Consider the following 43693-nt stretch of genomic DNA (forward strand, 5'->3'; position numbering starts at 1 on the left):
AATTGCCAAGTGAAAACATAGGAAAAACCAGTAGTTATCTACTGGTTTTTTTGTTCTTTTAATTGAAAATGAGTTAGTAATTTATTACTGGCTCTTTTTTTGAGGTATATTTTAATTATAAAGAAATGAGGGCGATTTTAATTAAAATTAAATTATTTTTATTATGAGTGAAAAAAAGATTTGAGTTCAGGTTATTTGTTAAAAAATGGTTGTGTTGCTTTGGATGTGTGATATGCTTTTTATGGGAGGATGATTTATGAGATATTTATGGGGAATTATTGGTGCTTTATCAGTAGGATATTTTGGGTTAGCAAACTTTCTAGGAGGACGTATTTATTTTAGTGAAATATTTTTGATAGGGGGAATTATTTGTTTATTTATATTTTTAAAATATAAATGGATAATGAGTTTAGGATTGATTAAGAAAAATTTAGGAGTAATAAAAGTAATATTATTGTTTATAGTTGGTTCTTTTATCTTATTAGAAGGAGCTATTATAATGTTTCCTAAGAAGAGTTTGGAAAAAGCAGATTTAGTAATAGTTTTAGGTGCAGGACTTCGAGGTACTACACCAAGTTTAACATTGAAACATAGACTAGATACTACTATAAAATATATTGAAAATACTAATTATGCCGGTAAAATTATAGTTAGTGGAGGACAGGGACCAGGAGAAGATATTACTGAAGCTGAGGCTATGAAAGCATATTTGATGAATGAGGGAATTGATGAAAGTAGGATTATTAAAGAAGATAAATCAACTAGTACATCAGAAAATTTAATATATTCGGAAGAAGTTATCAGAAATAAGTTAAATCATGAAGTTAGTAATGAGCTGAATGTAACAATAATAACTACAGATTTTCATGCTATGAGAAGTAATATGTTAGCAAAGAGAAATGGATATAGTAATATTGAGCTATATACTAGTAATACAGAATGGTATTTGATTCCTAATATGTATGTTAGAGAATTTTTTGCATTTGCGAAATCATTTGTTTTTGATTAATAGAATAGTATTGATTAGTCTGTATTGAATATAAAATTATCCAAGAGAGAGTGAAAAAGTTCAGCAGCATTTTGGAGACTAAAAGAGATTTGATTTTTGTTGAAATAATAAAGATTAATTAGTTGAATTAGTGAAAAAATTATTGCTATAAGAAATAATAGAAATAATTAGTATTTTGTTTATTGAATAAGCTATTAGTTTTGGGATGTTGAATAGATATAGAGTAATTAATATAAAATAGCATTAAGTTTAAAGTTTGGAGAGAGTAAAGGGGCGATCTTTTATTATTAAAAGAAAGATAGTTTTTTATTAAGGATAAAAAAATCGGTTGTTTTGGGTTGATAGAAAATAATTTGCTTGCTATTTAAGTAAATTATTTTTAAAATTGTTAGTAGTAATAAATAGTATCTTTAAATATGAGAATACTATTTATTTTAGATATTTAATGAGGAAAGGATAAAGAATATGGAAAGAAATTTTGAAGAACTAAAAGGAAAAGTAGTTAAACATTTTAAAGGAAAGTTATATTTAGTTATTGATATAGCGTATCATAGTGAAACACAGGAAGAGATGGTTCTATATAAAGCGTTATATGGAGAGTTTGGAATATTTGTTAGACCTAAAGAAATGTTTTTAAGTGAAGTAGATAGAGGAAAATATCCTGATTGTGGACAGAAATATAGATTCCAATTAATTAATGAAAAGGATATGGAAGGTATCAGAAAAGCTATAGTTGAATAGTTTATAAACTGAATTTGAGGTTAAAGCTAGACGAATTATATTAGTAGATGTCTTTTATTTATATGAGATAAACGAGTCTATGTAAAAATAATTTATAAAAAATAGGAGATGTTTGTTTGAGGAAAAGAAGAACTTTTTGATTTTACTATAAAAGAAGAGTTCTTCTTTTTTTATATAGTAAATTATAAATGTTTTTTATTTTGAAAGAGAAATGATACTATTATTTGTAGTTTTTTTGATAGGTGGGTTACTATGGGATATATATAGTTAGAAGAAAGGATAAATTTATTTTATTTAATAAATTTACCATTTCTATATTATAGAAATGAAGGAAAGCTTTATTTAGAGAAGTTGATCAGTTAGAAAATGATTGATGAAAGTAATTGAGAGGCTGGAGTTTGGTCGATGGGTAGAGAGGAAGTAATAGATTAAAGGGAAATTCGTGGGTAGAGGAGAGCAAAATTAATAGATAGAGAAAAGTAGAAAGAAAGATAGATGGATAGAAAGAAGTAGAAAGAAAAATAGATGGATAGAAAGAAATAGATGGATAGAAAGAAATAGAGAGATAGATGGATATAGCTAAGCAGAGAGAATAGACAGATAGAAAGAAGTAGGATAGATTATAGGAAAGTGATAGAGTATAGGAAAACTGATAAGGGATAGGGTGGTTGATATATTATAGGGAATTTTAAAAGTAGAATTTAGAATAGGATTAAGAAAGATGGTTCAGAAAAATTTTAGACAAAGAAGTTGTAAAAGTTAATGAATGAGAGATAGATTTTAATTTTAAAATTTATTTATATAATTTTATACTTTTTTTATAATTAGATTATTTGAATTTTATAGATACTTACTATAATTAACTCATAGAAACAAAACGAATTAAATTCTTAGGAGGAATTAGAAATGAATAAATTAGAAGTATTATATAGAATGTCAAAAACAATGAAGGGAAAAAATAATATAAAAGGAAATGTTTCATTTGTAGGAAAGTCAAAGGATGTTGAATTTGCTAATGTAACTAATAACTTTGAAAAAGATGTAGAAAATAAAACTATGAAAATTGATGCTAATATTGTAGTAAACACTGAAGATGTACAAGTTACTAAGTCAGTTAAAAAAGATTTAGATTTTAATAAGATGCATGAACATCATCATGGTCATCACGGACATCATGGAAAATGTAAGAAAAATAAATTTGCTAAATTAGAGATGTTATTTAAGACATTAAATGATATGGAACTTATTGAAAATGGAGACGAAAAAGTTATTCAATTAGATATCAAAGAAATGTTAGATAAAAAAGTTGAAAAGATGAAAGCAATGCATGAAGCTATGGGTGATAAAAAAGAATGTATGCATAAATGTGAATGTGAAGATTTAAAAGAGTTAATTAAAGTTAAACATGCTATATTTAAAGAAGTATGTCACGGTAACTATGATAAAGTTATGTTAAAATTAACTATAAATAAAGATTTTGAAATTCAATCTGTAAATATCAAAGCAAATGGTGAAAAAGAAGTAGAATTTAATGCTGAATTAAATTATTAATATGTAATCTAGAGAATAGATTTATTAGATTAGGCTATATCATTGATATAGCCTAATTTTATTTATATCAAAGTGAAAGGGTAACAGAAGAAGCATGAGGATGAGTTAAATTACATAAGTTGGTATTAGGCTTCTATAGAATAAGATATAGATTATATAAAGATGAGATTGAAATTATATAGAATGAATATAGATTTTATAAAGAGAGAGCCAACTATAAAGAAAGAATCAAGTATAAAGGGAGAATCAAGTATAAAGAGAGAATCAAGTATAAAAAAATCAAGTATAAAAGATAAGATTAGATTATAAAGATGAAATTGATTATATTATAAAATGTAGATTGTATATATAGGATTAAGGTTTGTATAGAAAGAAAAAGTGAGATGTTGTTATAATAGAGAGTAGAGTCTAGCAATAGAGTGAGAGGATAAATATTAAAATTTAAGGTTGATAAATTAAAAAAGGAGTAAAAGATATGCATGAGCACAGACATGATAGGCATCATATGCATAGATCTGATTATGAAAAATTACATAAAGGTTTAAAAAGGCATAAAAAGATGATGCATGAAGATAGAAAAAATTTTCATAGAAAAATGAATGAGTTATTTTTTCTTTCTAAATATATTAGGATATTTAGAAAAATTACACTTATTGTTACATTGGTTATTATATTATTTTTATTGAAAGTTATTGGATTTAAGGTGGCAACAGTAATTATTGTTTTAATTTTATTGATTAATGAGGGAACTATAATTTATATGATTTCTAGAATGGAAAAAAGATTTGTAAATCCAATGTCAAAACTACAAGGTGGAGTAAGAAAGATTGCTGAAGGAGATTATAGTGTAAGATTAGAGGCTACTGAAATCAATGAGGTAGGACTTTTAACTAATGAGTTTAATGAAATGGCAAGAAGGCTTGAGGAAGCAGAAAAGGTGAAAAAAGATTATGAGGAAAATAGAAAATCTTTAATAACTAATATATCCCATGATTTAAAAACACCTATTACTAGTATAAATGGTTATGTTGAAGGTCTTTTGGAGAAAGTTGTACCAGAAGAAAATGTTGATAATTATTTAAAGGTTATAAAGAGCAATGCAGCGTATATGAATAGGCTTATAGATGATTTATTTTTATTTTCTAAGTTAGACATGCAAAAATTAGAGTTTGTATTTAATAAAACTAATATTAAACTGTATATAGAGGATATTGTAGAAGAATTTTATTTTATTTTAGAAGAAAAGCAAATAGGATTTGAATATTCATTAGGAATAGAGGAAGAGACTTTTGTAAATATTGATGGGAAAAGGCTGTATAGAGCATTAAGAAATATAATTGATAATGCAATAAAGTATGGGCAAGGACGAGAAGATTTAAAAATAGAAATAAGTTTATATAGTAATTTAGATAATATATTTATAACTATCTCAGATAATGGATATGGAATAGAAGAAGAGAGTGTTGATAAAATTTTCAAAAGATTTTATAGAGTTGATAAAGAAAGAACAAAAGATTTTAATAGTACAGGACTTGGGTTAGCTATAACAAAGGAGATTATTGATGCACATAATGGTGAAATATATGTAAGTAGCGAAGTTAATGTTGGAACTAGCTTTACTATACAATTACCTATTTATAACGAGGGAGATGAAATTGATGGCAAGTAAAATATTGATAATAGAAGATGATTTGAATATTGCTGAGCTTGAAAAAGATTATTTAGAGATGAATGGATATGGGGTAGAGGTTATTAATGATGGAGCAGTTGGATTAAAGAAAGCTATGCTTGGAATTTATGATTTAATTGTTATAGATTTAATGTTACCTAATAAAAGTGGATTTGAAATAGTTAAAGAGATAAGAAAAAAATTTGAGGTGCCGATTATAATAGTTTCTGCAAGAACCGAAGACATAGATAAGATTAAAGGTCTTGGATATGGAGCAGATGATTATTTAACTAAGCCATTTAGTCCTAATGAGTTAGTAGCTAGAGTGAAATCACATATTTTTAGATATGAAAGATTAATGGGGAAACGAGTTAATCATGAGATTATAAGTATAAAAGGATTAGAAATTCATAGGGATTCTCATAAAGTTTATGTAGATGGAAAAGAGATTTTAATGACTACAAAGGAATATGAATTATTAGTATTTTTAGCTTCAAATCCTAATATAGTTTTTACAAAAGAGCAACTTTTAGAAAATATTTGGGATGAAAATTATTTTGGAGATACGGCTACTATTGCAGTGCATATACAAAAGCTTAGAAAGAAAATAGAGAAAGATACAACTAATCCAGAGTATATAGAAACTATATGGGGATCAGGATATAGATTTAATAGTATTTAGTAAAAATATATAATTCATTATGGGATGCTATAAAATTATTTTAATGATAATTAAAAAGTAAATATATATAAATAAAAAAACTAACAAAATAAAATTTTGTTAGTTTTTTGTATTTTTAAAGAGAATAAAAGGTAAGAAGAAATTATTTAAAATGAAAGAATTTTTCAGATAGTAAATAAAAAATAACCGGATATCTAAATAAAATGACCTTTCGAAGAAGAGTGATTTATAAAAAAACACCAAAGTTGTATAATTTAACTATAAATACTAAGGAGAATAAGATGAAAGTTGAGTTTGATATTAATCAAGTTTATGAAGAAATAGAGATAGTAATAAAGGCTCCGCTTATGAGTGAAGAGGTAAGGGATATAGCGGAGAGAATTAATAGTGGTGTAAATGAGGTTATTGGAAAAGAAGGAGGTAAAGTTTTTATAATTAAGTTAAGTGATGTAGTTAGATTTTATAGTGAAGATCAAAAGGTTAAATTCGATACATTGGATAAATCTTTAGAAATCAAGATGAAACTTTATGAGATTGAAGAAACGGTTATAGACACAGCATTTGTTAGAGTGTCTAAATTTGCTATTGTAAATGTAAAGAAGATAAAGAGTATAGAGGCAAAAAATGGAGGATTGGTAATTAACTTAATAAATGAGAAAACAGAACCCATTTCGAGGCGATATGTAAAAAAGGTAAAAGAGTTTATAGGTATGGGAGGAAGATAAGATGTTTATTAAGGAATATTTAAAGTATTTTAAAAAGGCATTACCGTTAGGGATAGTAATTGGACAGATTTTAATATTTTTTCAATTAGCTCAGAAGGGAAGCATAGGGATGGAACAATTTTTCTTGCTTGATTTTATTCCAGTAATAAGTTTAGGTTATTTATTTGGTTGTGAATATATTTATACACAGGAAGGAGGGACATTGAAGAAAAAAACTTTAGTGCAAACAATACTTTTATTACCATTATATTTTATATATTTAAAACTTGGAATTATTGAATGGCAGATTATTGTTGTAGGAAATATTATTTGGATTTTAATTGTTGTAATTAAAGAATGGATTACTGCGAAGAAAGATAAAGAAGATGCTAAAGAGTTAAATGAATTACTAAAAAAATGGACTGAAGAATAAAGAAAAGGTGGGATTAAAATGGAAAGGGAAATTAGAAAAACGGGAATTGATTTTGTAGATTTAAAAAAGGAAGCAAAGGATTTGATTACATCAGAAGGAAAGGATTCGGTAGGTATAGATAGATTTTTAATGGCATTATTGTTATGTGTTTTACCAATTGGAGTTACTCAAGGAGTTTTTAATGTCTTAACAAGGACTATGGTAGATAAGTATGAAAAGTTTTTATTACTAATAGTAATGTGTTTTGTGCAAAGTTTTTTTGCGATAGCATTTTATTTAAATATAATAAATATGATAAAGAGAGGAAAAATTAAAATAGGATTTCCATTAACATCAAAAACTTTTATAATAACTTTTGCAACACAAATTGTAGGGTATTATTTAGGAAGTTTATTATGGAAGGGTAACGTATTAAGTATTGCTATTTGTATTGGAGTATCCTTTGTTGTCATGGTAATTGGAGCAGCTATAATATATGTAATTGAAAAGAAAGAATGCGGAATTGTAGAGGGAATTATAATTAGTGTAGAATTAGTTTTTAAAAATATAGATGATATTGTAAAGATGATTATCATGTTATTACCTATAATATTATTATCAATTGTCACATTTGGAATAGTATTTATTATTGAAGTTGTATACATACAAACTGTATTCTTTTTAGTAATTGATAAATTAATGGGAAAGGAAGAGGGGTGTGTGTAAAATGAAGGCATATTTAACTGATGACAATATTAAAGATTTGAAAAATAAAGGTGTATTAGATAAAGAGATAGAACAGTTAAAGGAAACTTTAAAATGGTATTATAAAAAATATAATGGAATAAAGGTAGATATAAGTGGTGATGCTATTTTAAAGTTAAATAATATAAGTGATTTATTAAGGGGAAAAGCAGTATATGGAATAAAAGATGTTGGAGTTATTAGAGAGCTTGTTTTAAAAGAATTGGATAAAGAGAATCCTGAATATTTATATAAAGATTTATGTACAGCAACAATAAGAAATGCAGCTCCAGATTATATGGATATGGGAGGAACACAATATTATAGAATTTATTTAAAAGAAAGTGGATTAAAATTATATAAGTTAGATAACTTTTTTAGGCTAGTAGAGGTTAAGGAATATTCTATTGAAGATATAAAGAGTTGTTATTTAAAAGATTCTTTAAAGTTTGAAGGAGAAACTTTAAAAATCTATTATATGCTTATTAATGTTGTAGATGAAATAACTAATGGAAGAATATTTATTTATAGTACTAAAAAAATAAATGAATCTAGGTTGCCGGAATTATATAAATTATTGAGAGAAAAAGGTGTGAAAGAAGAAAAGATAGAGAGAAAGCAAAAGAGAGTAATCACTCAATTTGCTAAGTGGATGTACTATGGTCTCATAATAATATTTATAATAATTTTATGTATAAAATTATTATAAATAAAAAGAAGATTCTAAAGGCGTAGTGTTTTTAGAATCTTTTTATGTATATGAAATTTATTTTATTATAAAGCATCTGCAAGAGTGTAGTTTGAAAACTCTTGAAAAAATTTATCTTTTGCATCATTAATGATAAATTTTAGTTTACAGCTATTACAAAAGTAAGGACATGAATCTTTGTTTTTAAAACATTCTACAATATTCATATTATCTTCTGTAATTTTTAAAACTTCCCCAAGATTTATTTCATTAGGGGACATACCAAGTTTGATTCCACCATTTCTACCTTTTATAGAAAGAACGAAATCTGTTTTTGCTAATTTATTTATTATTTTCTTTAAATGGTGTTCAGATATATCTAAATCTTTAGCCATTTCTTCTATATTACAAAGTTTTTCTGTATTTAAAGCTAAATACATTAAAGCTCTAAAAGCATAATCACTAAATTTTGAAAGTTGCATAAACATTACCTCCTATTTAGATTATTATAAAATGAAAATAAGAAAAAATATATGGAAAAATTTAAATGTGCATTTAACTTGCACATTTAAAATGGATGTGATATATTAAATTTAAAGAATAAATATTAAAGAATAACAATTAGTCACAAGGGAGATGTTATTATGTTAGATCAAAAAACAAAAGACATAGTTAAAAGTACAGTACCAGTTTTAAAAGAACATGGAGTAGAAATAACTACTGCATTTTACAATGATATGTTTGAAAGATATCCAGAAGTTAAAGGGATGTTTAACATGGATAAACAAAAATCAGGAGCACAACCAAAAGCATTAGCTATGACAGTTTTAGCTGCAGCTCAAAATATTGATGATTTATCAGTATTAGCACCAGCAGTAGAAAAAATAGGACATGTTCATGTGAACTCAAAAGTTAAAGCAGAACATTATCCAATCGTTGGAGAATGCCTATTAAGAGCTATTAAAACAGTATTAGGTGATGCTGCAACTGATGAAGTAATTGAAGCTTGGGGAAAAGCTTATGGAGAAATTGCTCAAGTATTTATCGGAGCAGAAAATAAGATGTATGAAGCAAAATAATAACTTTAGGTAAGGTAATATTATAGATAGAAATATTTTAATGTAATAAGTAGAAAATACTATCAGCAGAAGCTGATAGTATTTTTTTGTTGAATAATAAATAGAGATTTACAAATTGTTAATATGAAATTTGAAACAAATATCTGAATATTAGTATCATTAAAAATGTAGGATGCTTTAAGGGAAGGGGAGGAAGTTTTGATTAAATTAAAAGAGGAACGGCTAAGAGAAATATATGATGAAACTTACAATGAAGCTTTAAAATATATTGTTTCGAAATGTAGAGATATGGAATATGTTCAAGATATAATTCAAAATTCGTATTTTAATTTATATAAGGCTATGGATAAGAATGAAATAAAAGACTATAGAAGATATTTATTTAAAATTATAAAGAATGAGATTTTTAAAACTTATGGGCTAATGGGAGTTTTGAAAAATAACATACCTATATTTTCATTAACTAAAGAGTTAAATATGAAGTCGGAAGAAAGTATTGATATAGAATCTAAAATTTTATGTGAAGATATTTATGATTACTTGAAAGAAAAGGATATTTTAACTTTTAAAATTTTTATGATGTATTTTAAGTTTGATATGAAGATAGTAGATATTAGTAAAAAGCTTAAGATGAGTGAATCAAATGTGAAAAATAGGTTATATAGAACTATTAAAGAATTGAAAATAGTATTTAAGGAGGAGTAATGATGGATGAGAGAAAAATTAAAGAGATTATAGATAAAGATTTATTTGATAAAGATAGAATGTTTAATAATATTAAGATGAAAATTGAAGAGGATGAATTAAAAAACAATTTAAAGATACTTTTATTGTTAATACTTAATCGTAAGGAAAGCTACGGAGTTGAGATAAGTAAGGAGTTGTTAATTTTAACTAAAGATAAATTAAAGGAAAGAGAGAGGCTTATTTATCCAATGCTTCATAGATTAGAAAATGAAGGCTTGATAAAATCTTACTGGAAATTTGAAAGAAGGTATTATTTTATAGATTTGAAGGGGAAAGCTTATTTAGAAGAAAGAAAATCAATTGTGGAAAAACTAAGAGGTGGAAAGAAGATTGCTTTAAAGGAGGAATTTTCATGGATTTAATTGATGCATATTTAAAAGATGTCTGTAGATTTGTAAGAAATAAAAAGGCTTGCTTTGAAATAGAAAAAGAATTGAGAAATCATATAGATGAGTTAGTAGAAATGTATGTAAAAAGAGGTATTCCACAAAAAGAGGCTATTGATAAAGCGTTGCAATCCGTTGGAGATAGTGAAAAATTAGGACAAGAATTAAATGAAGTCCATAAAGAAAAATTTGATTTAAAGCTTATTGGAATTATTTTATTTTTAGGGATAATAGGTTTTTGGGGGACGATTTCTTTTACTAATTTTCTTGCTAATAATGATTATAAAGGAAGTTTAAATAGATTTGCAATTAATGATTTGCTTTGGATAGGGATTGGAATGATATTCTTTTTTATAGGATATAAATTTAAAATAAAATATATAAGGAAATTATATATTTTATTTTATATTCTTGGAATTATATTGGTTTTAGGAAGTAGGAGTGTTTTAAACTTTGCACCATGGTTCTTATTAGGTGGTGTAGGAGCACCAATTTTATCTATAGCGCCGATATGTTTTTTAGTTTCGATAGTTTCAATTTATGAGAAGTTTAATATAGTTACAAAGAAACAAAAATTGATTGTATTATTTTTAGAAGTTGCCCCTCTATTTTTTATAGTTTATAAAACTAAATATGTACCATTATATCTTTGCTACAGTATTCCTTTACTTATTATTATTTATATAAATAGTGAGAATATAAAAAGTCTTACTGTACCATTTATAGTGGAGATAATATTATTTATAGAAATCGGATTTAGATATTTAACAGTTAAGAGTGTAAATTCAGGATTAGTGGAGACTATTTTAAAAACATCAAAGATAATAGGGAGAAATGTACACACTAATCCATTTATAAATTCAAATTTCCCTATAGTTTCAGCGATTGGGAGTTATGGAATCTTATTTGGTATACTTATAATAATAGGGTTATTATATTTCAGTTTTAGGATTATAAAAACAGCTGGAAGTATAAAGAATAGATATTATAAATCCTTAGCTCTTATAATTGGATCTGTAATTGTAATAGAAATTATTTTAAGTATATTAGTTAATTTAAATTTAGTGAATATGCAAATTACAACATTTTTAATTTCCTCAGGAGGGTATCCATTTATTATAATTTTGTTTTTACTTGGTGGATTTAATAATATATACAGATACAAAAATATAAGTATTATAGAGTAACTGTATATAAATTAAGAAAAGATGGTATAGTTATTAATAGTACACATTGAGGGAGGGTTAATTATGAAAGCTAATTTAAATGATGTTATAGAATGTATTGAGTTTGAAGGAGATTTACTTACTCATTATTATAATAAGAAGACAGGAATAATTATATATAAGGAAGATGAGAGCACTTCAAAGTACAAGGCTAATGATATTGAAAGAATAGCTGAACTTGAAGAGTGGGAAAGAGAGATTGTTCAGAATTTATATGATTTAGAAAAGAATGCAGAAGATTATCTAAGATTACCAACTAAAGAAGAAATAGATGAAGAAGGTATGATGATAGAATTTATAAAGGATAATGATAAAGAGTCTTTTAATGATAAATCTATTCAAGAAATAAAACGAGAATTTGATGTAAAACAATTGAGAGATAAGATAGATGGATTAGGAAAAGGTATTGAATGGTATGATTTTAGAGAGGAAAGAGAAAAATTATTAGCAGAAAAATGGTGTAAAGAAAATAATTTAGAGATTGATATATAAGAATGAGAAAAGAACTCCCTTTTGAAGGTGAGTTCTTTTCATTTGAAGATTTATATATCTTTTTTTAGTTCATAACGTCTTAGAAGAGGTATAAACATAGTTGATATTATTACTATTATAAATGTTAAAAACCATACAAAATTATAAGAATTATATTTTAATAAAGCTCCTGTAAGTGTAGGACCGACTATATAACCTAATCCAGAAATAATAGGGATTATTCCACTAAGTCTGCCTCTATGACTTTTAGGTGTACGATTTGCCATATATGTTGGTACATTTGTTGAAAGAATAATTTCTCCAAGGGTTAAGAAGTACATTGCTAAAAAGATAAAAAATAGATTTGAGAATAGCGTAAAGATTATTAATGCTAGTGCATAGAATAGTGCTCCTATAAATATATTTTTTAAGTTTTTAGTTTGACTTAATATTTTTGTTAAGAAAGGTGTAAATAAAACTACAATAATTCCATTGAAACTAGCTATAAAACCATAGTGAGCTGCTCCAAAGGAGCCGTATAGCTTTGTCATTTCTATTGGTAATAAAAATCCCCATTGATCATATCCAAAGTTTAAAAATAACATTATTAAAGAGAGAAAAATTAAGACTTTTCTTTCTAAGAGGATTTTAAAGATACTTCCTTCAGTAGCTTGCTCTAAATGTCTATCAGTATCGGTAACTTTAAGAAGAGAATTATCTTTAGTTTCTTTAATAAATAAGACTATTAAAATTATGCTTATTATAGTGGTAAATGAGTCGAATAAAAATAATAAAAAAATATGATTATTAAGTAAGAATCCACCTAAAATGGGGGCAATAGCGAACCCTAAATTCCAACCGAGATAGTTTAAAGAAGAACAACGTGTCCTGTTTTCTGGTGTTGTTAAATCATAAATCATTGCACTTAAAGCAGGACTTCCTAAGTCTGAAACAAAGCAAGCAGCTGCTAAAATAGCAGTAGTATAAATAGTCATTGGAAATATACCGCAGGAAAAAAATAAGATACAAGCAATTGATTGAGTAATAACAAATAGTTTTTTTCTACCATAAGTATCAGCGAGTTTTCCACCTATCATAGTCGCAGGTAGAGTAATAACACCAATTAAGGTAATTATAAGCCCAGCATATTCTGTAGAAAGTCCTATTTTAACAGTAAGAATAAGAGTTAATAAAGGTCCTATGAAAGCACCTAGAGCATTTATTACTCTACTAATAAAAATAATATAAATTTCTTTCGGGAGACCTTTATATTGATTTATTAGAGAAATGTTTAAATTCATATAATCACTTCCTAAATAGTTTATAAATATTATACTCTTTTAAATAGTGCATTTTAAAAGAAATAAGGTAATTAAAAGAAAGTTAAAAATGTATTTTCATATGTAACTTAAGTTACGGAGTATTAAATAAAGACAAGTTATACTAAGTACATAAGTTAAATAAAAATACAGACGAAAGTTTTAAATAAATGGAGGAATATGAAGATGGGAATGTTTTGTTTTCAATGTCAAGAAACAGCAGGTTGTACAGGGTGTACTGTAAGAGGTGTATGTGGTAAAACTGAAGATGTTGCAAAAATACAAGATTTATTAGTATTTGTAACTAAAGGATTAGCTACAGTAGCTGTAGAAGGAAGAAAAGTGGGAGTAACTAGTAAAATAGTTGATAAGTACATAACAGAAAATTTATTTATAACAATAACTAATGCAAACTTTGATTTTAAAGCTATTGAAGAAAGAGTTAAAGAAACTTTATCTTTAAGAGAAGAATTAAAAGAAGAAGTAGAAGCTAAAGGTGGAAATCCAGTTGGAGAAGACTTAAGAGGATGTGCAACATGGATTGCTGGAACTTCAGATGAGTTCTTAAAGAAAGCAGAAGAAGTTGGAGTTTTATCAACTGAAAATGAAGATATAAGAAGTTTAAGAGAACTTGTAATCTATGGATTAAAAGGTATGTCAGCATATATGAAACATGCTATGAACTTAGGATTTGATGATGATAATATTCATGCATTTATGGCAGAAGCTTTAGTTAAAACTTTAGATGATAGATTAAGTGGTGATGAGTTAACAGCATTAGCTTTAGAAGCTGGTAAATTTGGTGTTGATGGAATGGCTCTTTTAGACAAAGCTAATACAGAAAGCTATGGTCATCCAGAAATAACTACAGTTGATATCGGAGTTAGAAAAAATCCAGGAATATTAATTTCAGGACATGATTTAAAAGACTTAGAAATGTTACTTGAACAAACTCAAGGAACTGGAATAGATGTTTATACTCATGGTGAAATGCTAGCAGGACAATACTACCCAGCATTCAAAAAATATGAAAACTTTGCTGGTAACTACGGAAACGCTTGGTGGTTACAAGATAAAGAATTCACTACATTTAATGGACCAATCTTAATGACTACTAACTGTATTACACCTGTTAAAGATGCTTACAGAGACAGAATATTTACAACTGGAGCAGTTGGATATGAAGGATGTACTCATATAGAAATTAAAGAAGATGGAACTAAAGATTTCTCAGAAATCATCGAATTAGCTAAAAAATGTGAAGCTCCAACAGAAATAGAAAATGGACAAATCGTTGGTGGATTTGCGCATAATCAAGTACTTGCTTTAGCTGATAAAGTTGTAGATGCAGTTAAAACTGGAGCTATAAAAAGATTCTTTGTAATGGCTGGATGTGATGGAAGAGCTAAATCAAGAGATTACTATAAAGAATTTGCTGGACAATTACCTGAAGATACTGTTATATTAACAGCTGGATGTGCTAAATATAAATATAATAAATTAAACCTTGGAGATATCGGTGGAATTCCAAGAGTTCTAGATGCAGGTCAATGTAATGATTCTTATTCATTAGTTGTAATAGCATTAAAATTACAAGAAGTATTTGGATTAGATGACGTAAATGAATTACCAATATCATATAACATAGCTTGGTATGAACAAAAAGCTGTAATAGTATTATTATCATTATTACACTTAGGAGTTAAAAACATTCATTTAGGACCAACATTACCAGCATTCCTTTCACCAAATGTAGCTAAAGTTTTAGTTGAAAACTTTGGAATAGCAGGAATGGGAACAGTTGAAGATGATATGAAATTATTCTTATCATAATTATTAAAGCTCAATTATAAAACTTAAAATATAAAGCTCAATTATTAAAATCAAAACAATTATTTAAAATGCTTAATATGAAATTTTTCATATTAAGCATTTTTATGTTGAAATATTAAGTTAGAAGAATAATGAAAAAAGAGTAGTAGTATTATATAATAAAAGAAAAAGTATAGAGGAGTTGTTATTATGGGTTTTTTTGATAAAGTAAAAGATCTTGCAGAGGATGCAGGGAAAAATGTTGCGTCAACATCAAAGACATTAACGGCAAAAGCGGATTCAAAAATAAAAATAGCTAATTTGAAAAAAGAGATAGAAGAGGCAAGGGTAAAGATAAGAAAGGTCAATGAAAAAGTTGGAAAAGCTTTTTTAGATGAATATAAAAATCAAATTCCAATGGAAGATGGATTTGTAATTGATGCAGTAAATGAGATCAATTTAAATGAAGAAATTATAGCTAATACTAAAATAAAGATAGAAGAAGAAGAGAATGCGCTAGAAGAAAAACTTAGTGATATAGAAAGAGAAAAATATGAAGATTAACATAAAAATGGTAATAAATTATTAACTCTTTATTCATTGAAAAGAGGAGATTTTAATAATATAATAAAGACAAGTAAAACGAAACAATAGGTTATGGAGTTAACCTTTAACCGCGTAAAAGCTAATGACTCCTGTAAGTTTATTTAGGTAACAATAAATTTGCAGGGGTCATTAGTTTTTTAATGGAAAAAATTACATATGAGGTGAAATTTATGCAAAAGGTAACGTTAGTCCTTCTTGTAGGAGCAGGAGGATTTATAGGGGCAGCGCTTAGATACATAATATCTTTAAATGCCACAAAAGCATTTGGAACACATTTTCCTTATGGAACATTAATAGCAAACATATTAGGAGCTATAATAATTGGATTTGTAATGAAATTAAGTTTAGATTCAGCAATGGTGTCTCCAAACATGAGATTATTCTTAACAACAGGAATGATGGGAGGTTTAACAACATTCTCAACATTCTCATATGAAACTATTGGGCTTTTAAGCAGTGGTGAACTTGGAGTTGGAGTTGTTAACATTGGCCTAAATTTAGGTCTTAGTTTAATAGGTGTAGTTGTTGGTATGACAATTGCAAGACTATTAGTATAGAGAATATATTTAAGGAGGAATTGAAATGGAAAGTGTTAATGGTAAACTAGTAAAGATATTTATTGAAGGTAGTGACAAATTTAAACATGAGCCATTATATAAAGCAATTATTGAAAAATTAGAAGAACTAAATATTTCCGGAGCAACAGTGCTTAGAGGAATTGAAGGTTTTGGTACAAGCAAAGAATTACACTTAGATATATTTGAGGTAGCAGCTAGAAAGTTACCAATAGTTATAGAAACATTAGTATTAAGTCAAGAAAAGTTAAATGAACTTATTGAAGGAGTTTCCCCTATGATAAAAACAGGAAAAATTGCAATAACAGACAATGTAACTGTTTTATCATTTAAATAATAAAACATATATATAATTTATTTTTACACTATGAAAAGAGCTTTTATAAGAAACTAATTAGTTTTTTATAAGAGCTCTTTTTGTATAATAAAAATAAGCAGAATTTATAGTATTAGAATTTTTAAAATGAGTAAAATAAAATAGGAGGTGAAAAGTATGCAAAAAATATTATTAGTTATTATAGTAGGGTGTGGAGGCTTTATAGGAGCTTCACTTAGATACATAATTTCATTGGGAGCTACAAAGGGGTTTGGAACACAGTTTCCCTATGGAACGCTTATAGCCAATATATTAGGTGCAGTAATAATTGGGTTTGTTATGCAGTTAAGTTTAGATACTACACTTATATCACCTAATAACAGGTTATTTTTAACAACAGGAATGATGGGAGGGCTTACAACATTTTCAACATTCTCATATGAAACAATAGGACTTTTAAATGGAGGCCAAGTAGGTATAGGGATAGTTAATATTATACTTAATTTAGGATTAAGTTTAATTGGTGTGGTTGTTGGAATGGCATTAGCAAGAATTTTAGTATAGAAATATAATATAAAATTACTTTCTCCTTGATTTTAAAGAGAATTTAAAATAGAATAGACTTTGGAATAAATAGAAGATGGACAGTTCGTAAGCCTCCTGTCGTTAAAAAAAACTAAGGCATATAATTTACAATAATGAAAATTATTATGCGTAGAGTTATTAACTCTGCCTTTTTATTGATTTTTAGACCACAAAATCAATAGATAAGTTAAACTTATCTTTATTTTGGAGGCGTTAGAAAGTTCGATCTCTAATAGGGGGATTTTTTAATGGAAAATTATAATAAGTCAAGAAGGATAGTAATTTCAGCCTTAATAGCAGCTATATATGCATTGGGGACACTTGCATTAGCACCTATAAGCTATGGACCAATACAAGCTAGGATATCAGAAGTAATGGTATTATTAGCTTATTTTGATCCATTTTATATTGTAGGATTAACGGTAGGATGTTTTATTGCTAATATTTTAGGATCGTCTTTCTTAGATGCTATAATTGGATCTTTTGCAACATTAGTAAGTGTTACAATGATTTATTTCACTAGTAAGCTTAATATCCGTAGTGAGAAAATTAAGCTGTTTATAGCTTCATTATGGCCAGTTATATTTAATGGACTTATAATAGGTTGGATGTTAGTTAAGTTTGTATTACCAGCAGGAGAAGGTGGTTCAATCTTAGTTGTTGGGTCTGAAGTAGCTATTGGTGAATTTGCAGTAGTATCTATATTAGGTGTTATATTAGCCTATAAATTAAGAGACAGAATAAGAAAATTATTATAAATTTTTGCAAAAAAAAGACTGCTAACGCAGTCTTTTTTTAATTTAATTCTATATGACAATATCCATCAGGATTCTTTTTTAAATAATGTTGATTATAATCCTCGGCCTTATAATAGTTTATAAGAGGTTTTATTTCAGTAACAATAGGCTTTCTGTAAATTGCCTGTTCATTATCTTTAGTTAGCAGGATAGTGTCTATATCGGATTCTCTTGTGTAATAGATACCTGTACGGTATTGAGTTCCGATGTCGTTTCCTTGTCTGTTTTCAACAGTTGGGTTTATAATTCCCCAAAATTCAATAAGCAGTTCTCTAAGAGAAACTAAAGTCTCATCATAAGTAACCTTGCAAACTTCAACAAATCCACTACCTTCGATAGTTTCATAAGTTGGATTTTCAGTTAATCCATTTGCATAACCTACTTCAGTGGAAGTAACACCGTCTAGTCTAGACATAAATTCCTCTACTCCCCAAAAGCATCCACCAGCTAAAAATATTTCTTTCATAATTTAACTCTCCTATAAATAGATTTATATATTAGTATAAACTAATTATTATATTTATATTTATTTCATTATATTAAAATAAATAATTTACTTCAACGTTATAAATGTTATAAAACTTTTAAATTTTTCTTTTTTTAGATAAGATATTTACAAAAGATGGTCCTAATATAAGGGTATAAGTATTAATAAAAAATAAATATGGAACATAATAGAAAAATAAAATTTACATTTTCTTAACTTTATTCTTATCCCAAATGAAAAGTTGGTCAGAGTTATTTAGACAACCAAAAAGATTTTTCTTAAATCCAGGCATTTGTTTATCAAGTGTACGTATAAGTTCCTTAATATCTTGTCTATTAGTTTTCCCATCAGCAGGACAAGGATTGGTGATAACAGGATAATTATATTCACGTACGGCTCTTTTAGTCATATATTCCTCGATATAAACCATAGGACGGATTAAAGTTAAGTCATACTTATCCATATAACTTTTAGGTGAGAAACAATTGATTCTGCCTTCATAGAACATGGACATAGTAAGAGTTTCAATAGCATCATCTTTATGGTGTCCTAAAGCTACCTTATTACAATTTAACTTCTTAGCAGTATCATTTAATATTCCACGTCTTAAATTTGCACATAGAGAGCAAGGATTCTTTTCATTTCTTATGTCAAAGACAATCTTAGTAATATCAGTTTGAATTTCATGAAATTCTACATTAAGCTCCTTACAAAGAGAGTGAAGAGGTGAATTATCTACATCTCCAGGATTTAAAGTGATAGCAATAAGTTCAAACTTTTCAGGTGAGAACTTTTTATACGAATCAAGAATATGTAAAAGGGTTAAGCTATCTTTCCCACCAGAAAGACCAACAGCAATTTTATCTCCATTCTGGATTAAATCGAAATCGTTGATAGCTTGCCTAGTTTTGCTTAATAATTTTTGCATAAACATAAAAACATCTCCTTTCAAAAAAGATTATGTATATATTTTATAACAAAGATTACTAAACTAGAACTAAAAGAACTGTAAATAATTTTAAAGTAAATATGAAATAAAAAAAGAGAGAAATAGAAGATAAAAATAAAATACGAATAGTTTTTTACAATATGAAAATAAAATACATAAAAGTTAAAAAATAGAATATAAAAAATGTGATGCATTTTGTAGTTGACTTAGACTAACTTTGACCTTTGGTTTAAGAGATAAATTTAGATAAAAATAAAACACGCTGTTAAAAAACATAGTGTTTTACTTAAATTATCTTAAATTTTCTGGTAATTTAGATGTCACTATATTACGTACTGTATTATGTAGGTCAGCAATTTCTTCTTTTGAAAGAAGAGTAACATCTATTGGGTCGTGTAAATATACTTCAACGTCAGATGGAACTATTTTACCACCATTAGCATCTAAAAGTTTGTAAGAACCGTTAACAGTAACAGGTACTATTTTAACTTTTGATTTAAGGGCTAATTTAAAGCTTCCTGCCTTAAATTCTTTAACTGGACCACCTTTACTTCTAGTTCCCTCAGGGAAGATAACCATAGATTGTCCAGCTTTTAGGATTTGAATTCCTTTTACAATTGCTTCTGCTGATTTTCTCATATTAGTTCTATCCATAAAGACACAATGCATTTTTTTCATCCAAAAGCTAAGAATTGGAATATTCTCCATTTCTTTTTTGGCAATAAATCCTTTAGGGCCTTTGATAGCACTCATTAAAAGTGGAATATCAAAGTTGCTTTGGTGGTTTCCAACGTAAAGATAAGTTTCATCGTCATTAAGTTTTTCTTGTCCATATACTTTAACTCGTGCTCCGCTAAGTTTCATCATAAGTTTTGCCCAAGTAGATGATAGGGCGTAAACACTCTTATTAAACTTTTTATCACTTGGTTTAGCATCTGTAAAGCGATATCTAAAAGATGCTATAAAAGATAGTATTAAAGTTAATACTACACAAGGATAAAAGAATATAGTCCTAATCATAAAATTTTCCTCCTATTGAAATTACAAATTAAGCCTAATCAAAAGTATATTATAAAAAAAGGGAAAATTAAAGGGATTAGGGGTTTTAAATTAAAAATAAGTGGGTAAAACATATACAGAAGAGGTGAGAATTTTGAAGAAAAAATATTTTTTTAAATTTATACACATAAGCGCATTAATACTTGGGATAATTTTTTTATATCAAGGAATGAAAGTTTATTCACAGGGAACAGAGATAAACTATAAAAAGATTGTGGATAACAATAACATTAGTGTGCATAACTTTAGAGAGTATATAGAAATTACAGGAAAAGAACGTAAAGGTGTGACAGGATACATAATATATCTAAATAAAAATGAGGATATTGCAAATGGAATGCAGACTTTAGAACGCTTAGCTCAAGATGGATATAACATATATATTATTAAGAATAAAAAGTTTAGTGATTTAGAAAAAATAAAAATAGGTAAAAGTATTGTGGAAAATGCTGAAGAGAATGTAAATTGGGTTATAAACTCTAGGGGAGAAGAAAAGCATATATTTGAGCTGAAAGAATGGATGATAAATAAAGGATATAGAACGGGGATAATAGATAGTTATTTAAATTCATGTGAAGAACTAGAAAAAAATAAAACTTTTGAGGAAATAAATAATGAATTAAATGTTATAAGGAATAAAATTTAAGGATTAATTAAGATTTTATGTGTACAATATAATTAGGAAAACTAAATATTTTGTAAGGAGTTTTAGTATGGAATGTAGGTCTATGGAAGAGGATAGGAATGAAGTCTTTGGATTAACTGATAATGAAGTTAATGAAAGAGTTAAGAGAGGCGAAGTTAATATACTTCAAAAAGCTCCATCAAAGACATTTGCTCAAATAATTAGATCGAATTTCTTTACAATGTTTAATGCTTTAAACTTAGTTTTAGCAGCTGCAGTAATATTTGCAGGATCTCCAAAAAATGCAATATTTGCAGGTGTTATTGTTGTAAATAGTTTAATTGGAGTTATTCAGGAAGTTAAAGCTAAAAGCATAATTGAAAAATTATCTGTAATAAGTGAAGCACATTGTAATGTAATGAGAAATGGCGTTAAAAAATCTATAAGTATAGAGGAAATAGTAAAAGATGATATAGTATTTTTAACGGTAGGAGATCAGATTTTAGCAGATGGTGAGCTTGTAAAAAGTAATGAAATTGAAGTGGATGAATCAATGTTAACAGGTGAAGCAGATCCGATATATAAGAAGTTAAGTGATCATATGCTATCAGGGAGTTTTGTAACTGCTGGAGAAGGATATATGAAGGTAACTAAAGTTGGAGCTAATACCTATTCATCAAAACTTGCAGATGAAGCAAGAAAGTTTAAGATAACAAACTCAGAACTTCAAAATGCAACAAATAAGATATTGAAAATACTATTAGTCATGATAGTTCCTATAGGAATACTTTTAGCTGTAAGTCAGCTAGTTTTTATAAAGAGTGATATTAATACAGCTATATTAGGAACAGTATCAGGGATTATAGGAATGGTTCCAGAAGGATTAGTTCTTTTAACAAGTGCAACATTTATAGTTGCAATCATAAAGTTGTCTCAATACGACACCTTAGTTCAGGAACTTTCAGCAACTGAAGTTTTAGCAAGGGTAGATGTACTTTGTGTAGATAAAACAGGTACAATAACTGAAGGAAAACTTAATTTAGTTGGTGTGGAAGACTTATCTAAAGAATATTCACAAGAAGAAATTGATAGTATACTAGCAACATTAGCTCATGAGTTACCAAGTAAAAACCCAACTCAACAAGCTATATTAGATAAATACAAAGATAAACCAGATGTACAAGTAATAGAGAAAATGCCTTTTTCATCAAAGAGAAAATGGGGTGGACTTATTATAGAAGGAAAAGGAACTTTTATATTAGGAGCGCCAGAGATAGTTATGGGAGAGCATTATTTTGAAATAAAAGAAATGGTAGAAGAAGAAGCTAAAAAGGGAAGAAGAGTTCTTGCTTTAGCTAAAACAGGAATGAAGACAGTTAAAGTAGAAAATTTATTTGATACAAAACCTTTAGCTTTAATATTAATAGAAGATATTATTAGAAAAGAAGCACCAGAAACATTAAAGTATTTTAATGAAGAAGGAGTTGCTGTAAAAGTTATATCTGGAGATAATCCAGTTACTGTTTCAGCAGTAGCACAAAGAGCTGGAGTATTTGAAGCAGAAAAGTATGTAGATGCAAGAGAATTACCAGATAGTGAAGAGGGGCTTAAAGAAGCTATGGAGAAGTATACTGTTTTTGGAAGAGTAACACCTCACCAAAAAAAGGCTTTTGTAAAAGCACTTCAAGCAAAAGGACACACAGTAGCAATGACTGGAGATGGAGTTAATGATGTATTAGCATTAAAAGAAGCTGATTGTGGAATCGCTATGGCAAATGGATCGGATGCGACAAAATCAGTAGCACAATTAGTATTAATGACATCTAATTTTAATGCATTACCAAAAGTAGTGGCAGAGGGAAGACAACAAATAAATAACTTAGAAAGAGTAGCTCAATTGTTTTTATCAAAGACTACTTATTCAATAATTTTAGCTGTAGTATTTTCACTTTTAATGATGCCATTCCCGATAGATCCTATTCAGTTATCGCTTATAGGAAGTTGTGCTATAGGAATACCTGCTTTATTTTTAGCAGTATTACCAAATAAAAATAGAGTTAAGAAAGGTTTCTTAGGTAGAATACTTACGGCAAGTATTCCAAATGGGATTTTAATATCTTTATTTGTAACAGGGACATTTTTAATATCATATCATTCAGGTGTAAGTTTGGAAAAATCACAAACATTAGCAGTATTGATGTTAGCAGGAGTAAGTATAGTAATACTATTTAAGGTATCTTTACCATTAACACCATTTAAAGTAGCTTTAGGGCTTATAATGAGTGGAATAATAGCATTAGCATTTGTAACACCAATAGGAAGAGAAATTTTCTCTTTATCAAAAGTTAATTTACATGAATGGTTGATTTCAGGATTAGCGATATTAGGGTCAATTCCGGTGCTTGCATTGGTTGTAAGTGTGATACGAACTAAAAAAAATATCGAAAAATAATTACAGGAATCATTTGACATAAGGGCAAAGTTATAATAGTATTTTATTATAGGCCCTCATAGTTTAATGGATAGAATAGTCCCCTCCTAAGGGATAGATACAAGTTCGATTCTTGTTGGGGGTGCCATAAAGAGAACTCAATTTTTAAAGATTGAGTTCTTTTTTTATGGAAAATAAATGTCGCAAATAGAAAAGAACTGATGATTTTTATTTTAAGAAATGATATTATTATATTACCAAATAAAATACAAAGTGTAATCGAGGGGAACATATGAAAATAAATGATTATAAGACAGAAGAATTAGTGAAAATATTAAATAAAGGCTTAGCTAAGGGAAAAAGTGGTGTTGCTATATGTAAAGAAATAGGATTAGCTAGGTCAAGTGTTTTAACAAGAATAAAAAGAGATGGATATATTCATGATAAAGAGCAGAATATATATGTAAAAGAGACTGGCGAAGAAGTTGTTGTAAAAAAAGAAGAAAAGAAAAAAACTGCTGCGAAGAAAAATGATTCAAAAAAGGATACAAAGAAAGATACAAAAAAAGCTGTAAAGAAAAAAGAAAAAAATAAAGATGAAATAATTACAGAAAAGAACACAGATAAAGAAACAAAGAAAAAAGAGATAGAGAGAATAGATGCATTAAGTGTAGATAAAGAAGAAAAAGTAGAAGAAAATAATGTGGAAATAAGCATTAGTGCTATAGATATTGATGGGCAAAATACTGAAATTGAAGAAAATTATGAAGGTGAATGGAAAGTTGAAGAAGCTATAGCAAAGCTTAGAAAAGAACTAGAAAATAAGAAGAAAAAAGAAAAAGGTACTGATAATAAAGCTGAAAAAGAAATAAAAATCGAAGAAAAGTTACCGATAATAGAAAAAATAGATGAAAAAGCTACTGAAAAAGAAATTAAAAAAGTAGATGAAAAAGCCAGTAGAAAAGAAGTTGAAAAAAATGTAGCTATAATTGAGGAAAAATCAGAAGAAGTTATTAGTGCAAATGAAATACAATTAGATGAATTTGAAAATTTAAAAATGATGATTAAGGCCCTAGATAAAAGACTAGAAATGGTTGAAAAACAAAAAGGTAGAGCAGATGAAAAAACTGTTTCTATAAAGAACACAAAAGAAACTACAACTAGATCTATAAGATTATATAAAGAGGTTAATGATAAGCTAAATAAATATCTTAAGAAGAATAAAGAAAAGAAAGTTATTGATATAATAAGTTTAGCAATATTGGAATATGTAGAAAAATAAAATACAAAAAGCAACACATATTTGAGAAGCTAAACATTGAATCAAATACAGAAAAACATATAAAAAACAAAGGAAAAAATTCCTTTGTTTTTTCTTTTTAAATTAAATTATCAAAATAGTCTTCTAATAAAGAAAGTGATGGAATGGATATAATAGATTTTGATACATCTATTAAATTTTCCTCAACAAGTTCCTTTAAAACACGATTTACACTTCGTATATTAGAGCCGATTCCTTCAACTAAAAGAGTTTTAGTTATCGGAACATCTAAATCCTTTTTAGCAATGGTAATAAGGAAATACAAAACCCTATATTTTAATGGAAGTGTCACATGTCTCATTTCTCTTGCCCAACTTTGAAACATTCTGTTGGAAAAGTTGTAATTTAATGCAAGAGAGATATCTAAATCTGTTTTTACTAAGTCTAGAAAAATATCTTTATCTATCTGTAGAGTTTTACATGTGGTTAAAGGAATTATTGTTACTCCGATAGGTTTGTTTTGAAGAGCCTCAATTTCGCCGAAAATTGATTCAGAAGACTCAATATCTATCATATATGTAGTACCTACAAAATCAGAATAACACAGCTTTACGGTGCCTTCTTTTAATATATATACATTATCAAGTCGATTACCTTGAATAAGTATAGGCTCATTTTTTTTGAAAGTTTTTATTTTAAATTTATTAGGATATTTTTTAAAAAGTGATGTTAAATTATTAATCATATATAATACCTTCTTTTTATTTTATGAAATCGATAGTATATTAAAAAGTTATCAAATAAAGAATAATTTTGCAAATTATTTTATAAAATAAGGAAAAGATATAAATTGAAGTTCAAACTTACGTAAACTTGTACAAAAAAACTTAAATTAATTTAGGACAAATGTCCTTGAAAACATTTACTGAAAAAAGGATAATAGTGTTGTGAAATTGAGTAATATCAATGGATTACAAAAGATAAGATGAATAAAAACTAAATATACAAAAGATAAATTCTAAAGGAGAGTGTATTTACTTATGGAAATGGGCGGAATAGCGAAAAAGAAAGGCTTTTGGGCGTCCCTTACGATTTTTCAAAGAGGATTTTTAATAGTCTTTGTAGCAGCAAGTATTTTTTCTTTTATAAGTCCAATATTGTTAGGGGAATCAGTTGGTTCTTTATTTACTGTTGTATCTGTAGTTGGATTAATCTGTTCAATAACAGGGGTTCTAACATCGATATATCAAGCAAGAGGAGAAATTATACTATATGCATTTTTAATTACTAATACAATAACATATGCATGGGTATCATATGATCAGGCATTATACGGACAAATAATTCAAAATATTATTTTATTATTACCTATACAAATAGCAGGATTTATTTCATGGAAAAAGAACTTAGCTAAATCAGGAGATAATAAAATTGAAATAAAAACTTTTAAAGCATGGCAATGGATTGTTACAATAGTAGCATTAATAGTTTGCTGGTTTATATATTATGCATTCTTAACACATTTACCAGAAATATTACAAGCTATATTTGGTGGAAAGCTTATAGCACCAGATCCAAGTCCAAAATTAGACGCATTAACAACAGTATTAACAGTAATGGCTATGTTCTTAACATCAAGAAGATATATAGAACAATGGTGGTTCTGGATATTCTGTAATATTGGAGCTGTATTATTTATAGAAGGTTTATTCACTACTGCTCACTTTACAGGATCAGTACTAGTTGGTGACTTATCAGGGGCACTTAACTGGATTCAATATGGAGTAGGAGCTATATATGGATTCTACTTATGGAAGAAGATGCATAAAGAAAGAGTAAAAGAGGCTTAATATAAGAATCTCTGTATCTGAAAAGATACAGAGATTTTTTTTGTATAAAATAAAATAAAATAGGAATAATATGGAGAGAGGTGAGAATTTATGAAAAAAATAATGCTGAAAATTGGATATTTAGTATTTTTGCTAGGGGCTTGTATAGGTAGTGGAGCTTTAGCAGAAGCTTTTCAATTGGATTATCCACAGGAACTACAAAGTAATGTAGGAGAAAGTGAAGCAAAGGAAATAATGCAAAAGAAAGTTCCAAATGGAACATTAGTAAACTTTACATATAATGATTGGTATATTAATCCTAGCTTTGAAGGGGTACTTATAAAGAATGCTAAGGAATATCATTTAGAGGTTGATGCATTAACAGGATACATAAAGGAATATAAAGAGAATAATTTGAATATAAACGAAGGCAACTATGAGGGGAAGGTTATAACGGCAGAGGAAGCTAGGAAGATAATGCTCAAAAGGGCTGAAGGCGGAAATATAGAAGAATTTAATTATGATGGGAATGCACCAATTCCAATTTATGAAGGGCGAGTTGTTAATGGAATTACAACTTTTAAAATAATGATAGATGCAAGAGATGGAAAGATAATAGGGTTAGAAAGATAGCTTGAAAGCACTGCTTTTAAGCTATCTTTTTATTTATATAAGGAATATGGAGAAAGATACGATAAAAATAAAGTAATAATAAGTTTTAAATGTGAATAAATATATCTAACAGAAAAAAGAGGGAGATAAAAGATATGTTTAAGAAAATGTTTATTACTCAAATGCTTAAGATAAAAATAGAGAAAAGATTTAAAGGGAGGATTATATTTAAAATTAATTCTTTAAAAAAAATGGAAGATGAATATGTAGCGTATGAAAAGTTTTTATATCAAGCATTAAGAAAATTAGAGGGAATTGAGAGTATCGATATAGATACTAAGGAGGGCAGTGTTGATATAAAATACAATGAAAAAGTTTTAAAAGAGGAATTACTTTTAAAATGGGTGGAAATATTAAAAGAAGTAGGCATAAATAATTATGATTTCATAGAAGAAATGTGGGAAAAGAATGAGAAGTTAGTTGTGGATAAAATTGATAAAGAATTAGATGAAAAAATGAAGGGAATTAGAAGAAAAAAATAATTCTAGAAAAAAGGAAGAGAGGAAATCTTAAAAAGAATAAAAAATAGAAAAAAAGACGGCGTGAAATTGAAAAAAATCAATAGTTAAAAAAATAACAATATAAAATGTGAACGAGATAAAGCCTTGTGTAATAAGGGTTTAAAGGTAAAAATAATGTCGAAAAAACTAGAACATTGTTAAAAAAATAACTATAGGGTACAAAATAGTTAAATTTTTAACAAAGTTAAAATGGAGTGGAATTAAAAATGTAATTTTTATATAAAATATTCATACTATGTGATATAATGTAAAAAAATATAATGAAAATTAGGAGAGTGATTGTTTTTGGACTCTAGTTATACGGGGCAGATTATTTTATTAGTGGTGTTTCTTATATTATCAGGATTTTTCTCAATGTCAGAAACAGCCTTAATGTCTTTAAGTAAAATAAGAATAAGACATATGGTTGATGAAGGCGTAAAGGGGGCCAAGCTTGTTGAAAAGCTTACGGCAGATCCAAATAAATTATTAGGAGCAATACTTATAGGAAATAATATTGTCAATATTGGAGCTTCATCTATTGCAACCTCATTAGCAGTTAAAATATTTAATGGCAGTGATAGTGCTGTTGCTATTTCAACTGGAATAATGACTGTATTAGTTCTTATTTTTGGAGAAATTACACCAAAAACTATAGCAAAACAAAAATCAGAAAAAGTTTCGCTAAAAGTTTCTAAACCAATACAGTTCTGTGTAGGTGTATTTAAGCCTTTTGTAGTGATATTTACGGCTATTGCATCTATATTTATAAGACTTTGTGGAGCAGATCCTAAAGCAACTGAACCTTTTATTACACAAGAAGAGCTTAAAACGATGGTTGGCGTAAGCGAAGAAGAAGGCGTTTTAGAAGATGTTGAAAAAGAAATGATATTTAATGTTTTTGATTTTGCTGACCTTCAAGTTAAAGATGTTATGGTTCAAAGAGTTGATATTACAGCAGTGGAAATAAACGCAGATTATGCGACTGTTTTAAAAGTAATAAAAGAAGATCAATTTTCTAGAATACCAGTTTATGAGGATACTATTGATAATATAATTGGGATTCTAAATGTGAAGGATCTTATTATAGCAGGAGAAAGAGAAGGTGAATTTACAGTTAAAGAGTATATGAGAGAAGCTTTCTTTACTTTTGAATTTAAAAAAATTATTGAGCTTTTTAATGAAATGAAGAAAACAAGAAATCATATGGCTATTGTATTAGATGAATATGGTGGAACTGTTGGTATAGCAACAATAGAAGATCTAATTGAAGAAATTGTCGGAGAAATTGAAGATGAATATGATAAAGAATCTGACATGATTGAAGTAGTTAAAGAGGATGAGTACATTGTAGATGGTAGTTCAAAGCTTGACGATGTAAGTGAACTTATAGGTATTAATATGGAGTCGGAGGAATTTGATTCTATAGGAGGCTTAATAATAGGAGCATTAGGAAGAATACCAGAAGAAAAAGAGGAAGTAATTATAGATAAAATAAAATTTATAGTTGAAGACCTTGATAAAAATAGAATAAAAAAGGTTAGAATATATACGTAAGGATAGCTATTTAGCTATCCTTATTTTAAATTACATGTAAGGGAGTAAGTTATGGATTTTATGGAATTAGCAATAAAAGAAGCTGAAAAAGCATTTAACATAGGAGAAATCCCTGTAGGAGCAGTCATAGTTAAAGATGGAGTTGTTATAGGAAAAGGATATAATTTAAAAGAAAGGCTTAAAAATCCAATGGCGCATAGTGAGATAATAGCTATAAATGAGGCTTGTAAAGAGATTAATGATTGGAGATTAAATGGAGCAGAGATGTACGTTACATTAGAGCCTTGTCCAATGTGTGCTAGTGCAATTATTCAAAGTAGAATTTCAAAAATTTATATAGGTACTTTTAATAAGGATATGGGAGCCTGTGGTTCTGTAATTGATATAACAAATAATCAACATTTAAATAGTTACTTAAATATTGAGTGGACTTATGATAATAGATGCAGTGAATTGATGAAAAAATTTTTTGAAGGTAGAAGAAATATGAATAAAAGGTTATAATTATTAAAAAAGCATAAACGGGAGGGGAATAATGAATAATCCAGTAGCCTTTGAAATTTTAGGGTTTGAAGTAATGTGGTATGGAGTTTTAATTGGACTTGGGATAATTTTAGCTTTTGTATTAGCATATTTTAATGCAAAGAAGAAAGGATTAAACTTTGATACTTTAATAGATTTATTTTTAGTGGCATTTCCTTGCGCTATAATAGGAGCTAGGATATATTATGTAATATTTGAATGGGAATATTATAGAGGCGACATATTTAAAATGATGGATATAAGACAAGGTGGACTAGCTATTCACGGGGGACTTATAGGAGCTTTTTTAGCAGCATTTATATATACTAAGGTTAAGAAAATAAAATTTTTAGCATATGCAGATTTAGTTGCACCATCTATAATACTTGCACAAGGAATAGGTAGATGGGGGAACTTTATGAATAGTGAAGCTCATGGAGGACCTGTATCTCAAGAGTTTATTTCAAAGTTTCCGGAGTTTATACAAAATGGAATGTTTATAAATGGGCAGTATTATCACCCAACATTTTTGTATGAATCTATTTGGGATATTTTAATGTGTGGAGTATTAGTATATATTTTATATAAAACTAAAAAAGGAAATGAAGGAGTAACTATTTGTAGCTATATGATTCTTTATTCAGTAGGAAGATTTTTTATTGAAGGATTAAGAACAGATAGTTTAATGTTTTTAGGTTTAAGAATGGCTCAGATGATTTCGTTAGCTGGAATTATAATAGGAGTTGTAGGGATTATATACTTAAATATAAAGAATAGAAAGTTAAAAATGGCATGATGAAAAAGCATTAAGTTTATTAAACTATTATTGAAAAATAAAGCTTTTTAAGGTAAAATTTAAACATAAGAAATGAATAATAGGTTATGAAGTTAACCTTTAACCGCTTAAAAGCTAATGACTTCTACAGAATTTGTAGAGAGCATTGGCTTTTTTTTTATTTGAAAAATTACTCTATAATTAAAGTTAGAGAGATTAAATTATTTTATAGGTTAGGAGAAGTTTAATATGGAAACAAAATGTATAAAAAAAATTTATAGACCCTTAGAGCAGGAATTAAAAAAGATTGAAAAGCATCTTAAATATGTTTTAGATGAGATAAACACTAGTGAGAATTGGATTTATATTGAAAATAAAAAAATTATAATAAATAGAGACCAAGCTAATGTAATTGTAGATAGCTTATATTACAATAATTCTAATGTTATGTATGGTGTTGGTATTGAAGAAATAAAAGATAAATATAAAGAGTATTTTTCTTTTGAAGGCTTCAATACATGGACTATACCTAATTTAAAGGAACTTAAAGGACTTGTTAAAACATCTATTGAATATCCGAATAAAGTTAGTACTGCAGATATGAAATTTAAAGATGGGGTAAGAGCTTTCTTACTTTGTGATGACAGAGGAAAAACAGCAAGATATAGGATTGAAAGCCCAGGGGTTTTTAGTGGACTTGCATCTATTTTTCCTATTATTAGAATAGAACCAAAAAATATATTTGGAGTATTAAAATTTATTTTAGATAATAAGCTTATTATAAAAGATTTTAAAAATAAAGAAAGTTTAAATATACTTACAGAGTTTAATGCAGTATACCCATTATTATGTGATGAAACTCTTATAATAGATAGAGATTTAATATATAAGGATTTAAACGAGGATTCTTTAAAGTACATATTTAAAAATAATATTGAAGATATCTATGATGAATTTTTAAATTATGATAAAAGAAGAATAGGTATTGAGGGATATGATAAAAAGCTTTTAGAAGATATAAATAGGGGAGATTGGGATTTATATAAATATGAATTTAAGAAGAAAAAAGAAGAGGATACTTATGTATATTTTGATAAAGAAATAGTAGCTAGAAATCCAATGTCTGATATTAAAGAAAATGGAATTGTGGCTATTGATTTTGGAACTAAAAGTACTGTTGTAGTTTATCAAGAAAAGAATGAACATAGTATTCCAATGAGAATTGGAGCCATTGATTTAAAGAGTGAAGTTTTAGAATCACAATATGAAAATCCAACAGTTATGGAGTTTATTGATATAAATAATTTTTTAGAGAGATATGATTTAGAAGAGGGAAGACCTGAAACTAGATGGAAAGACCTAACTGTTTCACATACAGCTAATAATGAACTTTTAAATAATGATAGTATCGATTATTACTCATATATGAGTGATTTAAAAATGTGGTGTGGAAGTAGCGATAGAAAGGTTAGAATCATTGATAGAGAAGGATTAACTATAGATTTACCAAACTTTATAGATATTAAAGAAGGGGATTTCAATCCTATAGAAATCTATGCATACTACATAGGAAGTTACATAAATAATATGCAAAATGGAATATACTTAGAGTACATTTTATCTTTTCCTGTAACTTATGATGAAGTTATAAAAAATAAGATTATAGAATCTTTTAAAAGAGGAATAAAAAAATCCATTTCAGATATTGTATTAGAGAGCAAAAAAGTTAAAGTTGTGGAAGGGGCAAGTGAACCTGCTGCGTACGCAATATCTGCATTAAAATCATATGAGTTTGAGCCAGATGAAAATAAAAATATATATTATGGAGTATTTGATTTTGGTGGAGGAACTACAGATTTTGACTATGGATTGTATAGAATTGCTGATGATGATAAAGAGGACAGGTTTGACTATGTTATAGAGCATTTTGGTGCAGGTGGTGACAGATATCTTGGAGGAGAAAATCTTTTAGAGCTTTTAGCTTTTAATGTGTTTAAAGATAATGCAAGCTTATTAAGAAAAGAAGAAATAACTTTCACAATACCAGCTGAATGCAATATATTTGTTGGATCTGAAACCTTAATTAAGGAATCAAAAGAAGCGAGATTAAATATGCGACAGCTTATGGAGAAGTTAAGACCAATCACTGAACATCATAAAGATTATAAAGAAAAATATAAAGATGGAATAAAGCTAGATTTTTATAAAAATGATGGTACATTAATTGAAAATATAGAACTTAATATTGAGTTAAACAAGCTTGAGAATATTCTAGAGGATAGAATAAGAAAAGGAATATCTAGCTTTTTTGAATCACTTAATGACTCATTTAAAGCTGAATCTATAGATAATGTTGAGAAAATAAATATACTTCTTGCAGGAAACTCAAGTAAATCAGAATTAGTAAATAATATTTTTAAAGAACTAATAAAAGAGAAAAATGATATAAAATATGATTTATATCCACCTCTTAGAACAGAGGATTCTTATAAAAAGTTAGAGGAACTAGGAATTAAATTTGATAGAAATGATTTAGAAAAGCCAACAGGTAAAACAGGTGTTGCATTTGGACTTATTGAAAGCAGAAGTGGTGGAGCTATTAAGGTTATAAATAGAGAAAATAAGTTTAAATACTTTGTTGGAAGAGGAAAAAGAAAGAAGTTTAAATTAGTATTAGATAAAAATACAAAGTTTAATGAATGGGTTAAATTTATAGATGCAAGTGAAGAAAATTTTGAAATATACTATACAACACTTCCTATAGCGAGGGGGAATGAGTTAAGCATTACAGATATAGAAAGAATAAGACTTGAAATAGAAAAAACATATGATGATGCTAATCTTTATATAAGAGCAGTTGGATTAGATGAAATAGAATATGTTGTATCAAGAGATGACATGATACAAGAAGATAAATATTTAAGTGAAATAGTCTCTATAAAATTAAGTTAATATATCAATAGTAGGTAGAGAAAATAAAGAGGACTTTTTATGGAAAGTTCTCTTTATTTATGAAGAATTTTAATGTGAAATCTATTCAATTGTATCTTTAAACTCTTCGCCCCAATCACAGATACTTTCGATAAAACTTTCTAATTTTAATCCTATTTCTGTTAATTCATATTCAACTTTGGGAGGGACAACTTTAAAAACAGTTCTTTTTATTATATTATCTTCTTCTAATTCTCGTAATTGTCTAATTAGCATTCTTTGATTTATATCAGGAAGCATTCGTTCTATTTCACTTAGTCTTAATTTAGTTTTCTGAAATAAGCACCATATAATAGATATCTTCCATTTTCCGCCTATTACTGATAAAGCAAGATCTTTACTTGTATAAAATTCTCTGCCTTTATAATCTATCATTTTATAATCTCCTTTTGCTTTAATATTCCTCACTGACAAATTTGTCAGTATTGTATCTTATATGCTACTACATTAAAATAAATTTAACTAGAGAGATTAATGATTTAATCACTATATCTAATTTTACGAAAGAAAGAAGGGTTAATAATGAAAAGTAGAGCTGCCGTTGCTTTTAAAGCAGGAGAACCATTAAAAGTTGTAGAAATTGATGTTGCTGAACCTAAAGCGAAAGAGGTGTTAATTAAAATTTTATATACATCAGTTTGTCATACTGATGCATTTACCTTATCTGGTAAAGATCCAGAAGGAATTTTTCCAACAGTATTAGGACATGAAGGAGCAGGTGTTGTTGTTGCAGTTGGAGAAGGAGTAACATCTGTTAAATCAGGTGATCATGTTATTCCTTTATATACTGCTGAATGTGGAGAATGTAAATTCTGTCGTTCTGGTAAAACTAACTTATGTAGTGCTGTACGTGAAACTCAAGGAAAAGGATTAATGCCTGACGGTACAACACGTTTTTCATATAATGGAGAACCAATTTATCATTACATGGGAACAAGTACATTTAGTGAGTACACAGTTGTTTCAGAAGTGTCACTTGTAAAAATTGAAAAAAATGCGCCACTTGATAAGGTATGTTTATTTGGATGTGGTGTAACAACTGGAATTGGAGCTGTACATAAAACTGCTAAAGTTGAAGAGGGAGCTGTTACAGCGGTATTTGGATTAGGAGCAATCGGACTTGCTGCAATTCAAGGTTTAAAACAGGTTAAAGCTAAAAGAATTATTGCTATTGATTTAAATGAAAATAAATTTGAATTAGCAAAAAAAATGGGAGCGACTGATTTCATAAATCCATCTAAATTTGATAAACCAATCCAAGAGGTAATTATTGAAATGACTGATGGAGGAGTAGATTATAGTTTTGAATGTATTGGTAATGTTGAAGTAATGAGATCAGCACTTGAATGCTGTCACAAAGGCTGGGGAGAAAGTATTATAATTGGAGTTGCTGGTGCTGGAGAAGAAATTCACACACGTCCTTTCCAATTAGTTACAGGAAGAGTATGGAGAGGATCTGCCTTTGGTGGAGTTAAAGGAAGAAGTGAACTTCCTCAAATGGTTGAAGAATATATGAATGGAGAAATAGATTTAGATTCTTTTATAACGCATCATTTAGAATTTAAAGATATTAACACTGCATTTGATTTACTTCATAAAGGTGAGTCAATTAGAACTATCTTAACTTATGGTGATGATAATGATAATGCCTAAAATTATAGATAAAGCTAGGTGTTTTGAGGGAGAGCAAATTAAATATACTCATTATTCAGAAGCTTTAAAGTGTGATATGAATTTTAGCATTTATCTTCCAGAGAATAAAAATAATGAAAAAATAGCTCTTGTTTGGTGGTTATCAGGATTAACTTGTAATGATGATAATTTTACTCAAAAAAGTGGTTTTCAACGTTTAGCTTCTAAATATAATGTTGCAGTAATCATACCTGATACTTCACCTAGAGGAATAAATATTCCAGATAATGATGATTGGGATATTGGGCAAGGGGCTGGATTTTATTTAGATGCTACAAGAGAACCTTGGAGTGAAAATTACAAAATGTACTCTTATTTAACAGAAGAGTTAACTGATATTGCTAAAGGAATAGTTCCAAATTTTTCTGGTAAAGAAAGTATTATGGGACATTCTATGGGAGGTCACGGAGCCTTAGTTATTGCATTAAAAAATCCTAAAAGATTTGCTTGTGCATCTGCATTTGCTCCTATTTTAAATCCTTCTAAAGCTCCTTGGGGAATAAAAGCTTTTTCAAATTACTTGGGTGATGATACATCGCTATGGGATGAATGGGATTCAACTAAATTAATAGCAGAAGTTAAAGCACCACCTATCTTTATAACACAAGGAACATCAGATAAATTCTATGAAACTCAATTAAATGAAGAGAATTTCTTAAATAATTCTAAACTTAAAAATAATAATGTAATTTATAAGAAAGTTTTAAATTATGATCATAGTTATTTCTTTATAGCTAGTTTTATAGAAGAACATTTTGAATTTCATATGAAATATCTAAAAGAGTTATAGAATTTAAAAGAATAATTAGAATATTAAAGTTAATAGAGAAGTTTTAATTAAAGCTTATAAAAATGCTATCAAAAGTAATTATTTTGATAGCATTTTTTATATAATATCTTTAATAAGGTATTAAAATTTAAAATATATATTATTTTATAAATTAATTATCATAAATAGTTAACATATATTAAGTATAATGAAAATAGAAAATAAAAGAGAAAAAGATTTCACCAGAAAAGTTTAAAGAATATGGGGGGCTAATTGAGATTGCTATAAAATATTAAAAGATGAATAGGATCTCAAGTAGAGAAAAAATGCTTAATTATAGTGCAAGGTAGTATTAAATAAATTTAATACTATAACTTAAATTAAGAAAAGAGATGATAAAAATGAAGTCAACTTTTGTAAAGAGTCATTTAAGCAATATTATTTGTTATGTAATACTTGGAGCTATAATAGTATACAGTTTTATTCTAGGTGTTTGCAGATAGTAAGAGGGTTTATATCCTAAATAAAAAGTATTTAAAAAAGATTAGATAATCATGTATCTAATCTTTTTTAAATGCTTCTCGTACAATATTAAAACCTTTTTGTAAATGTGAAGGATTCATATTGAAATTGGGTAATCCGCTATTAACGTTGGAACCTCTAGAGCAATTATATACATCAATGATTGAAGTAAAGATAGCATTTTTTCTTTTTAAAGATTCCAAGTTAGTTAATAATGTTTTTATATTTTCATTTGTTTCATCAAGAGTTAATGTTTGATTTAAGAATTTCTGTGTAGTATCTTGTAAATCTAATATCCAATTTTCAATAGTTTGTTTTAAAATTGATTTTTCAGTTAAATCATTTTCATCTGATATAGGATATTTTTCATCTACGGCGTATAGTAGAAATTTAAAGTATTTAAATAAATTTGTTATTCTTTCTAATTCATTTTTTTCAGTAGATTTTTTTGAAAACATAAAGAAAACTCCTAACTATATATTATTATCTTGAAGAATTTTTTCTATTAATAAACCACCAGTTGTAACTATATAAAAGCCTTTCCAAATTAAAAGTATTCCAAAGGTTATAGAACAAAGTAAAAATAATGGGATAAAAGAAAGTCCAAGTATAATTATTTTGCCTAGATTTTGGAGACCATATTTCCAACCTAATTTGATACTTTTACCTAGTTCTAAGTTTCTACTTACATAGATATAAAATCCAATAAGGAAAAATAATTGAACACATCCAAGTATAATTAACACAACTAGATTTAGAAGCCCTACAAATAGTGTTCCTCCAGCAGTTAATAAACTTATATCAGGTTGTACGAACAAGGTAAATAGCATGGTTATACCTCCAGAAATGAAAGTTACTAGAAACAATCCAATGCTAAGATTTATATTTATGGTAAAATTCCATTTAGCTTTTCCTGTTTTAATAACTTCAACGACTTTTAGAAGAACATAACCTCCAAAGATAGCTGCTATAAAGCATTCTAACAGGTATCCAATAAACTTGCTTAAAGGGGAATCAATTATTTTATCTAAAGTAAGTATATTTGAAGCTAGTACCATTATTACTACGAATGGTAATAAATAAAAGACACCATATATGATCTTTTTATTTACATTTTTATTATTTACAAGTCTATTAGAGACTGCTTTTATGTCATTGCACTTATATGAAGTATCTTTTAATAATGGTATAAGCAAATTACTACCACAATTAACACATACTTCAGCATTTTCTGATATATGACTTCCACAGTGCTCACAAAATCGAATTGCCCTTTCATCTGAGAAGGCGACACCACAATCCTTACAAAGTTCTTTTTCATCTTTATCTCGTTCTTTACCACAATGGCAACAATACATAATATCACTCCTATACTATTTTTCTTTTGTATTTAAATTACCTTTTAGATAGAAAAACAATTATAATATCTTAATATTTGTTATATTGTACCATAAAGTTAAGGAGAAACTTACATTAAAAAGTAAAATATTAATTAAATAAGATAATTTTGTTAAAAAAGGGTTAATTTAAATAGAAGATAGAATAATAGTGCTATAATCTAACTGGAAGTAAATGTTTTCATAAAATGAAAATTTATTTCAACTTTAATCAAATAGGGGGTAAAAGTCATGAATAATGAAAAAAGGTCATTAGTTTTAATTGGGACGATGATAGCTCAAATTGGATTAGGAACGCTATATACCTGGAGTATGTTCAATAAACCTATAGGGCAGTTGCATCATTGGAGCATTGAGCAGGTAGCACTAAGTTTTTCTATAACAAGTTTTGCTTTAGCTGTAAGTACTTTATTTTCAGGAAAACTTCAAGAGGTATTTGGAGTTAAAAGAGTAGTTGCTTTCTGTGGTATAGTTTTAGGACTTGGATTGATAATGGCTGCAAGAATGGATTCTTTAGATGCTTTATACATTTTTGCAGGTGTAATTGTAGGGGCAGCAGACGGAATAGCATATATGCTTACTTTAACTAATTGTATTCAATGGTTTCCAGATAAAAAAGGTTTAATAGCAGGATTATCAATAGGATGCTATGGGATTGGTAGTTTAATATTTAAGTATATCAATGCATATTTTCTTAAATCATTTGGAGTTAAATCTGCATTTTTATATTGGGGATTATGTGCATTTGCTTTAGTGTTTATAGGAGCATTGCTTTTAAGAGATGCAAAAGTGGATACAGAGAATGAAGTAACTAATCTAAAAGGAATTATAAGAGAGTATAAAAGAACAGAATTGTTTAAATTACCTCAAGCATACTTATTGTTTATTGCATTCTTAGCATCTTGTTTAGGTGGATTATATGTAATTGGAGTAGCAAAAAATGTAGGAATGCAGTTAGCACATTTAAGTGCAGTAAATGCAGGAAGTGCTATAGTAATTGTAGCTATTTTTAATACTATAGGTAGATTTATTTTAGGAAGTCTTTCAGATAAAATGTCAAGAACGAAAGTATCAGCTATTGCTTTTGCAATTATTGCAGTATCTGCATCAATTGTATTATTTATACCATTAAATTTTGCATGGTTTTTAGTTTCAATTGGAGGAATAGCTTTTGCCTTTGGAGGAAACTTAACTATATTCCCAACAGTTGTAGGAGAATATTTTGGACTTAAGAATAGTAGCAAAAACTACGGAATTATTTATCAAGGATTTGGAATTGGTGGACTTTTAGGTGGAGTTATTGCTAGATTAATGGATGGATTGAGACCAACATTTTATTTAGTTTTAATAATGTCTATAATAGCTTTTATAATTATGTTATCAATAAAAGCACCACAAGAAAAAGCTGTTACTATAAAATAGAATTTAGAACATAAATAAAGAATATATTAGATATAAAAAGATTATTAAGTTAAAAAAGACTTTTTAATCTTTTTTTTTATTTTCAAAATTTAGAAGTTTGACATTATATTAAACTATAGAGAAGTTTGTGATTTATGGATTATTATATAGATATTTATATTACTAATATTTGTTTTATTGAAAAAATATTCCATATATTATAAAATAAAATTGGGGTGAATATATGGAAAAAACTTATGGGATTAGTAATGAAGTTTTATTAAAAGGGCAACAAAATTTAAAAAATAATATTGATTTTACTAAAATAAAAAAAATATTATTAATTTCTTTAGGGTTTCTAACTATTGTAGGCAGTTTAATATTATTTTCTGATTATAAAAGATATAAAATAGAAGGGTATGACAATGTATCGTTAAATAGATTTGCAATAATTGGAGTTAGTGTAATACTTATTGTAGTTATAAGTGCATATTATATTATATTAAAAGCACTATGGAGGAACGCTTTTAATAAATATGAAGCGAATGATGTAAATATAATTACTAGTACAGAAAATGGATGTATTTATAAACAGTTTAGAAATGACAAAGAAATATATTCGGTAAATATTTCAGACTGTAAAATAATTACTAGTTCAAAAATAGATGATATGAAAATAATAATATATATGAGATATAGAAGACTTCCAGAGTATATTATTATTCCAGAAGAATATTATAAAGATTAAAAATATAAAAAGAAACTATTTATAATTAGAACTTGTACTTGCCTATAGCGGGTACTGGGCACAGTTGGACTCAGTTTAAATAAATGAATTTTTAGAAACGTATTTAGACGTGATAGGTTGAAAATTTTATAATAAAATGTGGAGAAGATTTTATGAGAAAGAAAATAATTTTAGGAATGTTGTTAGGTGTATTAGTACTAGGGGGAGGGTGTAATGCTAATATAGGTAAAACGGAAAATGTTATAGAATTTGAGAAAAAAGAAAAATATAGAAATCTAGAAAATGAAATAGGATTAGAAAATATCGATATAAATAGGTTTGCAGAGTTAATAGATTCATTGGAGTATATGAGTTCAGAATACAAATTAAATAGGCAGCAAAGTTTAAAGGCTAGTAAATTAAATAAGAAGAATATTGATGAAATTGTTGAACGAGCGATATATTTAATAAATAACTATAATAGAGAAATGCCTAAATATTTTTATGTACAGACAATAAATGAAATAGACTTATTAGGAGAATATATAAGTTTAGATTTAGCAGTAGAATTATTAAAAGAATGTATATTTAGTGAAAATATAGATGAAATGAAAAGTATGATTATTGATGAAGATTTTAAAATATATTGGTATACATATGTTAGTGAATTGTTAAGTGATTTTTATCAAGAAAATAAACAAGTAAAACAAGAAGAGAAGAATATAATAATAGATTATTTAAGAGAATTAAAGGCATATCCAATTTTAATAGTATCAAGTAAAGCTGAAAAAAGCGATTTTGAAATGAAAATGATAGAGGATTCGAGCAAAAAGCTAGTAGATTTAAAAAATGAAGTTAATTATATTTTATCTAAAAATTAAAAATAATTTTGACTATGTTTAGATTTTTTGAAACATAGTCATTTTTTATAAAAAGGGGTGTGGTAATTGAAGGATTTATTTAATAAAACATTAATAGCATCAATAATAATACACATATTAATGTTTACTCATATTAATGTTTCAGAAAAAATTATTGAGTTTGAATCATTGATACCTGTATTAGTAGGACTTATTACGATGCTAATAGTATTTAGAGTGAGTAATTTTACAAAGATGAATTTTATTAAAAAGCAATATGTAAGTTGGTTTGGGTATGGGAGTGGATATTGTTTAGGGTTTTTATATTTTATTATAATTAGTTTATAATAAATAAATTATATATAAGGTTAATGAGTTTTATTTTTCATTCAAGTAGTATCTATTGACTGATAGATACTACTTTTTTTCTGAAATAAAGGTTATCTAAATTTGCGTATTGATTAATAAATTTAAGGTATGGAGAATATTATAATTATTATTAAGTAAATAGGGAGATTGAGATGAAAAAATATATAATTATTGGATTAGTAGCGATAGGAACTTTATTATCTATGACTGGTTGTAATAATATACAAGCTCAAAATGCAAATAAAAAAGAAGTTATTTCAACGGATTCTAATAAGTTTGTTGAATCTAAAGATAGTATTGAGATAAATAAAAAAGAAATTATAGAAGAGCTAATATCTGATAAATATGAAGGTAGATTAGTTGGAAGTCAAGGGAATAAATTAGCTGAAGAATATTTATATTTGAAATTTGAGGAATTAAATTTAAAGCCTGTTTTGAATAATAATTTATATCATAACTATGAGCAAGAGGTAAGTGATACTTATGGAGCAGTTGATGAGAACAGCAAAACAAGAATTGCAAGCGTAAATAATGTAGTTGGGAAAATTGAGGGAAAGAATAATAAAAAGGCTATAGTTGTTTCAGCACATTTTGATCATATAGGTAAGCAAAATGGAGAAATTATTAGAGGTGCAGTTGATAATGCTAGTGGAGTAGCTATTTTATTAGATTTAGCATTAAGTTTAAAAGAAAAAAATTTAGAGTCGGATATAATATTTTGTGCATTTAATGGAGAAGAGAAAGGTTTGAGTGGGAGTCAGAAATTTGTTGAAGATATAAAAAAGAGTATGAAAATATAATTAATATAAATATTGATTCAGTAGGATATAAAAATGGTGGAGATATAATTTTTTTGCAACAAAAAAATCATGAAAAAATATATTCATTAATGGAAGAAAGTTTAAATTTAAATGATATAAAAATAAATAAAGATGGGAAGTTAATGGGTGTTTCAGATAATAAAAATTTTGAAAGAAATGGAATCTCTAATATATGTTTAATTGATGAAAACGTAAAAGAAGTTATCCATAGTGTAAAAGATACTGAAGATAAAGTAGACTATAGTAAATTAGATAATTTAGTCAAGTCAGTTAATTATTTTATAAAAAACTATAAATTTTAGTTAATAGAACTTGTACTTGCCCAGGGTTCGTGCTGGACACAATTGTGCCCAGTTTTTTTTGTGTCTGGGGTTCATTATAGGCGACTTAGAGCTAGTTGCGTATCTAAAAAAATAAAACCAAATCAGTTTTAAATTCTTGATTTGGTTAAATTAACAATACTGTGTCTAAATTTAGTTCTTAGAATTTTAGTACTGATTTGATTTGTGGATTTCATTATAAATATAGGACTTAATAAAGCCATAAATAACTCCAATGATAAATAATGTTAATAAAATTAATATTAAATTTAATATAGTAAATTTAATATTAAATACAATTAAAATTATAAGTAGGACTATATTTATAGGATTTATTATAGTACCTATAATTTTATTCATCAGGATACATGCTATCGTCAGTATTATCAGTATAAATTATCCATTTTTTTACACTGTTATAGACATCTTTACCAAAAGCACTTCCAGCAGCTGTTACAGCTCCTGCGCATTTTAAATCGTTTCTCCAGTTTCCACTATTAAGAGTATCTAATTCTTCTAATTGTAATTCGTTCATTTAGAATTACCTCCTTTATTTTTTAGGAAATTTCTATAAAGCTAGTTACACTATTTAAATTTATCTCGAGATCTACTTAGAAATATTTTGTAATTCATTTATGTGTTAATTATATTGAGCAAAGAAATTTAATACAAAGAGATAAAATTATTAAATTATTAGTTAAAATGATTTTGTTCTATTTTTTTTTAGGATAACTTAAAAATTTCTAAAAATAAAATAGACGAATAAAACTTAGAGTAGCGAAAATTAAAAAATATTGAAATTAGTTATATTAAATACTTTAAAAGAAAGGTAAAAAGGTATGTTTAATAAGTATTGTTGCATTAAGCAAAAAGAGCTTAAAGATTGTGGATGTGCATGTTTAGTAACTATTTGTAAGTAGTATGGAAATAGTATCCCTATTTATAAGATTCGTGAAATTGCAAATAACAACTTGTACTTGCCTAGGGTCAATGCTATCAACTTAACCAAATCAGAGATTTAAATCTGATTTGGTTTTT

Annotated in this window: 49 protein-coding genes, 1 tRNA gene and 2 riboswitches; of the genes, 40 read left to right on the plus strand and 10 right to left on the minus strand. The window is 27.2% G+C overall.

Features of this window, described 5'->3' with window-relative positions:
* Positions 1–256: 256 nt before the first annotated feature.
* From Q0W06_RS11090 to Q0W06_RS11135, 10 genes are all read left to right on the plus strand, one after another.
* Positions 257–1009 carry a YdcF family protein gene (locus Q0W06_RS11090; protein WP_297635227.1) on the plus strand — a complete coding sequence of 251 codons (753 nt, stop codon included), beginning with the start codon at positions 257–259 and terminating at the stop codon, positions 1007–1009.
* 465 nt (positions 1010–1474) lie between these two features.
* On the plus strand, positions 1475–1750 hold the full coding sequence (locus Q0W06_RS11095; protein WP_297635230.1) for a DUF1653 domain-containing protein: 276 nt from the start codon (positions 1475–1477) through the stop codon (positions 1748–1750).
* 906 nt (positions 1751–2656) lie between these two features.
* On the plus strand, positions 2657–3301 hold the full coding sequence (locus Q0W06_RS11100; RefSeq protein WP_297635235.1) for a hypothetical protein: 645 nt from the start codon (positions 2657–2659) through the stop codon (positions 3299–3301).
* A gap of 162 nt (positions 3302–3463) precedes the next feature.
* Positions 3464–3610, plus strand: a complete 147-nt coding sequence (locus Q0W06_RS11105; protein WP_297635238.1) for a hypothetical protein — start codon at positions 3464–3466, stop codon at positions 3608–3610.
* 166 nt (positions 3611–3776) lie between these two features.
* A complete protein-coding gene (locus Q0W06_RS11110; protein ID WP_297635241.1) occupies positions 3777–4970 on the plus strand; it encodes a HAMP domain-containing sensor histidine kinase in 1194 nt (397 codons plus the stop codon).
* Positions 4960–5652, plus strand: coding sequence for a response regulator transcription factor (locus Q0W06_RS11115; protein WP_297635244.1), 693 nt, complete (start codon positions 4960–4962; stop codon positions 5650–5652). The genes Q0W06_RS11110 and Q0W06_RS11115 overlap by 11 nt, the downstream gene beginning before the upstream one ends.
* A 281-nt stretch (positions 5653–5933) precedes the next feature.
* Positions 5934–6377 carry a LytTR family DNA-binding domain-containing protein gene (locus tag Q0W06_RS11120; protein ID WP_297635247.1) on the plus strand — a complete coding sequence of 148 codons (444 nt, stop codon included), beginning with the start codon at positions 5934–5936 and terminating at the stop codon, positions 6375–6377.
* Position 6378: 1 nt separating this feature from the next.
* Positions 6379–6789, plus strand: a complete 411-nt coding sequence (locus tag Q0W06_RS11125; RefSeq protein WP_297635249.1) for a hypothetical protein — start codon at positions 6379–6381, stop codon at positions 6787–6789.
* Between the two features lie 18 nt (positions 6790–6807).
* Positions 6808–7494, plus strand: coding sequence for a hypothetical protein (locus tag Q0W06_RS11130; protein WP_297635252.1), 687 nt, complete (start codon positions 6808–6810; stop codon positions 7492–7494).
* 1 nt (position 7495) lies between these two features.
* Positions 7496–8221 carry a hypothetical protein gene (locus tag Q0W06_RS11135; protein WP_297635254.1) on the plus strand — a complete coding sequence of 242 codons (726 nt, stop codon included), beginning with the start codon at positions 7496–7498 and terminating at the stop codon, positions 8219–8221.
* Positions 8222–8286: 65 nt separating this feature from the next.
* Here Q0W06_RS11135 and Q0W06_RS11140 read toward each other — a convergent pair whose 3' ends face one another.
* Positions 8287–8682: an Rrf2 family transcriptional regulator gene (locus Q0W06_RS11140; RefSeq protein WP_297635257.1), complete on the minus strand. Its 396-nt coding sequence runs from the start codon at positions 8680–8682 to the stop codon at positions 8287–8289.
* A gap of 162 nt (positions 8683–8844) precedes the next feature.
* Here Q0W06_RS11140 and Q0W06_RS11145 point away from each other — a divergent pair, with 162 nt between their 5' ends.
* The 5 genes from Q0W06_RS11145 (at position 8845) to Q0W06_RS11165 (ending at position 12130) form a co-directional block, all read left to right on the plus strand.
* Positions 8845–9279 (plus strand): globin domain-containing protein, encoded by a 435-nt coding sequence (locus Q0W06_RS11145; RefSeq protein WP_297635260.1) that lies wholly within the window; start codon positions 8845–8847, stop codon positions 9277–9279.
* 198 nt (positions 9280–9477) lie between these two features.
* The gene (locus Q0W06_RS11150; protein WP_297635263.1) at positions 9478–9984 is read left to right on the plus strand and encodes a sigma-70 family RNA polymerase sigma factor; all 507 of its coding nucleotides are present in this window, start codon (positions 9478–9480) and stop codon (positions 9982–9984) included.
* Positions 9985–9986: 2 nt separating this feature from the next.
* Entirely contained in the window at positions 9987–10388 is a 402-nt protein-coding gene (locus Q0W06_RS11155; protein ID WP_297635266.1) for a helix-turn-helix transcriptional regulator, read from the plus strand.
* Entirely contained in the window at positions 10379–11599 is a 1221-nt protein-coding gene (locus Q0W06_RS11160) for a permease prefix domain 1-containing protein (RefSeq protein ID WP_297635269.1), read from the plus strand. The genes Q0W06_RS11155 and Q0W06_RS11160 overlap by 10 nt, the downstream gene beginning before the upstream one ends.
* A gap of 63 nt (positions 11600–11662) precedes the next feature.
* Positions 11663–12130, plus strand: coding sequence for a hypothetical protein (locus tag Q0W06_RS11165; RefSeq protein ID WP_297635272.1), 468 nt, complete (start codon positions 11663–11665; stop codon positions 12128–12130).
* Between the two features lie 50 nt (positions 12131–12180).
* Here the strand turns inward: Q0W06_RS11165 and Q0W06_RS11170 are convergent, their stop codons facing one another.
* Positions 12181–13410 (minus strand): MFS transporter, encoded by a 1230-nt coding sequence (locus Q0W06_RS11170; protein WP_297635275.1) that lies wholly within the window; start codon positions 13408–13410, stop codon positions 12181–12183.
* A gap of 204 nt (positions 13411–13614) precedes the next feature.
* Between Q0W06_RS11170 and hcp the strand changes: the two genes are divergently transcribed.
* The 6 genes from hcp to Q0W06_RS11200 all read left to right on the plus strand — a co-directional run bounded on the left by hcp (position 13615) and on the right by Q0W06_RS11200 (position 18080).
* Positions 13615–15261, plus strand: coding sequence for a hydroxylamine reductase (gene hcp, locus Q0W06_RS11175; RefSeq protein ID WP_297635278.1), 1647 nt, complete (start codon positions 13615–13617; stop codon positions 15259–15261).
* Between the two features lie 189 nt (positions 15262–15450).
* The gene (locus Q0W06_RS11180; protein WP_297635281.1) at positions 15451–15804 is read left to right on the plus strand and encodes a hypothetical protein; all 354 of its coding nucleotides are present in this window, start codon (positions 15451–15453) and stop codon (positions 15802–15804) included.
* 80 nt (positions 15805–15884) lie between these two features.
* Positions 15885–15945: riboswitch (Fluoride riboswitch) on the plus strand.
* Between the two features lie 71 nt (positions 15946–16016).
* Complete coding sequence (crcB, locus tag Q0W06_RS11185; protein WP_297635284.1) at positions 16017–16403, plus strand: fluoride efflux transporter CrcB; 387 nt, start codon at positions 16017–16019, stop codon at positions 16401–16403.
* A 25-nt stretch (positions 16404–16428) separates the two neighbouring features.
* Positions 16429–16758, plus strand: a complete 330-nt coding sequence (locus Q0W06_RS11190) for a DUF190 domain-containing protein (RefSeq protein WP_297635287.1) — start codon at positions 16429–16431, stop codon at positions 16756–16758.
* A gap of 156 nt (positions 16759–16914) precedes the next feature.
* On the plus strand, positions 16915–17301 hold the full coding sequence (crcB, locus tag Q0W06_RS11195; protein ID WP_297635291.1) for a fluoride efflux transporter CrcB: 387 nt from the start codon (positions 16915–16917) through the stop codon (positions 17299–17301).
* Between the two features lie 269 nt (positions 17302–17570).
* The gene (locus tag Q0W06_RS11200) at positions 17571–18080 is read left to right on the plus strand and encodes a QueT transporter family protein (protein ID WP_297635293.1); all 510 of its coding nucleotides are present in this window, start codon (positions 17571–17573) and stop codon (positions 18078–18080) included.
* 37 nt (positions 18081–18117) lie between these two features.
* Here the strand turns inward: Q0W06_RS11200 and msrA are convergent, their stop codons facing one another.
* From msrA to Q0W06_RS11215, 3 genes are all read right to left on the minus strand, one after another.
* Positions 18118–18585 carry a peptide-methionine (S)-S-oxide reductase MsrA gene (msrA, locus tag Q0W06_RS11205; RefSeq protein WP_297635295.1) on the minus strand — a complete coding sequence of 156 codons (468 nt, stop codon included), beginning with the start codon at positions 18583–18585 and terminating at the stop codon, positions 18118–18120.
* A gap of 223 nt (positions 18586–18808) precedes the next feature.
* Positions 18809–19534 carry an ATP-binding protein gene (locus tag Q0W06_RS11210; RefSeq protein WP_297635361.1) on the minus strand — a complete coding sequence of 242 codons (726 nt, stop codon included), beginning with the start codon at positions 19532–19534 and terminating at the stop codon, positions 18809–18811.
* A gap of 312 nt (positions 19535–19846) precedes the next feature.
* Positions 19847–20575 carry a lysophospholipid acyltransferase family protein gene (locus Q0W06_RS11215; RefSeq protein WP_297635297.1) on the minus strand — a complete coding sequence of 243 codons (729 nt, stop codon included), beginning with the start codon at positions 20573–20575 and terminating at the stop codon, positions 19847–19849.
* A 133-nt stretch (positions 20576–20708) separates the two neighbouring features.
* On the opposite strand from Q0W06_RS11215, the gene Q0W06_RS11220 reads away from it, so the two are divergent.
* The 4 genes from Q0W06_RS11220 (at position 20709) to Q0W06_RS11235 (ending at position 24952) form a co-directional block, all read left to right on the plus strand.
* Entirely contained in the window at positions 20709–21260 is a 552-nt protein-coding gene (locus Q0W06_RS11220; protein ID WP_297635301.1) for a hypothetical protein, read from the plus strand.
* Positions 21261–21327: 67 nt separating this feature from the next.
* The gene (locus Q0W06_RS11225) at positions 21328–23691 is read left to right on the plus strand and encodes an HAD-IC family P-type ATPase (protein ID WP_297635304.1); all 2364 of its coding nucleotides are present in this window, start codon (positions 21328–21330) and stop codon (positions 23689–23691) included.
* 52 nt (positions 23692–23743) lie between these two features.
* Positions 23744–23818: transfer RNA gene (locus Q0W06_RS11230), tRNA-Arg, on the plus strand.
* A gap of 144 nt (positions 23819–23962) precedes the next feature.
* Positions 23963–24952, plus strand: coding sequence for a hypothetical protein (locus Q0W06_RS11235; RefSeq protein WP_297635306.1), 990 nt, complete (start codon positions 23963–23965; stop codon positions 24950–24952).
* 97 nt (positions 24953–25049) lie between these two features.
* On the opposite strand, the gene Q0W06_RS11240 is transcribed toward Q0W06_RS11235, so the two are convergent.
* A complete protein-coding gene (locus tag Q0W06_RS11240; protein ID WP_297635309.1) occupies positions 25050–25676 on the minus strand; it encodes a Crp/Fnr family transcriptional regulator in 627 nt (208 codons plus the stop codon).
* Between the two features lie 295 nt (positions 25677–25971).
* Here Q0W06_RS11240 and pnuC point away from each other — a divergent pair, with 295 nt between their 5' ends.
* From pnuC to Q0W06_RS11275, 7 genes are all read left to right on the plus strand, one after another.
* Complete coding sequence (pnuC, locus tag Q0W06_RS11245; RefSeq protein ID WP_297635312.1) at positions 25972–26781, plus strand: nicotinamide riboside transporter PnuC; 810 nt, start codon at positions 25972–25974, stop codon at positions 26779–26781.
* A 90-nt stretch (positions 26782–26871) separates the two neighbouring features.
* Positions 26872–27393 (plus strand): PepSY domain-containing protein, encoded by a 522-nt coding sequence (locus tag Q0W06_RS11250; protein WP_297635314.1) that lies wholly within the window; start codon positions 26872–26874, stop codon positions 27391–27393.
* 134 nt (positions 27394–27527) lie between these two features.
* Positions 27528–27914 carry an HMA2 domain-containing protein gene (locus tag Q0W06_RS11255; protein ID WP_297635317.1) on the plus strand — a complete coding sequence of 129 codons (387 nt, stop codon included), beginning with the start codon at positions 27528–27530 and terminating at the stop codon, positions 27912–27914.
* A 324-nt stretch (positions 27915–28238) separates the two neighbouring features.
* Positions 28239–29489 (plus strand): hemolysin family protein, encoded by a 1251-nt coding sequence (locus tag Q0W06_RS11260; RefSeq protein ID WP_297635320.1) that lies wholly within the window; start codon positions 28239–28241, stop codon positions 29487–29489.
* 51 nt (positions 29490–29540) lie between these two features.
* Positions 29541–29993: a deaminase gene (locus tag Q0W06_RS11265; RefSeq protein ID WP_297635323.1), complete on the plus strand. Its 453-nt coding sequence runs from the start codon at positions 29541–29543 to the stop codon at positions 29991–29993.
* A 31-nt stretch (positions 29994–30024) separates the two neighbouring features.
* Complete coding sequence (gene lgt / locus Q0W06_RS11270; RefSeq protein WP_297635326.1) at positions 30025–30807, plus strand: prolipoprotein diacylglyceryl transferase; 783 nt, start codon at positions 30025–30027, stop codon at positions 30805–30807.
* Between the two features lie 73 nt (positions 30808–30880).
* Positions 30881–30941: riboswitch (Fluoride riboswitch) on the plus strand.
* A 94-nt stretch (positions 30942–31035) separates the two neighbouring features.
* A complete protein-coding gene (locus Q0W06_RS11275; protein ID WP_297635329.1) occupies positions 31036–33738 on the plus strand; it encodes a hypothetical protein in 2703 nt (900 codons plus the stop codon).
* A gap of 81 nt (positions 33739–33819) precedes the next feature.
* Here Q0W06_RS11275 and Q0W06_RS11280 read toward each other — a convergent pair whose 3' ends face one another.
* The gene (locus Q0W06_RS11280) at positions 33820–34152 is read right to left on the minus strand and encodes a helix-turn-helix domain-containing protein (RefSeq protein WP_297635332.1); all 333 of its coding nucleotides are present in this window, start codon (positions 34150–34152) and stop codon (positions 33820–33822) included.
* Positions 34153–34299: 147 nt separating this feature from the next.
* On the opposite strand from Q0W06_RS11280, the gene Q0W06_RS11285 reads away from it, so the two are divergent.
* Both Q0W06_RS11285 and fghA read left to right on the plus strand, forming a co-directional pair.
* Entirely contained in the window at positions 34300–35430 is a 1131-nt protein-coding gene (locus Q0W06_RS11285; protein WP_297635334.1) for an S-(hydroxymethyl)glutathione dehydrogenase/class III alcohol dehydrogenase, read from the plus strand.
* Entirely contained in the window at positions 35417–36259 is an 843-nt protein-coding gene (gene fghA, locus Q0W06_RS11290; protein WP_297635336.1) for an S-formylglutathione hydrolase, read from the plus strand. The genes Q0W06_RS11285 and fghA overlap by 14 nt, the downstream gene beginning before the upstream one ends.
* Before the next feature lie 539 nt (positions 36260–36798).
* Here fghA and Q0W06_RS11295 read toward each other — a convergent pair.
* Together Q0W06_RS11295 and Q0W06_RS11300 are read right to left on the minus strand one after the other, a co-directional pair.
* The gene (locus tag Q0W06_RS11295; RefSeq protein WP_297635338.1) at positions 36799–37218 is read right to left on the minus strand and encodes a hypothetical protein; all 420 of its coding nucleotides are present in this window, start codon (positions 37216–37218) and stop codon (positions 36799–36801) included.
* Between the two features lie 15 nt (positions 37219–37233).
* Positions 37234–38118: a zinc ribbon domain-containing protein gene (locus Q0W06_RS11300; protein WP_297635341.1), complete on the minus strand. Its 885-nt coding sequence runs from the start codon at positions 38116–38118 to the stop codon at positions 37234–37236.
* Between the two features lie 270 nt (positions 38119–38388).
* Here Q0W06_RS11300 and Q0W06_RS11305 point away from each other — a divergent pair, with 270 nt between their 5' ends.
* The 6 genes from Q0W06_RS11305 (at position 38389) to Q0W06_RS11330 (ending at position 42637) form a co-directional block, all read left to right on the plus strand.
* A complete protein-coding gene (locus Q0W06_RS11305; RefSeq protein WP_297635344.1) occupies positions 38389–39579 on the plus strand; it encodes an OFA family MFS transporter in 1191 nt (396 codons plus the stop codon).
* Positions 39580–39802: 223 nt separating this feature from the next.
* A complete protein-coding gene (locus Q0W06_RS11310) occupies positions 39803–40306 on the plus strand; it encodes a hypothetical protein (RefSeq protein ID WP_297635347.1) in 504 nt (167 codons plus the stop codon).
* Positions 40307–40458: 152 nt separating this feature from the next.
* Positions 40459–41166 (plus strand): hypothetical protein, encoded by a 708-nt coding sequence (locus Q0W06_RS11315; RefSeq protein ID WP_297635350.1) that lies wholly within the window; start codon positions 40459–40461, stop codon positions 41164–41166.
* Between the two features lie 66 nt (positions 41167–41232).
* Positions 41233–41493, plus strand: coding sequence for a hypothetical protein (locus tag Q0W06_RS11320; RefSeq protein ID WP_297635353.1), 261 nt, complete (start codon positions 41233–41235; stop codon positions 41491–41493).
* A 173-nt stretch (positions 41494–41666) separates the two neighbouring features.
* Positions 41667–42314 (plus strand): M28 family peptidase, encoded by a 648-nt coding sequence (locus Q0W06_RS11325; protein ID WP_297635356.1) that lies wholly within the window; start codon positions 41667–41669, stop codon positions 42312–42314.
* An 11-nt stretch (positions 42315–42325) separates the two neighbouring features.
* A complete protein-coding gene (locus Q0W06_RS11330) occupies positions 42326–42637 on the plus strand; it encodes a M28 family peptidase (RefSeq protein ID WP_297635364.1) in 312 nt (103 codons plus the stop codon).
* 370 nt (positions 42638–43007) lie between these two features.
* Here Q0W06_RS11330 and Q0W06_RS11335 read toward each other — a convergent pair whose 3' ends face one another.
* Positions 43008–43190 (minus strand): hypothetical protein, encoded by a 183-nt coding sequence (locus Q0W06_RS11335; RefSeq protein ID WP_297635358.1) that lies wholly within the window; start codon positions 43188–43190, stop codon positions 43008–43010.
* Positions 43191–43693: the final 503 nt, after the last annotated feature.

Origin of the sequence: uncultured Clostridium sp. (assembly GCF_947072515.1) — a bacterium.
In the GTDB taxonomy this organism is placed as follows: domain Bacteria; phylum Bacillota; class Clostridia; order Clostridiales; family Clostridiaceae; genus Clostridium.

Coding starts and splice junctions, on each gene's coding strand:
- Q0W06_RS11295 (WP_297635338.1), bottom strand. CDS start 37,218: ATGTTTTCAAAAAAATCTACTGAAAAAAATGAATTAGAAAGAATAACA.
- Q0W06_RS11225 (WP_297635304.1), top strand. CDS start 21,328: ATGGAATGTAGGTCTATGGAAGAGGATAGGAATGAAGTCTTTGGATTA.
- Q0W06_RS11325 (WP_297635356.1), top strand. CDS start 41,667: ATGAAAAAATATATAATTATTGGATTAGTAGCGATAGGAACTTTATTA.
- Q0W06_RS11170 (WP_297635275.1), bottom strand. CDS start 13,410: ATGAATTTAAACATTTCTCTAATAAATCAATATAAAGGTCTCCCGAAA.
- Q0W06_RS11110 (WP_297635241.1), top strand. CDS start 3,777: ATGCATGAGCACAGACATGATAGGCATCATATGCATAGATCTGATTAT.
- Q0W06_RS11100 (WP_297635235.1), top strand. CDS start 2,657: ATGAATAAATTAGAAGTATTATATAGAATGTCAAAAACAATGAAGGGA.
- Q0W06_RS11265 (WP_297635323.1), top strand. CDS start 29,541: ATGGATTTTATGGAATTAGCAATAAAAGAAGCTGAAAAAGCATTTAAC.
- Q0W06_RS11310 (WP_297635347.1), top strand. CDS start 39,803: ATGGAAAAAACTTATGGGATTAGTAATGAAGTTTTATTAAAAGGGCAA.
- Q0W06_RS11095 (WP_297635230.1), top strand. CDS start 1,475: ATGGAAAGAAATTTTGAAGAACTAAAAGGAAAAGTAGTTAAACATTTT.
- Q0W06_RS11125 (WP_297635249.1), top strand. CDS start 6,379: ATGTTTATTAAGGAATATTTAAAGTATTTTAAAAAGGCATTACCGTTA.
- Q0W06_RS11145 (WP_297635260.1), top strand. CDS start 8,845: ATGTTAGATCAAAAAACAAAAGACATAGTTAAAAGTACAGTACCAGTT.
- Q0W06_RS11190 (WP_297635287.1), top strand. CDS start 16,429: ATGGAAAGTGTTAATGGTAAACTAGTAAAGATATTTATTGAAGGTAGT.
- Q0W06_RS11215 (WP_297635297.1), bottom strand. CDS start 20,575: ATGATTAGGACTATATTCTTTTATCCTTGTGTAGTATTAACTTTAATA.
- Q0W06_RS11300 (WP_297635341.1), bottom strand. CDS start 38,118: ATGTATTGTTGCCATTGTGGTAAAGAACGAGATAAAGATGAAAAAGAA.
- Q0W06_RS11180 (WP_297635281.1), top strand. CDS start 15,451: ATGGGTTTTTTTGATAAAGTAAAAGATCTTGCAGAGGATGCAGGGAAA.
- fghA (WP_297635336.1), top strand. CDS start 35,417: ATGATAATGCCTAAAATTATAGATAAAGCTAGGTGTTTTGAGGGAGAG.
- Q0W06_RS11250 (WP_297635314.1), top strand. CDS start 26,872: ATGAAAAAAATAATGCTGAAAATTGGATATTTAGTATTTTTGCTAGGG.
- crcB (WP_297635284.1), top strand. CDS start 16,017: ATGCAAAAGGTAACGTTAGTCCTTCTTGTAGGAGCAGGAGGATTTATA.
- Q0W06_RS11280 (WP_297635332.1), bottom strand. CDS start 34,152: ATGATAGATTATAAAGGCAGAGAATTTTATACAAGTAAAGATCTTGCT.
- Q0W06_RS11255 (WP_297635317.1), top strand. CDS start 27,528: ATGTTTAAGAAAATGTTTATTACTCAAATGCTTAAGATAAAAATAGAG.
- Q0W06_RS11105 (WP_297635238.1), top strand. CDS start 3,464: ATGAGATTGAAATTATATAGAATGAATATAGATTTTATAAAGAGAGAG.
- Q0W06_RS11130 (WP_297635252.1), top strand. CDS start 6,808: ATGGAAAGGGAAATTAGAAAAACGGGAATTGATTTTGTAGATTTAAAA.
- hcp (WP_297635278.1), top strand. CDS start 13,615: ATGGGAATGTTTTGTTTTCAATGTCAAGAAACAGCAGGTTGTACAGGG.
- pnuC (WP_297635312.1), top strand. CDS start 25,972: ATGGAAATGGGCGGAATAGCGAAAAAGAAAGGCTTTTGGGCGTCCCTT.
- Q0W06_RS11285 (WP_297635334.1), top strand. CDS start 34,300: ATGAAAAGTAGAGCTGCCGTTGCTTTTAAAGCAGGAGAACCATTAAAA.
- msrA (WP_297635295.1), bottom strand. CDS start 18,585: ATGAAAGAAATATTTTTAGCTGGTGGATGCTTTTGGGGAGTAGAGGAA.
- Q0W06_RS11090 (WP_297635227.1), top strand. CDS start 257: ATGAGATATTTATGGGGAATTATTGGTGCTTTATCAGTAGGATATTTT.
- Q0W06_RS11240 (WP_297635309.1), bottom strand. CDS start 25,676: ATGATTAATAATTTAACATCACTTTTTAAAAAATATCCTAATAAATTT.
- Q0W06_RS11115 (WP_297635244.1), top strand. CDS start 4,960: ATGGCAAGTAAAATATTGATAATAGAAGATGATTTGAATATTGCTGAG.
- Q0W06_RS11315 (WP_297635350.1), top strand. CDS start 40,459: ATGAGAAAGAAAATAATTTTAGGAATGTTGTTAGGTGTATTAGTACTA.
- Q0W06_RS11160 (WP_297635269.1), top strand. CDS start 10,379: ATGGATTTAATTGATGCATATTTAAAAGATGTCTGTAGATTTGTAAGA.
- Q0W06_RS11120 (WP_297635247.1), top strand. CDS start 5,934: ATGAAAGTTGAGTTTGATATTAATCAAGTTTATGAAGAAATAGAGATA.
- Q0W06_RS11140 (WP_297635257.1), bottom strand. CDS start 8,682: ATGCAACTTTCAAAATTTAGTGATTATGCTTTTAGAGCTTTAATGTAT.
- Q0W06_RS11165 (WP_297635272.1), top strand. CDS start 11,663: ATGAAAGCTAATTTAAATGATGTTATAGAATGTATTGAGTTTGAAGGA.
- Q0W06_RS11235 (WP_297635306.1), top strand. CDS start 23,963: ATGAAAATAAATGATTATAAGACAGAAGAATTAGTGAAAATATTAAAT.
- Q0W06_RS11155 (WP_297635266.1), top strand. CDS start 9,987: ATGGATGAGAGAAAAATTAAAGAGATTATAGATAAAGATTTATTTGAT.
- Q0W06_RS11210 (WP_297635361.1), bottom strand. CDS start 19,534: ATGCAAAAATTATTAAGCAAAACTAGGCAAGCTATCAACGATTTCGAT.
- Q0W06_RS11335 (WP_297635358.1), bottom strand. CDS start 43,190: ATGAACGAATTACAATTAGAAGAATTAGATACTCTTAATAGTGGAAAC.
- Q0W06_RS11275 (WP_297635329.1), top strand. CDS start 31,036: ATGGAAACAAAATGTATAAAAAAAATTTATAGACCCTTAGAGCAGGAA.
- Q0W06_RS11135 (WP_297635254.1), top strand. CDS start 7,496: ATGAAGGCATATTTAACTGATGACAATATTAAAGATTTGAAAAATAAA.
- Q0W06_RS11200 (WP_297635293.1), top strand. CDS start 17,571: ATGGAAAATTATAATAAGTCAAGAAGGATAGTAATTTCAGCCTTAATA.
- Q0W06_RS11305 (WP_297635344.1), top strand. CDS start 38,389: ATGAATAATGAAAAAAGGTCATTAGTTTTAATTGGGACGATGATAGCT.
- lgt (WP_297635326.1), top strand. CDS start 30,025: ATGAATAATCCAGTAGCCTTTGAAATTTTAGGGTTTGAAGTAATGTGG.
- crcB (WP_297635291.1), top strand. CDS start 16,915: ATGCAAAAAATATTATTAGTTATTATAGTAGGGTGTGGAGGCTTTATA.